The sequence below is a fragment of the Methylobacter tundripaludum genome (assembly GCF_002934365.1).
Classification (GTDB): domain Bacteria; phylum Pseudomonadota; class Gammaproteobacteria; order Methylococcales; family Methylomonadaceae; genus Methylobacter_A; species Methylobacter_A tundripaludum_A.
In genome coordinates, this window is sequence record NZ_PTIY01000002.1 from 173,015 (window position 1) to 230,685 (window position 57,671).

Sequence of the window (57,671 nt, forward strand, 5' to 3'; positions counted from 1 at the left end):
GATATTGCAGGCAAGGGTGTTGCAGTGGTGGAGCAGGTAGTGACGACGATGGAAGATATTAATGAGTCTTCACGCAAAATTGTCGATATCATCACGGTGATTGACAGCATTGCTTTCCAGACCAATATTCTTGCCCTCAATGCCGCGGTGGAGGCGGCCCGCGCCGGTGAGCAGGGCCGTGGTTTCGCCGTGGTGGCTGGCGAGGTGCGTAATCTTGCCCAGCGCGCCGCTGCCGCGGCAGGCGAAATAAAAAACCTGATTGGCGATTCGGTAGAAAAGGTTGAGGACGGCACCAAGCTGGTTGCTCAGGCCGGAAAGACCATGGAGGAAATTGTTAGCGCCATTCGCGGTGTTACCGTCATTATGTCGGAGATTAGATCCGCTTCCGTTGAACAAACTTCCGGCATCGAACAGGTTAATCAGGCGATCGGGCAAATGGATGAAGTGACGCAGCAAAACGCCGCCTTGGTCGAGCAGGCAGCGGCGGCTGCCGAATCGCTGGAAGAACAGGCGCAAAATTTGTCAGTCACGGTTGGGCGCTTTACTGTCGATAATGGTTTAGGCGGTTCTCAAAGTTTTCCGCGTGTAATGACGCCGGCGGTAAGTAAAAGTCCAACTCCGGCCAAGGTGAAACCGCAGTTGCAGCCGGTTACCAGCGATGAATGGGAGGAGTTTTAGAGCGGTAGACAAGAAAGGGAGTGTAAGTAAATGTCGCTATCTGATTTTGTTTAAGTAATCTTCAGGTTATAATAATCGCCGTTTACTCCCTCCCAACATCAATCTTATTTTAATCCTAATGATTTCCCCCTTCATCCCCACATTTGTCCTGAATGTGACCGGTTTGGCGATCAGGAGTTGAAAGTGATTACTGTCAATCAACGCAACACTAAGCCGCCTCTAACAACAGCAGTAACCACTCCTTGCTATCGCCGCAAGAGCTACGGAATGACCGCGCTTTTTGCGGTATGGCTTGCTTATAGCGCTTGTGCATTGGGCTGGTTCATATTGGAAGCGCCGGCCGGTGAACACTGCACAAATAATGTTTATTAGATTAAGGAAAAATGATGAATGATCAAGAAGACTTGCTAAAGCCTATTCGTACCAAAGTGGACGGTGTAATGATGATTACAGTGGTCACCGTATTTTTGGTTACGGTAGTTGTTGGACTGGTTTATGACGGGATAGTTTTTAGCTTGGCGGTTGGCCTCCCGGCCGTAGTCATCCCTTTTTTAATATGGCGTTCAACGCCGGGTACGCTGATCTCGAGACTGGCGATGGCAAGCGCATTTGTCATTCAGATCGCGATCCAAATTCAAGTCAGTCATGGCCTGATAGAAATACACTTCGGTCTGTTTGTAGTGCTTGCCTTTTTATTGGCTTACCGGGATTGGCGGCCGATTATTTTTGCTACGGGGTTGGTTGCTGTTCATCATTTGGCTTGTAACTACTTGCAAAGTATGCAGTTAGATGTGTGGGTGTTCCGTAATGGACCAAACTTCGGTGTTGTGCTGCTTCATGCGGCATACTTGGTGTTTGAAGCGGTAATTTTAGTGTTTTTGGCGGTCCAGTTAAGGATTGAAGGTATTGAATCAGCAACGGTCGCTTTCCTGGCAAACCGAATTGGCAATGGCGATTTGAGTTCCAAAATTGACACGGGTCGAAATAATGGAACCGAAGGAACGTTGCAGTCAATGAAAGCCATGCAGGATTCTATTAACAGCTTTGTCGTCGCTCAGGGTGTTATGGCGCAAAAGCACGCTGAGGGATGGATTCACGAGCAAATCGACGCCGCCCAGTTTCCCGGCACTTACGGCAAGATGGCGAAAGAGATTAATGAGCTGGTAGCAAGCCACGTCGCCGTAAAAATGCAGGTGGTTGATATTGTTTCGCAATACGCCAGGGGGGATTTTTCCCGTGACATGGATCGTTTGCCCGGCGATAAAGCCAAGGTGACAGCCGCCGTAGACGCCGTTAAAACAGCTTTGCTGGGTATCAATAATGAAATCAAAACGCTCGCAGAAGCGGGGGCTAAAGGTGATTTTTCATGCCGTGCCCACGCGGATAACTACGAGTTCCTGTTTAAAGATATTTTGACCGACCTGAATACTTTGATTGAAACCTGCGATTCAGGCTTTAGCGATATAGAGCGTGTTGCAAAAGCGCTGGCTCAAGGCGATTTAACGCAAACTATCAGCCAAAATTACCCGGGCGCTTTTGGTCAAGTCAAAGAAGCTGTCAATGAAACGGTGGAAAACCTCAAAAATACCATAGGCGGAATCAGGGACTCCGTCGACACGATTAGCAACGCGGCTAAAGAAATTGCAGCGGGTAATAATGATTTGTCGCATCGCACCGAAGAGCAAGCGGCGAGTCTGGAAGAAACCGCCGCCAGCATGGAAGAGTTGACCTCCACCGTGCAGCAAAACAGCGAAAACGCCAAGCACGCGAGCCGACTTGCGGTCAGCGCATCGGACATCGCCGGACGGGGGGTCAATGCAGTCAGCGAAGTCGTAACGACAATGGAAGGCATCAACCAAGCCTCAAGCAAGATTGTGGACATCATTTCAGTGATCGACAGCATTGCCTTCCAAACCAATATTCTTGCGCTCAACGCCGCAGTGGAAGCGGCTCGCGCCGGTGAACAAGGCCGGGGTTTTGCCGTTGTGGCCGTAGAAGTCCGCAATCTGGCGCAACGCGCCTCGGCTGCTGCGGGAGAAATTAAAAACCTGATTGGCGATTCGGTGGAAAGGGTTGAGGACGGTAGTAAATTGGTCGCCCAGGCCGGGAAAACCATGCAAGAAATCGTCAGTTCCATTCGCAGTGTGACTACTATCATGTCCGAGATCAGCGCCGCTTCGGTTGAGCAAACCTCGGGCATCGAGCAGGTTAACCAGGCCATTACTCAAATGGACGACGTGACTCAGCAAAATGCCGCCTTGGTAGAGCAAGCCGCAGCTGCCTCAGAATCGCTGGAAGAGCAAACCGAACACTTGTCGGCCGCGGTAGCGAGTTTCAAATTGCACGGTAGCTCACAGGTTGCTGATAATTCCGTTAAGACTAAGTCGGTCGCTTATAGTCAAGCTGACAGAAAAAGCGCGCCGGTTAAGATCGAGACCTATAAAAATGCGCCGGTGTCAGATGAAGTCGGTATAGATTTGGATAAAGCGCTTGAGCAGCATTCCGAGTGGAAGGTCAAACTGCGTGCGGCTATATCAAAACGTCAGGAGATGGATGTTGCGACTATTTCAAAAGACGATTGCTGTGAGTTAGGTAAATGGCTGCACGGTGGAGCCAAGCCCCAGCTTAGCCATAAGCCAAGTTATTCCGAATGTGTGTCTAAACATGCGGCCTTCCATATCGAGGCCGGTAGAGTAGCCGCTATGATCAATGCAAAAAAATTCAGCGAGGCGGAAACCATGCTCGGCACCGGATCCCCTTTTGTTTCTGCATCGACCACAGTCGGGGTTGCAATTATGCGGTTAAAAAAAGACGTCAAATCTCCCTCAAGCACGGCGGTCGTCAAGCCAAAATCTCAAGTGACGACAGCAAACGCCGATGAATGGGAAGAGTTTTAGGGCTAAACTACTTGTTTAAACTGTCTTCAGGTTATAATTATCATCGTTTCGGCATTGCCTGAACCGCCACTTTATCTGTGTCTATACAGTCGTACAAAGCTCTGGACAATTGTCCTGGGCTTTTTTGCTATCTGCCGTCTCAATAGAATCAAGAAACGGGCTTTAAATTGAGGGGTTAAGCCCCAATGCTTTTCGGAAGATTTATTTATAAAAATATGACACAAAAACTTTATATTCAAACCAACGGTTGCCAGATGAACGAGTACGATTCCGAAAAGATGCGGGATGTGCTCAATACCTCGCATGGATTTGAATTGATTGACGACCCGAAACAAGCAGATGTCTTGTTGCTGAATACCTGCTCGATACGCGAAAAAGCGCAGGAAAAAGTCTTTTCGGCTTTGGGTAAATGGCGCAAGATTAAAGACAAGCGTCCCGACGTAATTATCGGTGTCGGCGGCTGTGTCGCCAGCCAGGAAGGCGCGGCTATCCAAAAGCGTGCTCCGTTTGTGGACATTGTGTTCGGACCGCAAACCCTGCACCGTTTGCCTCAGCTGCTGGATCAGGCGCGCAGCCAGCAAAAGCCCGTCGTTGATGTCTCCTTTCCTGAAATAGAAAAATTCGATGCGTTGCCGGAGCCAAGAGCGGAAGGCCCGAAAGCCTTTGTTTCGGTGATGGAAGGTTGCAGCAAATATTGTACGTTCTGCGTGGTGCCTTACACTCGCGGTGAAGAGATCAGCCGTCCGCTGGATGACGTAATCGCCGAAATTAGCGCCTTGGCCAAACAAGGCGTTAGGGAAGTCAATCTGCTAGGCCAAAACGTCAATGCCTATCGGGGCGTCATGGACGATGGCGACATCGCCGATTTTGCCTTATTGCTGCATTATGTGGCGGCGGTGGAGGGTATAGACCGGATTCGTTTTACCACCTCGCATCCGATGGAATTCACCGACGAGTTGATCGAGGCTTTCGCCGAAATTCCGCAACTGGTTGACCATCTGCATTTGCCGGTGCAAAGCGGCAGCAACCATATCTTGAAAATGATGAAGCGCGGACATACGCGCGCCGACTATATTGAGATCATCCGCAAGTTGCGCGCGGTGCGGCCCCATATTTATTTGTCATCGGATTTCATTATCGGTTTTCCCGGTGAAACCGATGCCGAGTTTGAAGAAACCATGTCGTTCATTGAAGAAATCGGCTTCGACTTGTCATTCAGTTTTGTTTACAGTCAGCGCCCTGGAACGCCGGCGGCCGATTTGCCGGATGACGTGCCGGCGGAAGTTAAAAAACAGCGTTTGGAACGGTTTCAAAACCGCATTAATGAAATGACGGCGGCGATTTCACAGAGCATGATCGGCACCGTGCAAACGGTTTTGGTTGAGGGGCAGTCTAAAAAGAATCCGCTGCAAATGCAGGGCAGAACCGAGAATAATCGGGTGGTTAATTTTATCGGTCATCCCCGGTTGGCTGGGCAGTTTGTCGATGTATTGATTGCCGAGGCTTTGCCTAATTCCTTGCGCGGTCGTATAGTCACCACTTCCTCCAATTCTTCTTGATAAAACATGCTTGGTAACAATTGATTTATGATTTCACAGGAAATTTCCTTAGGCCCAGCCGATAATGGCCGGTTGTCCAATTTTTGCGGCCAATTCGATGCGCATTTGCGGCAGATTGAATCGCGTCTTCAAGTTGAAATTGCCAATCGCGGCAACCAGTTCAGGGTGACTGGGTTAGACAGTTCGGTAAAAGCGGCTTGCGCCGTCATGCAGAAGTTGTTTGCCAGCACCGAGAAAGAGCAACTGACAGCAGAATTGGTTCATTTGGCCATGCAGGATTCATCGATCGACGAGCTGTTGGATGCCCCGGCAACGTCAGCTCAGCAAAATGTAAGCATCAAGACCAAGTGCGGAATGATCCGGGGGCGAGGGATTAACCAGCAAGAATATCTGCGGAAAATCATGACGCATGATATTAATTTCGGGGTGGGACCGGCAGGAACCGGCAAAACCTATTTGGCGGTCGCTTGCGCGATTGAGGCATTGCAAAGCGAGAAGGTCAAAAAAATTATTCTGGTGCGTCCTGCTGTAGAGGCCGGTGAAAAACTGGGTTTTCTGCCGGGCGATATGGCGCAAAAAGTCGATCCTTATCTACGGCCTTTGTATGACGCGCTGTACGACATGCTCGGTTTTGAGCGTGTTGAGAAAATGATCGACAAAGGCATTATCGAGGTTGCGCCGCTGGCTTTCATGCGCGGCAGGACGCTGAATGATGCTTTTATTATCCTGGACGAGGCGCAAAATACCACCATCGAGCAGATCAAGATGTTTCTGACCCGCGTGGGATTCGGATCGACGGCTGTGGTTACCGGGGACGTTACCCAAATCGATTTACCCTCCGAAAAAATGTCCGGCCTACGGCATGTGCTTGAAGTGTTAAAGAATGTTGACGGCATCAGTTTTACTTTTTTCGATGTGCGTGATGTGGTCAGGCACCCCTTGGTGCAACGCATCGTTTCCGCTTATGAAGCCTATGAAAAGAGCGGCAAGGCTGAGTCGTGAACAACATAGAGATCCAAGCTGTGTTTGAATCGGAAGGCCGGCCGGATCAACAACAAATCCAGTGTTGGGTCGATGCGGCATTGGATGGACATAATCAGGACACCGAGATTGTGGTGCGTATTGTTGATGAGCAGGAAAGCGCCGACCTCAATGAGCAGTATCGCCATAAATCAGGCCCGACCAATATCCTCAGCTTTCCGGTTGACCTGCCTCCGGGTATCGAACTGAATTTGCTCGGCGATCTGGTCATCTGCGCGCCGGTACTGGAAAAAGAGGCGCAGGAACAAGGCAAGCTGCTGGCCGATCATTGGGCGCATATTGTCGTGCATGGCGTACTGCATTTGTTAGGCTATGATCACATCGACGACGCGGAAGCCGAGCTTATGGAAAACAAAGAAATAGCCATTTTAAACAAGTTACAGATAAATAATCCCTATAGTGAGGTATAAGACAAATGAGTGACGAACAACCCCCAAGTAGAAACTCCCCGCAGAAAAGCTGGGTCGATAAGATCAGCCATTTACTGACTGGGGAGCCGCAAGACCTTGAGGATCTACTTGAAATATTAAGAGAGGCACGGGAAAAACGCTTATTGGATACGGACGCTTTGTCCATGATTGAAGGCGTTTTGCAGGTGTCTCAAATGCGGGTCAGGGATATTATGATTCCCCGCATTCAAATGGTGGTCGTACCCAAAGACGCCGAACTGGAAACCATCATGCCGCTGGTTACGGAATTCGGGCACTCGCGTTACCCGGTCATTGACGGCGATCGGAGCAAGGTGGTCGGCGTGTTGCTAGCCAAAGATCTGCTGACACGCATCTTGGAAAATAAAACCCTGAAAGTTCATGAAATAATGCGCCCGTCATGCGTTGTTCCGGAAAGCAAGCGCTTGAATGTATTGCTTAAAGAATTGCGTACCAACGGTAATCACATGGCGATTGTTGTCGATGAATACGGTCAGTCGGCAGGCTTGGTCACCATTGAGGATGTGTTAGAGCAAATCGTCGGCGAGATTGAAGACGAGCACGACGAGCATGAAGACGAAGGCTATATTTTTCAGCGCAGCCAAAATGAATATATGATTAAAGCGCTGACGCCTATGGATGAGTTTGACGAATATTTTTCCACCCATCTCGCAACTGATGAGTACGATACCATCGGCGGATTTATTGTCAGCCAGCTTGAGCATATGCCCAAAAAGGGCGAGAGTCTGGTCGTAGATGCTATGAAATTTGAAGTTATTAGGGCGGATAGTCGGCGCGTACATTTACTCAAACTGAAAATAATTGACTAGAGCTGTCCACGAAAGGCACGAAAATATAAGGCTAAAGGCTAAAGGCTAAAGGCTAAAGGCTAAAGGCTAAAGGCTAAAGGCTAAAGGCTAAAGGGCTATATTGACGAGGTTTTTTCGCCTTGTGCCTTTCGCCCGGTTTTCAATTTCGGCTTTCATAGACAGAATGCTTGTCAACGTTATCCGGGCATCTAATCATATTTGAGGTATTTAAACCGCGGGTCGTCGGGTGTGCCTTCCAGTGCGCCGCCTTCGTTGCCGGGTTGCCACATGACCACTTCTTCGATTTTACGGGCCAATTCAAAATCTTTGTTGGTAATGCCTTTGGCGGCATGATTCATCAATTTAACGATCACAAAGGCGTAAGAAACAGTAAGGTCGGGATGATGAAATGCAGCCTCGGCCAAGTGTCCCACCGTATTGACAACCATCAGTGTCGCTTTCCAGCCGCTGGTTTTGTATTTACGCCGAATCCAGCCGTTTTCCAGATACCAGTGCGGTAATTCTTCCTTTAAGCGTTGTTCGACATCAGCATCGGAATAAGTATCTTCATGTGTACGTTCTCTCCAGCCCATAATGGTTCACCTCTTAACTTGATTATAAAGTCAGATAACCTTGTAAGCCTAAATCTCTGGCTCAAGATGCGTGGCTTCGCAGCCTTGTTGATAAAAAATAAATGACGGGGCAAATGGAACAATATCGAGCGTCAGGGTTGTTTCTTGCTTAAATAGCTTAACGGCGTCCGCTACGCTGCTGCGGAAATTGTTAAACAATTGCTTGGCCAGCTTTTCTTGCGCTTCATCCGCGCCCAGGGAAAAGGGGTCTTCACCGAGATTGGTCTCATTAATAGCTTTTTGCAGCGCTTCTGTTGCAAACAGTTGAATTTTGTTTTCGAAATCACCGAAGATTTTCGTTCCTTGTTCATGTCTAATCCGTTCTACATCGGCCGGGTCGGCATAGATCAGAAATATCCCTTTAGCGCCTTGATAATCATTTTTGCATGCACCGCCATCCATGATTCTCATCAGGTTTAATGTTTTGTCATCTTTAGCCAGTGTCAATGGCGGATTTTGACCGGACATTGGCGATGAACCGGGCGCCATTGCCGGCGCTTTATCAACAGCCGGAATGGGTTGTGCGTCTTGTTTGATCTCTTGAGTCGAGCATGCCGTCAGTACAATAAGTGTCATGCCGATTAAAATTTGTACGCTTACTTTCATAAATTACGCGATGTTTTTAGATGGGTTATCGAGCTTGGCGAGTATTGTAATCCTTAAAAAAGCCGTGAGGTGAGAAAATATGCTTGATGAGTTAAGGAATACGCTATAAATCAATAACAAATGAAACTGTTGATTATGTATAGCTCCGTCCGGCAATTGAGAAGCGATACCTGACCCAAGGTTTTATTACAGTTGGATTAAAATTTCGCTTTACAAGCTTGCCATAAGTAATTAAAAAGTCACTTTTTAAAGACTAGATTAATTATGACTATGAAAGTATCTAAATCCGTATCCGATAAATCCGGTCCTGAAATGGGTGCCGACAAAAATAAAGATGAGGTTGATCTTGATATTGAAGGCTTCGATTTGGGTTTGAGTAATGAGTATGTAACGCTTCCTAATGAAAGCGAGCGGGCTGCAAAAAAGATGGCTGCACGCAGAAAAATTGAACTGTATTGGGAGAAAAAACGCTTGCAGGAACAACTCGGTGATTTTTATGACGAGGATCTCGATTTCTAATTCAGCCATATCGACGGGGGAGGGGCGCCGTTCATTGAGAGTGTAAAATACTACGGTTGAGCGAATTTTGCAGTCTGAAGCCGGCTGTATGATCATTCTCTATCTATTATTCAATCCGGTTTGCAGGTTTTTCGGTTAATATTGTCGCCCGTCGGTGAGTTTTTCTTTTTGCAATCTGGATGTCATGACCATTTTTACTTCTGTTACAGTCGCCAATTACGTCAAAAAAGCGTGCTTGTTGGTTTTTCTTATTGGATTTTTCGGCACCGTATCAGCCAAAGAACATCATTTTTTTGTTCTTAATTATCACGACATACTTACTGCCGAAGATGCTAGACGTTCTGTTGATAAAATGGATGTTGGTGTCGAGCATCTTGAAGAGCATCTAGGCTGGTTGAAAAACAAAGGCTACAAGATAGTCAGCGTACAAAATGTCCTTGATGCGGCCGCAGGCAAGGATTCATTACCCGATAAAGCCGCTCTGTTGACTTTTGATGACGGCTACCAGAGTTTTTATACCCGTGTCTTTCCCCTATTAAAAAAATATCATTACCCCGCTACTGTTGCTCTGGTGGGAACCTGGATGGACGGCAACGTCACTGCCGACGATCCGGGCAAGCCATTACTCAGTTGGGAGCAGGTAAGAGAAATGGTGCAGTCCGGTTTGGTGGAAGTGGCCTCGCACAGTTACGACCTGCATAAAGGCGTGAACGCCAATCCTCAAGCCAATTCGCAGGCTGCGGCGGTTACCCGGCTGTATGACGACCCGATGCTGGTTTACGAAACCGATGAACAGTATCGCGAACGTATCCATACAGCTCTGTTGAAAAGTGCTGAGTTCATTTTTCAGCATGTCGGTGTCAGGCCTAGGGTGATGGTCTGGCCTTATGGCGAATATAATCAAATTGCCGTGCAGGCCTCGCGTGAAGCGGGAATGCCGATAACGATGAGGTTGGACGACGGTTCAAATACGTTGGCGGATATAAGCACCTTACGTCGTTTGATCATGGTGGATAATCCCGATGTCAAGCAATTTGCAGACATCGTTACAGGATTGCGCGCCAATAGGTCTTTGCGGGTAGCGCATCTGGATATGGATTATCTTTATGATAAAGACCCCAAGCAAACCGAGCATAATCTGGATGCCGTGGTTCAACGCATCAAAGACATGCATATCAATACGGTCTATTTACAGGCCTATGCCGATCCCGACGGCGATGGCAACGCCGATGCGTTATATTTCCCTAATCGCCATTTGCCGGTAAAACAGGATTTGTTCAGCCGGGTTGCCTGGCAGTTAAAAACCGTAGCCAGAGTCAAGGTTTATGCCTGGATGCCGATTATGGCCTATCAGGGCAACCTGCCGGAATCGTGGTATGTTCAGGAATGGCGGGACGGCAAGGCGCAAAAATCCAGCCATATCTACACCCGGCTGTCGCCGTTCAATCCCGAAGCGCGCCAGTATGTGGCGGAAATTTACGAAGATTTAGCCAAATATTGCAGCTTTGACGGCATCTTGTTTCATGACGACGGCATTTTATCGGATTATGAAGATGTATCTCCGCTGGCCCTGGCTTATGCGAAAGAGGCATGGGGCCTGCCCGATCAATTCGAGCAGTTGCATTCGACCAGCGCAATGCGCATGGCGTGGGCGCAACATAAAACCGAGTTGATTAATCAATTTACCGATGAGCTGGCAAGCCGGGTGCGTACTTACCGGCCCGACATAAAGACTGCGCGTAATTTTTATGCGCTGCCTTTGTTAAAGCCCTACAGCGAAGAATGGTACGCCCAGTCTTTTACCTCCTTTTTAGCGCATTACGATTACGTTGCGATTGAAGCCATGCCGTTTATGGAAGAGGCGGAAAATCCGAAGCAGTGGCTTACACAATTGGTAAAAACTGCGGCTAAAGAGCCTGACGGCCTTAAAAAGACCGTGTTTGAGCTGCAATCGGTCGATTGGAAAACCCAACAGAAAATCCCGATGCCGGTATTTATCGAACAACTGGAGTTGTTGAAAAAACTCGGCGTCAGTCACATCGGTTATTACCCCGATAATGTTTTTGAGGATCAGCCGCGCTTGGTGGATTTGCAACAACATTTCTCACTTCCTATTTTGCCCTGACCATGAATTTTGTCCCAATCAACCTGCATAGGGTGGGCGATGCTGCACACCCTGGAAAATCATGAATACTTCATTGCAAAACCTTGGCGCAATACTACAGAACCAATGGAATGACTTTGTGTCTGCATGGGGACCGCTGGATGGCGCCATAGAAGGATTCATTTATTACTATCCTTTGTTTATGGCCTACATCTGGATGTTTGGTGCGATTATTTTTTATTTTCGCTATGAATGGCATCAGCAGGGCAATGCCGAACATCTGCCGGAATTAACCGATTATCCGCCGGTTTCGATATTGATACCCTGTTATAACGAAGGGGAGAATGTTCGTGAAACCGTGGAAGTTTTGCTGCTGCAAAAATATCCCGCGTTTGAAATTATCGTCGTTAATGACGGCAGCAAAGACAATACCCTGGAAATATTGCAGGAGCTGGCCGAACAACACAGTCGGCTTCGTGTGGTTAATTTGCATACCAACCAGGGCAAGGCGATGGGCCTGCGCACCGCTGCATTGCTGGCGAACAGTGAAATCCTGATTTGCATCGACGGCGATGCGCTGCTGGCTCCCGAAGCTATCGCCTGGATGGTGCGGCATTTTCAGGATAATCCCAATGTGGGGGCGGTGACCGGCAATCCGCGCATACGCAACCGCTCCACGCTGTTAGGCCGTATCCAGGTTGGCGAATTCTCGGCCATCGTCGGCATGATCAAGCGGGCGCAACGTTCTTACGGACAAGTATTCACCGTCTCCGGCGTTATTGCGGCATTCCGAAAATCCGCGTTGCACGATGTGGGTTACTGGAGCAACGATATGGTCACCGAAGACATCGACATCAGCTGGAAATTGCAGCTGGCCGGTTGGTCGATCTATTTTGAACCGAACGCTTTGTGCTGGGTGTTGATGCCGGAAACCCTGCACGGCTTATGGAAGCAGCGGATGCGTTGGGCGCAGGGCGGAACCGAAGTGTTGTTGCGCTATTTTCGCGATCTGTTTCGCTGGTCGTCGCGCGGCATGTGGCTGTTATACGGCGAATGCCTGATCAGTATCTTTTGGGCGTTTTTGATCCTGTTGCATGTGCTTTACGCACCTGTGGACTTGTTTACCGAATCGACCAATGACTCGTTGCACGATCTGAGCCCTAACTGGACCAGCATGTTGTTGAGCCTGACCTGTCTTATCCAGTTTGCAGTCAGTCTGTTCATAGATTCGCGTTACGAATACCGGACCGGCGGCGTCGCGCGCTATTATTACTGGATGGTCTGGTACCCCATCGTATATTGGCTGATAAACGTCGGCACGACCATCGTCGGCTCGATCCGGGCGATAAAAAAGAAACGCGGGCAACGCGCGATATGGGTCACCGTGGACAGAGGCTTGCGCGAGAAATGAAAGAGTACATTATTAACGCACCGCAGCTGCAAAGCCTGCGAAAACGAATAAGCGCTTTATTGGTTTGGGCCGTCTGTTGGATCATGTGGATTTATTTGCTGGTTCCGTTGGTCACCCTAAGCAGTTGGGTGCTGGGCGATAAAAACATGATCAATGAAATGCGCTGGTTCGGCGGTTACAAAAGCCTGCTGGAACTGATGGAGATTTACGTTGTAACCTTGCTGGTCATGGCGGCGCTCTGGTTATGCTGGGTACTCTACCGCACCTTACGGAGCAGAGTGATGCACCCGTCGGCCCATAAAGTTGTCAACGATGCGGAGCTATGCGCGTTTTATCAAGTGAAAACCGGTGAATTGCAACAGTGCCGGGATGCAGCAATGATTACCGTTTATTTTGATGATCACGGGCATATCGTTCATCTTGATCCGCATATAAACCGGTAGGCGAGGGCGTGTTGTGCGTACCACCAGGATACGCACAACACGCCGTATGGCATATATTAATAAATTAGCGGACCGATACATACCCTCCTGGCACACCGTTTTTGGATAAAACAATCTGCCAAAGCTGATTTTCCCGCGATCGGAACGCCCCCGCACAAGACAGCAAATAATATTTCCACATCCGGTAAAAACGCTCGTCGTAGTTGGCGGCGATCCCGCTCCAGCCGGCATCAAAGTTGTCAAACCAACACATCAAGGTTTTATCGTAATCGGCGCCGAAATTATGCAAATCTTCGATAATGAACTTGTCTTCAGTGGCTTTGGCAATTTGTTTGATCGAAGGCAGCATGCCGCCGGGGAAAATGTATTTTTCCATCCACGGATCGACGGTAATGACCGATCTATTGCCGCCGATGGTGTGTAACAGAAACAGGCCGTCATCGTTGAGGCATTTCCTCGCAACCTTCATGTAGTGGGCATAGTTTTTGTAGCCGACGTGCTCAAACATGCCAATCGATACAATGTGATCAAAGGTTTCATTGAGATTGCGGTAATCGGTCAGGCGTATTTCAACCGGAAGATCGGCGCACAAGGATTGACTCAACGCATATTGTTCTTCCGACAGCGTGATGCCGACGCAAGAAACCCGGTAATGTTCGGCCGCATATTTCATAAAACCGCCCCATCCGCAGCCCATATCCAGTATTTTTTGTCCCGGCTGTAGATTCAGTTTTCTGCATATCAAGTCGAATTTGTGTTGTTGCGCTTGATCCAGCGTGTTGGCTTTGCGCCAATAGCCGCAGCTGTAAGCCAGGCTTTTATCGAGCATTGCGCTGTATAAATCATTACCAATATCGTAATGGTGTTTGATGATGTCGGAAGTGAGATGCTTGCTTTGCTGATTGGAAAAATAAGCCAGCAGGCTTTTTTTGATGACGTGCGGATTGAGAGAGACTTTCTTTTTAATTTGGGCCAGACAGATTTTACAAAATAGCTCGTCGAGTTGGCCTGAGTCCCACCAGCCATCCATATAGGCCTCGCCCATCCCCACCGAGCCTTGAGTGAGGACTCTTTCATACAAATCGGCGTTATAGACGCGAATATCCCACGGGTTATCGCCATTAAAAGTTATGTTTGATCCTTCCAGTAATTTTTCCAGTTTCAGTCTGAATTTATTATATTTATTATCAATTGAATTACTCATAGTTACGACCTAATTAGACCTGAAAAACAGGCACTGCCGGCTACAAATCGGTTAAATAAACCGACGCTTCTTACTAACAGCAAGGCTGGTATGATAATAAGAATTCGATTTTTTTGGCAAATTGCAGATGTATTGAGCTTATAGGAGAAATCCCATCGCCTCGATTTATCCGCCGTTGCACCATCCGCAACCCAGCAAGAAATGTTTTTCATCAACAGGCGTTAGAGTGACGGTAGGCGGGCATCGAGAAGGCGATGGCTGTTCGGAGACGAAGCGGCCAAGGCTTGTGTCGGTGAACGGTTTGGTCGCCAGCAGTTTGAGAGTCTTAATCGCATCCCGATAGTCGCCTTCGAAGTAGGCATAAGTGAAAGCCGCGAAATCGACGTGCGAGTTTTCTGTTTCGGATATGACGGCTGCTGCCGTTGCGCCGGCCAAGCGCAACGGTTTACGCAAGATTACCACCGCCTTATATGAAGTGCCGTCGCCAAAACCGTGGGCGGCATACCCCGATTCAAAGTCGCTTCCTCGCTGAGCCAGCCGATATACGGCTTCAGCCGGATTACCTTTGCAAACGAGCGCATTGGAAAGCACTCGGTGTATATCCTGTTCACCGGCATAGGCCTGAAACGTACAGGCAATTGCGATCACAGCGAGAACGTGGGCTAGAGGGAAACGGGTTCGCATTTTGCTTCCTAAGGTAAAATGAGTAAGGCTCGGATTACATCCATGTCGGCAGTCCATGCCGACATGAGGAGCTATTTAAACAAAGTGATAGGCGGCAAGACTCCGCCTTCTAAAAAATTACCGTGTCTTTTTTATGCAACGGCCGGCTTCAACATCGAAGTTTTTCCCACCATAATGTCCACTGCTTTCAATAGCCTTTTAAAAACAGACTGTTGTAAATAGGGGATATTATGTTTTTTGCACAACGCCCTCACTTGAGGCTGTACTTTTTGATATTGGCTCAACGGCATATCCGGCCATAGATGATGCTCGATTTGATAATTCAACCAGCCGTAAAAGAAATCATTAAAATTAGAACCGGTCGGATAATTTACCGAGCCCAAAATCTGGCGCAGGTAAAACTCGCCTTTGCCTTTGGCTTTTTCGTCAAACATCATCACATCATCCCCGGCATGATTCGGGATCATCACCAGAAAACTGTGCATGTTGGTGAAAATTTCCGCCAGAATTGAATTAATCAACACGCTGAGAGCGGCAAAACTTCCCAGCGGCAAAAACAGCAAAGGCAGCAACACAAAACGATAGGCGATGTAAGGCAAAATACTTTGCAGCCAGAACGCTCGTCCTTGTTGGGTAAACAGGCTCCAGGCGCCTGTACGGGTCATAACCGGTTCCGGCTCGCCCTGTTGCCTGGCGGAATTCAAGTGCAATTCCTTGTGTGTTCTGGGCGTGTAATAAACCAGTTTCCATATCCCGGAAAACAACGCCACGATCACATAGCGCAGCCACATCGGCAGGCTGGATTGTCTCAGCCATTCCATATTGTGTTGCGCATTATTGGGGTCGGCTTTTTCACCCAAACTGTAATGATGCAAGACGTTATGCTCATGATGCCAGCCCGCGACAGTAAACCAGTCCGGCCAATCCATAAACCGCCGCCAACCTTGTGCGAATTTTTTGCTGGTGTAATTTTTATCAACGCCTTCAACTTTGTTGTAGGCTCTATGAACAACCGGATGTCCTACTTGTGTCCAGCGCGTGAAACTGCCTTGGCTGATCAACAGCGCGGAAACCGGATTGGGGAAGATCCAGGCCGTGCCGTAACCGATGATCGAGCAAATTTTTCCCCAGCGTTCCATTTTGGTTAAATGGTCAAAATCGTCAATGCCGATATTGGCTAGGGCTTGTTGGTGAATTTCGCCGATGTCCTTGGCTAATTGCTCACGGTCTACCGATTGATAACTGTGTAAACTCAAAACTTGCGCCCCTGTAAGTGCAATGGTGGATAACTTCACTGCTGCGGTGAAGTTTGTGATGGTCAAAAAGCCGAACAGGATAGGGCTTTATCGGTTATTTTCCTAATTATATTGTTGGTTCGGCGCTCTGCGGCGCTGTTCACGGTTAAGGATTGATAATTTTATTTTCAATAAGATATTTTGCGGGCGGTGACTTTTCGCTCGTTCGCTGGTTCCCAAGCCGGAGCTTGGGAACCAGCGCAAACCGCCAATATCGCACAATGTTGATTACAGCCAGTCGAAGTTGTGGCGGATTGCCTAGCGGCGAATCCGCCTTACAGCTTTCATCCAGGCTACTTGCTTGCTATCCATTTAATGCGGAAAGATCAGGGAGTGGCCGGAAAGTTGAATTGGAAAGCCGGTCGGGGCATGTTGCCCCGCCCGAAACGTTTTAGTTAGCTCAGGCACCGAAGAAACGTTAGGAGCGGGGTTGCAAACCCCGCCCCGCTTGGTAGCGGAACACAGGATAGTCGGAGTCACAAAGTCCTGGATTCCGCAGGCTTCATCCAGGCTACTTGCTCAGATTCGCTTGGCTACTCATCAAATTCAGACATGTACATTTTTGCTGCATGACCACTAAAAACTACTTTTTTCCTCTTTATTGTTATACCGGTTATTTTTATCCAGTCCTGTACCCACTCAATATCTTCGATAGGAGTATTGACTCCATATATAACATGAGATATTGAGTTTGGTGGAAGGCTTATAAAGCTGCTTTCCTCAAAACTAATTATTCTCCACTCTTTTTCATACTCCCACTCTTTGCTTTTTGTTTGAAACCCCTTAATTGATTTTTCAAGTAATGTGGCATTTTGGGGTGTTGTTGGAACGCGCTGGTTATACTTTACTTTGTATAATTTGGAAACTTCCTCTAGCTTTTTTCTCCTAAATCCTAGACATATTCCTCTGTGATAATTTGAATAGTGAGACCACATTAGAGTTATTCTTGGGTCTTCGCTAAAGCAGGTTATTTTTGCTGCTCTAGCAGGTGAAAGCAATGGAGAATCCTCTGCGTAGTAGAAGCCGTTATTTGATTCAACCAACTTGGATTCATCTCGATAAAATCCCTCTGTAGGATCATTTAATGTGGTATGGTCACCAAGATATATCCTATTCCTTAAAAATATATCTTGGGTATGCCTAAAACTATCACCGGACATACTTCGGTATTTAAATAGCGTGGCAATTGATTTTTTAGATTTATTATTCATTAAAAACTATATGGTCGAGAAAATATGATAGTAGTCTTGAATGTTGGGCATAAACAGCATGCCCGATAGAGTTCTATCAGGGGCATGAGGAGTCCATATCATCAGCCTTAGCTACCACGAATAACATCTTACCGCGTTACTGTAGAGCTTAGTGTAATGAAATAGCGCGGTAGACGATTTCACCAAGCGGCATTGTTAAGTTTCAATTCCTAACACTATTATTGTCATTTTCTTCTTGAGTTTCTTTTTTAGCTGACCTCCATGACCAACCATATACAGAAGGTGATATAGCGGACACGTTAGACCGTTTTTCTTTCATATCTTTAAGCCATTTATCTAGATCATTATCTTCCAGTGGTTGAAGTAGTACTAATTCTAAATCTTCTTTTAGGTCTCTATACCTACAAGCAGCATTTCTATGTGAAGATGATTTTTCACTAAACGATAAAAACGTTTGAAGAGAGGCAAGTATAACTGCACATAAACTAACCACGCTGGTGACCCATTTATACTCAACTGAAAGCGTGGCATAAATTAATGCCGCTGAAACAGTACTCGCAATCACCAAAGGAATACCTAAGCAGAAGTGAAACCTTTGTGCCCATATAGCGGAATCATGGTGAGCAATTTGAGAGCGTTTACTTCTTGCTCTCCACTTTCTAATTAATTTTTCTTGTTCTGGGCTCATATCCATCCTAGAAACTTAATATATAAGCAGACACCATATCGGTGTATACATTCAAAATCAAAATATCAGTGCATAAAGCCACACTGTAAATTTGTTAGGGGCACTCTACGGTTATTCAATATTGATGGCAATCTATTTATGCCGGAATTCAATGTCTCAAAATAACAGCCGCTATCAGCGACTGGCATGCTCAATACACAAATAACTCTCCGACTGCATATCAATCAATCTCGACACCGTCCGTTCGAATTCAAACGAGCCTTCGCCGGATGTGTAAAGTTCCTGAGCTGGCACTTCGGCGGTGCAGATCAGTTTTACTTTATGCTCGTACAGCGCATCGATCAGCGTGACGAAGCGTTTGGCTTCGTTGCATTTTTCGATGGTCAGTTTGGGAATGTCAGCCAGGATCACGATGTCGAAGCGGTTGCCGATTTCCAGGTAGTCGGCGGGGCCTAAGGCGTGCATGCACAGCTCGTCAAAGGAAGTCAGGGCGACATTGCCGTACACCGCAGACAGCATCACCTTTCTGCCTAATACCTCCACAACGCCCGGTTTCAGCGGGGCGAAATGGGTTAATTCGTTATAGCTTTGGCGCACGAATTTTGCGGCCTGTTCATCCAGCGGATAATAATAAGTCGTCTTTAGCGCGTGTAGATGGCTGAGCCGGTAATCCTGGTCTGCAACCAGCTCGATGACCTTGGCTTTTTCTTGCAGGAGTCCGACAAAAGGCAGGAACAGCTCCCGTTGCAGGCCGTCATGATAGAGTTCGTTGGGATGACAGTTGGAGGTGATTACGACGACGATGCCCAGTTCAAACAGCCTGCGGAACAGCCGCACCAAAAGCATCGCATCGGTGATGTCGGACACATGAAACTCGTCGAAGCAAAGCAGCAGTTCGGATTCCCTAATATGCTTTGCCAAGGCGGAAATGGCGTCGGTATTGTGTTGCTTGCGCCATTGGTGGATGAAAGCGTGGACTTCCAGCATGAAGGCATGAAAATGTACCCGACGTTTTTGGGAGATCGGGCAGGTTTCAAAAAACAAATCCATCAACATGGATTTGCCGCGGCCTACGTTGCCGAAGATATACAGACTCTTGTAGTTGGCAGGTGGGGGTAAGAGTAGTTTATGCAGGCTTGATTTTTGATTGTACTCGACAGCAGCGCTTAAGTTGTCGAGCAAGGTTTGCAGGTGTTGCAGGGCGGTGATTTGCGCGGGTTCGTGTTGGATGTGGCCTTGCGTGACTAGAGCATTGTATTGCTTTTCCAGTAAGCCTGATTGGTTCTTGGATTGTTCAGCGGGTGTCTGGTGGAAAAGCTTTTTTAGCATAAGTGGGTGTTACCTCGTTCCCACGCGCTGCGTGGGAATGCAGTTAAGGCGCGCTGCGCCACGGGGTTAGGCGCAACGTCTGATAACGTAGCCAGTACAAGCACGGGACGCAACGCGTCCAGTAAGGCGTTCCCACACAACGCGTGGGAACGAGAAGAACTTTGTTAGCCTCCGCCAGCCTTCTTCCGATAACTATCCATTTGATCAAAGTTCAGGTAACGGTAAGTATCCTCGGCTGTTTCGTTGATCTGACTTGCATAGTGCATATATTCGTCGAAAGTCGGAATCTTGCCCAGGATCGAACACACCGCCGCCAGTTCGGCCGATGACAGGTACACGTTAGCGCCATTGCCCAGGCGATTCGGGAAGTTTCGCGTCGATGTGGAAACTACGGTGGAATTTTCAGCGACCCGCGCCTGATTGCCCATGCATAACGAACACCCCGGCATTTCGGTGCGCGCTCCGGCTTTGCCGAAGGTGCTGTAATAGCCTTCCTCGGTCAATTGGGTTTGATCCATTTTGGTCGGCGGGGCAACCCACAAACGGGTCGGCAATTCGCCTTTTTGCTTTTCCAGCAATTTACCGGCGGCGCGGAAATGGCCGATATTGGTCATGCAGGAACCCAAAAACACTTCGTCGATTTTAGTCCCGGCCACGGCGGACAGCGGTTTTATGTCGTCAGGGTCGTTGGGGCAGGCCAGCAACGGTTCCTTGATTTCGCTCATGTCGATTTCGATGATTTCATGGTATTCCGCATCGGCGTCCGGCTCCAGCAATACCGGGTTAGCCAGCCACTCTTCCATCGCTTTGATCCGGCGCTCTATCGTGCGTACATCGCCGTATCCTTCGGCTATCATCCATTTCAGCAGGGTGATGTTGGAATTCAGGTACTCTCGGATCGGCGCTTCATTCAGGCGGACTGTACAGCCGCCGGCGGAGCGTTCCGCAGATGCGTCGGATAGTTCGAAAGCCTGCTCCACTTTTAAATCCGGTAGGCCTTCGATTTCCAGGATGCGGCCTGAGAACACGTTCTTCTTGCCCTGTTTTTCAACGGTCAGTAAACCGCGCTGTATCGCCACATAAGGAATTGCATTGACCAGATCGCGCAATGTAATGCCCGGCTGCATTTTGCCTTTAAAGCGAACCAAAACCGATTCGGGCATATCCAGCGGCATCACGCCGGTTGCGGCGGCAAACGCGACCAGCCCTGAACCGGCAGGAAATGAGATGCCGATAGGGAAGCGGGTGTGCGAGTCGCCGCCGGTGCCGACGGTGTCCGGCAGCAACATCCGGTTCAGCCAGGAATGGATAATGCCGTCGCCGGGACGGAGCGATACGCCGCCGCGGTTCATGATGAAATCTGGCAGTGTGTGCTGCATGGTGACGTCAATCGGCTTCGGATACGCCGCCGTATGGCAAAACGATTGCAATACCAAGTCGGCGGAAAAACCCAGACAGGCCAAGTCTTTCAACTCGTCGCGGGTCATCGGGCCGGTGGTGTCTTGCGAGCCCACGGTAGTCATGTGTGGTTCGCAATACGTGTTGGGACGAACGCCCGTAACGCCGCAGGCTTGGCCTACCATTTTTTGCGCCAGCGTAAAGCCTTTGCCGCTGTCTTCGGCGGCAACCGGACGGGAAAAAACCATCGATGCAGGCAAGCCCAGCACCTTTCGCGCACGGTCGGTCAAACCCCGGCCGATAATCAGCGGAATACGGCCGCCGGCGCGTACTTCGTCCAGGATCACGTCGGTTTTCAGTTCGAACTTGCAGATCAGTTCGCCGCTATCATGCCTTTTGACTTCGCCTGCATACGGGTAAATGTCGATCACATCGCCCATCGCCATTTGGGTGACATCGCATTCAAAGGGCAGGGCGCCTGAGTCTTCCATCGTGTTGAAGAAGATCGGCGCGATTTTGCCGCCGATGCAGACCCCGCCTTCGCGTTTGTTGGGAATGTAAGGAATATCATTGCCCATGAACCACAATACCGAATTGGTCGCCGATTTGCGCGAAGACCCGGTGCCGACCACGTCGCCGACATAAGCGACCGGAAAGCCTTTTTGCTTGAGTTCGGCGATTTGCTGTTCGGCATTGGTAATGCCCTCGCGCGGCATTTTCAGCATGGCTTTGGCATGCAGCGGAATGTCCGGTCTGGACCAAGCATCGGGAGCCGGAGACAGATCGTCGGTATTGGTTTCGCCGCTTACCTTGAACACGGTGACGGTCAGTTTTTCAGGCACTTTGGGCTTGCTGGTGAACCATTCGGCTTCCGCCCAGGAATTAAGCACCTGCTTGGCGAACGGATTACCGGCATCGGCTTTTTCCTGCACGTCGTGGAAAGCGTCGAATATCAACAAGGTATGGGACAGCGCCTTGGCCGCAATCGGAGCCAAGGCTTCGTTATCCAGCAAATCGATTAACGGTGCGATGTTGTAACCACCCAGCATGGTGCCCAGCAGTTCGGTGGCGCGCGCCGCATCCAGGATAGGCGAGCTGACTTCGCCTTTTGCGACAGCCGCGAGGAATCCCGCTTTAACGTAAGCCGCCTCGTCAACACCGGCGGGAACGCGGTTAGCCAGCAGGTCGAGGATGAATTCCTGTTCGCCTGCGGGCGGTTGTTTAATCAGCTCAACCAAAGCGGCGGTCTGTTCTGCATCAAGCGGCTTGGGGACTATGCCTTCGGCGGCGCGTTCTGCTACGTGTTTACGGTATTGTTCTAGCATTGGGGATTTCCTGGGGAAAAGGTTTAAACGGTATCAAACAACGCCTAGGAACACTGCCAGTGTCCTATTAATGGCCAACATGTCTTCTTCGGTGATGTGTCCAAACACATCGCCAATTTTTTCTCGGGGTACGGTTTGCGCTTTATCTACCATAACTTCAGATGGTTTGCATAGCCCGTTTTTTTCGGTAGGTTTAATCGGAATCCGAAATAATGGCGTACCACGAAGATCGCTTGTTACAGGAAGGATGGTCACTGATGGATGTTCTGAAAATAGGTCGGACTGAATGATCAATGCGGGTCGTGGCTTGCCGTAAGCGCCTTGCAAAGCAATCGTGACCAGATCGCCACGCCTCGGTAACTGCTCCATGCGTTACTCTACCTCCTGCATCCATGCCGCCGTCATTCCCAACCCTCTGTGTCCGCCGAAGCCTCCAGCCAATTCAATGTATCGGCTTCTTGGGAGTCGCCGCGTAGAGCAAGCGACTGGCGGCGGCATTCATCCGCAAAGTCGCTGCTCCGGGTATCCGGCACCCAGATCTGAACGGGCCGCAGCCCGGAAGCTCGCAACCCTGCGCGATGCTTTTGTACGCGTGTGGCTACATTGGTCTTCATAAGCCCTCCTAATGAGTTACATGTAACATTCTAGTGCAATATCACATGCACCTCAACGAAAAGCATTGGTTGTTCCGGTGTCTCGGCATTCAGTGGCTGGTGTAACTATTTCATTGCCGCAACAATCGCATTGCCCATCTCAACCGTCCCGCATTTCGATTGCGGGTTAAGGTCCGGCGTAACAAACTTGCCTTCTTTGACTACTTTTTCAACGGCTGTTTGGATTTTATCCGCCGCGTCGTGTTCGCCGAGATGATGCAGCATCATGACTCCTGCCATGATAACGGCGGTAGGATTAGCCAGGTTCTTGCCGGTGATGTCCGGTGCGCTGCCATGCACGGCTTCGAATAATGCCGCATCGGTGCCGATATTGGCGCCGGGAATCAAGCCCAGTCCTCCTACCAGACCGGCGGTCAAATCGGACAGGATGTCGCCGAACATGTTGGTGCAGACGATCACATCAAACTGGGTCGGGTCCATCACCATGTGCATGCAGGCTGCATCGATGATTTTTTCGTCAAACTGAATGTCGGGATATTTCGGGGCGATTTCCCTGGCGACATCCAGAAACAAGCCTTGGGTGTATTTTAAAATATTGGCTTTATGGCAAACGGTGACTTTTTTGCGGTTGTTGTCCCGTGCGTATTTAAAGGCATACTCGATAATCCTTTCCGATCCTGCCCGGGTGACGACGGCCAGACTTTCAGCGATGTCTTTTTTAGGCGTCAGGTAATGTTCGAGTCCTGCGTAGAGCCCTTCGGTATTTTCCCTGACGATCACAATATCGACATTATCGAAACGGGTTTGTACGCCCGGCCAGTTTTTGGCGGGGCGGACATTGGCGTACAGATCGTATTTTTGTCGCAACGCCACGTTAATGCTTCTAAAACCCGTGCCGACTACCGTGGTCAGCGGGCCTTTAAACGCCAGACGGGTTTTGTCTATTGACGCCATGGTTTCATCCGGCAGCGGTGTGCCGAACTGTTCGAAAGCGGCCAAACCGGCATACGCTTCTTCCCACTGAATTTTTACGCCGGACGCATCAATAACTTTTACAGCCTCATCCATTATCGATGGGCCGATACCATCGCCTTTTATTAACGTAACTGCGTGCATTCATTTCTCCATCAAATTAAAAAAAACAGCTAATTATAGTGCTTTAGGCCGGTCTTTATCCAGTTGCAGAGCTTAAATGATGCAAATCGGCGTGCTTTTGTTATGATGAAAAAAGTCCGTGGAGACGTCGTCTAATGCGCCTACTGTTGGTGCGGTTCGACGTCGCTACCTTATGCAGCATTACTCAATGTTATTTGAAGGAGTTGTTATGGCTAGTCTTACGCTCAATCCACCCCCAAACGGCAGCGCGATTACCGTACAAAACGGCAAGCTTGTGGTGCCGGATAATCCGATTATTCCTTTTATCGAGGGCGACGGTACAGGGCCGGATATTTGGCGCGCCGCCGTCCGCGTTTTGGACGCGGCCGTTGCAAGCGCCTATTCCGGGCAAAAGAAAATTCACTGGATGGAAGTGTATGCAGGAGAAAAGGCTAACCGGCTGTTTGATACCTGGCTTCCCGATGAAACGGTCGAGGCCTGCAAGAACTATCTGGTATCCATTAAAGGCCCGTTAACCACACCGGTAGGCGGCGGTATCAGTTCCCTTAATGTAGCTTTGCGCCAGTTACTGGATATGTATGTGTGTTTACGTCCGGTCAGATGGTTTAAGGGCGTACCCTCGCCGGTAAAAAATCCCGGAGCTGTCGATATGGTCATATTCAGGGAAAATACCGAGGACATCTACGCCGGTATCGAGTTTGAACAGGGCGGCGATGAGGCAAAGATTTTCCTGAATCTGCTGAAAGAGAATTTTCCCAAGCAATACGCAAAAATCCGTTTCCCGGAATCTTCGGGCATAGGCGTAAAACCGGTGTCGCGGGAAGGCACGGAGCGTCTGGTTCGTTCGGCTATCGATTATGCGATCGTCAATAAGCGCAAATCGCTGACGATTGTCCATAAAGGCAATATTATGAAATACACCGAAGGGGCGTTTCGTAAATGGGCTTATGAGTTGGCGGAACGCGAATATCCCGAGCAGATTTATACCTGGGGACACTGGGAGAAAACCCGCGCCGAGTTCGGCGTAGAGGCGGCAAACAAGGTGCAGGCCGAGGCCTTGGCAAAAGGCCGCATTTTTATTAAAGATGCGATCGCGGATATCACCTTGCAGCAGGTTTTGACCCGGCCCGAGGACTTCGATGTGATCGCCACCTTGAATTTGAACGGCGACTATTTGTCCGATGCCCTGGCCGCGCAAGTCGGCGGTATCGGCATTGCGCCCGGCGGCAATATCAACTATCAAACCGGTACTGCTGTGTTTGAGGCTACGCACGGAACGGCGCCCAAGTATGCCGATCTGGACAAGGTCAATCCGGGCTCGCTAATCCTGTCCGGCGAAATGATGCTGCGCTATTTGGGTTGGACCGAGGCCGCCGATGCGATCATTAATGCGATGGATGCCGCTATCTCCAGTAAACGGGTGACGTATGATTTTGCCCGGCTGATGGATGGGGCTACAGAAGTCAAATGCAGCGAGTTTGCGGATGTATTGATTGAGAATCTTTGATTCCGGCAACTCCTTATTTTTGCGACCGGCTTATTTATTTAGCAGGGATTTTAGATCTGCAAATGGATTGTGAGTGGCGGCAGGCGCAGTCGATTTGCCTGCTGCCGAGCCGCCAAACCGGGTTTCTTCGTATCTTGAGTGTTCGTTGTCATGGCAATAAAGGCATAATAATTCCCAGTTGCTGCCGTCGGACGGGTTGTCGTCGTGGTTATGGTTTTTATGGTGTACGGTCAATTCGGTCAGGTTTTTATGGTCGAATTCGCGGGCGCAACGGCCGCAGACCCAAGGGTATAACTTAAGAGCCTGTCCGCGGTAAGATTGCTCCCTGAGTTCCTGATTGCGCCGTGCATCGGTCACGATTTTATCCAGCTTGCTTTTATCGGGTTGGATTTTCTTGATAGTCATAACAATGTCTTCTGTAATATGCCGAAAAATAACGTTATTCGAGTTTGCCGGCTTTAATCCGCCGTGTCGATATGACCAAATTCTAACAGAAAAATATTAAAGAATAGTGACCAAACTTCTCAAGTGCCTGGATTTGAAAAATTAATAAGTAATGCCGGGTTAAAAAATTTATACTTAAACGATGATTAATAAAGCTCAAGGTGGCTAGTGGACAAACGAACATTTACAAATCGGCTGGTCGTTCTCGATACCGAAACGACCGGGTTAAATCCGCAGGAAGGGCACAGGATTATCGAGATAGGTTGCGTGGAGGTGGTTAATCGCCGCTTAACGGGCAAGCGCTTTCATACTTATATTAATCCCGAGCGCGTCATTGATGACGGCGCTATTGAGGTTCACGGCATCACTAATGAGTTTTTAGAGGATAAGCCGGTCTTTGCGAGCGTCGTGAAGGATTTTATTGCGTTTATTCAGGGGGGCGAGCTGGTCATTCATAATGCGCCGTTCGATGTCGGCTTTATTAATTATGAATTTTCACTGTTGAATAATGGCACAGGAACAGTCACCGATTACAGCAAAGTATTCGATACGCTGACCTACGCCAGAAAAAAACATCCGGGGCAGCGTAACAGTCTGGATGCGCTGTGTAAACGCTACAGCATCGATAACAGTCACCGGGAGCTGCACGGCGCTTTGCTGGATGCTGAAATTCTGGCCGATGTGTTTTTGTTGATGACCGGCGGACAGTCTTCGTTGCTGGATGAGGGGCAGGCAAGGCCGGAAGAGGTGGTTGTAAACAGTGGGATTAAATATTTATCGGCGGATCGTCCTCCCTTAAAGGTCGTCCGTTGCACGGAGGAGGAATTAAACGCCCATCAACAGCGCCTGGAAGCGATTGAAAAAGCGGGCGGGGTTTGTATCTGGAATCAGTAGTAAGCGGATCGATTAATATCGACCAAGCGGCGCGGATGCGATCAATGATGGAGTCCAAAGCAAACTTTGGACTCCTGAAATGAATGATAACGGGGAGGCGGCCAGTAGAGCTGTAGGTTATTCGCCGGCTTTCGGTTTGGCCCGTCTGGATGTCGAACCTACTCTTTTTTTGCTTTTATCCACTTTTCTCGCGTCATCGTCGGTTTTCGCCGCTTTTTTAGCACTTTCATCCATTTTGGATATGTTAAGTTGCTGGCCGGCTACCCTGACTTTTTTCAGTTCCTGAAATAATTCTTTCGGCATACCCGCCGGTAATTCAACGGTACTGTAGTTGTCTTGTATTCTGATGCGGGCGATATGGTCGCCGTCGATGCCTGTTTCATTGGCTATGGCGCCAACGATATTACCGGGTTTTACGCCGTGGTTATGACCGACTTCAATGCGATACATTTCCATTTCAATATTGGCCCCGCCCTCGAAGACGCGCTTTGGTTTGCGGTCTTTTTGAGGCCTGTCGGATCTCGATGATCTGTCGTCTCTATCTCTTGACGGCCTGTCGTCCCGGCTGTCTTTGGATCTTTTCGGCGGGTTTTGCATTAACAGCGGCGTATCGCCCTGAACCAGTTTTGCCAGTGCGGCTGCTATTTCCAACGCGCTGACATTGTGTTCCTGCTGGTATTGCTCTATCAATTGGCTGAAAAAGCTCAGCTCTTCCGCAGCCAGGGTGTCGGTAATGTTCTGTTTGAAACGGGAAATGCGTTTATTGTTAATAACTTCCGTTGAAGGCAAACCCATTTCTTCAACTTTTTGCTTGGTCGCCCTTTCGATATTATTCAGCAGATTTCTTTCCCTGGGAGCGATAAACAGGATGGCGTCGCCGGTGCGGCCCGCGCGTCCTGTTCTGCCGATACGGTGAACATAGGATTCGGTATCGTAAGGAATGTCATAGTTGACGACGTGGGTGATGCGGTCTACGTCCAGTCCGCGCGCGGCAACGTCAGTCGCTATCAAAATATCCAGTTTGCCGTTTTTCAGGTTGGCGATAGCGCGTTCCCGAAGTGCTTGAGACATGTCGCCGTTAATCGCGGCTGCCGAATAACCGCGCGCTTCCAGCTTTTCCGCCAGTTCAACGGTTGCGGTTTTGGTTCTGACGAAGATAATCATGCCGTCAAAGGTTTCGACTTCCAGGATGCGGGTCAGTGCGTCCAGTTTGTGTATGCCGCTGACTAGCCAATAGCGTTGGCGTATGTTTTCAGCCGATGTGGTGGTGACTTTGATGGTGACATGCTCGGGTTCATGCAGGTATTGCTGAGCGATCTTGCGGATCACCGTAGGCATGGTCGCTGAAAACAGCGCGATTTGTCTTTGTTCGGGGATTTGTTCAAGAATCCATTCCACGTCGTCAATAAAGCCCATGCGCAGCATTTCATCGGCTTCATCAAGAACCAGATAGCCGAGCCCTTTCAGGTTAAGCGTGCCTTTACGCATATGATCCATGACCCGGCCAGGCGTGCCGACCACCACATGAGCGCCGCGCTTCAGCTGGCGTAATTGGGTGCTGTAGTCCTGTCCGCCGTAGATGGGCAGCACATGGAAGCCTTTTAAATGCGCGGCATAACGTTGAAACGCTTCCGCCACCTGAATGGCCAGTTCGCGGGTTGGCGCCAGCACCAGCACTTGCGGGTCTTTTTGCTTCAGGTCGATGCGTGACAAAATGGGTAATGCAAACGCGGCGGTTTTGCCGGTTCCTGTTTGTGCTTGCCCCAGGACGTCTTTGCCTTGCAGTAGGAGCGGGATGGTTTGTGCTTGTATGGGTGAGGGTGTTTCATAACCGACATCTTTCAGTGCTCTTAGCACCGGTTCAATCAGGGCTAAATCACTAAAAGAGGGAAATGTTGAAACATCATTGGACATGGATTTACCTGTTGGAAATATAGAATGCGCGGATAGCGCGGAGAAATGTTTTGTATATCAGCGCATTATAACGCACTATATTAAAGTTTGCAGCTAAATTAACGGGACCAAGGGTTACATAATGAGAATTTGGGTCGATGCGGACGCTTGTCCTAATATGGTTAAGGATATTTTATTCCGCGCGGCGGAACGAAAACAGGTGCCGCTAACGCTGGTTGCCAATCAGTTTTTAACTGTACCTCCCTCCAAGGTCATCAAGGCGGTGCAGGTCTCTGGCGGTTTTGATGTGGCTGATAATTACATTGTCAAACATTTACAGGAAAATGATCTGGTTATTACCGCCGATATTCCGCTGGCTGCTGAAGTGATAGCAAAAAATGCCCATGCGATTAATCCTCGCGGCGAGCTTTACACCAAAGAAAATATCAGGGAGCGATTAGCCATACGGGATTTTATGGAGGAAATGCGCAGTACCGGTCAAGCATCGGGAGGTCCGCCGCCTCTCGGTCAGCGAGAAAAACAGGATTTCGCCAATACGCTGGATCGTTTTCTGGCTAAATACCGGTAAAATGTTAGCTGGGTATCCAGATAAACTCCGTCCGTCTAGTGCTTGCATGTTGGCTTTGTTGGGTCGAATTCATTCATTTAGGGGCGGATAAATCCGCCCCTACAAAGTTATTTGCTTGTTATAATGTTTCCAGTTTTTAACTGTATTAATTCTGATCGAGAGATTTCATGATTCAAGGTAGTATCGTAGCCTTAGTAACGCCGATGGATGAACGCGGTGCGGTGGATAAGGAAAGTTTAAAAAAGTTGGTGGAATTTCATATTGCAGAAGGAACGGACGCTTTGGTCGCCGTCGGCACCACAGGCGAGTCGGCGACGCTGGATGAGCATGAGCACTGTGATGTTATCAAGTCTATCGTTGATTATGCCGGCGGCAGGATACCGGTGATTGCCGGAACCGGCGCAAACGCGACGACCGAAGCGATCAATCTGACCCGGCTAGCCAAAGAAGCCGGCGCCGATGCCTGCCTGATCGTGACTCCTTATTACAACAAGCCTACTCAGGAAGGTTTGTACCTGCATTACAAGGCTATTGCCGATGCCGTCGATATTCCGCAGATTTTATATAACGTGCCGGGGCGCACAGCCTGCGACATGTTGCCGGAAACCGTTGGCCGCTTGTCTCATATCAAGAACATCGTCGGCGTTAAAGAGGCGACCGGGGATTTGTCCAGGGTTAAAGCAATCCGCGATTTGACCGGTGATGATTTCGCAATCTACACCGGCGATGATGCGACCAGTCGTGAATTTTGCCTGCTGGGCGGCAACGGCAGCATTACCGTAACCGGTAATGTTGCGCCAAAGCTGGTGCATGAAATGATCATGGCGGCGATAGAGGGAGACAATGAAACGGCTTTAGCCATCGACAAAAAATTGATGTCGCTGCATAAGAACCTGTTTATTCAGTCCAATCCGATTCCGGTCAAATGGGCGGTTGCCGAGATGGGGTTGATGGGCAAAGGCATACGCTTACCTCTAACTTGGCTGACCGAAGATTGCTTCGACGCGGTTCGAGACGCGATGCGTCAGGCCGAAGTTGTTTGAAAGGTTAATGAAAGGTGAAAAGTGTAATAATTTTTTGAGCTTTGAACTGTCTTTGCCTGCTGAACAGTAACTAGCTAATACGTTACGAATACCTTATGAAAATTAAAATCGGTTTACCCATTATTGTTGCTGTGTTGGTCAATCTATCGGCCTGCAGTTACATAAAAAATTTATTTCCTGACAAAGAAAAAGATTATCAGTTCACCACTGAAATTCCGCCGTTGGTCTTGCCGGCCGATCTTGCCGGCGACTCAATTAAAAACGTTCCTGCCGCCCCGGCTGCCGAGACCGTCGATGCGGCTCCAGCCGACCCGTCAACCGAAACAGCGGCGGATATCGAGCGTAAATTTATCCAGATTGAACTGGTTGACGCCGAGGATGGGGCAAAGCGATTGCATATCGGTGCGCCGCCAAACCAGGCATGGCGTATAGTCGGCAAGGCATTGAGCCGGAACGCTCTTGAAGTGACCAACCGCAACCAGGACCAACGATTTTTTCAAGTCCAGTACGAGCCGAACAAACAGAAAGTGGAAGACGGATCTATTTGGGATGAGGGCGTCTTTTTTTTCGTTGGGCTTAATATCGATGAATACGAATATGTTCTCAAAATGGTGGAAAACAACCGGCAGACCGATGTCGTTATTCTGGATAAAGAACAGAAACCGGTGTCTGACGCAGGGAGTTTAAGTTTGTTGACACTGTTGTATGACACCATTAAGGCCGATTTGGCTAAGTGATTTATCAGGCTAAAGGCTAAAGGCGAAACGGCTTTTTTAGCCCTTCGCCTTTAGCCTTTAGCCTTTGCCTTTTACCTTGAACCTTATTTTTACACATGTTAAAAATCTCTGGAACTTCCGCGCTTTCCGATTTCCGCATTAATAAACTACTGGCTGAACTTCAGTCGATAGAGCCTGCTGTCAAGGCCGTCTCGGCCCGGTTTATTCACTTCATCGATATTGAGCATGACTTGGACGACGACCAGTTGGCAATTCTAAAGCAGTTATTGGCTTACGGCTCCATCCATGCAGGCAACGGAATTGCCGGGACGCATTTGCTGGTCGTACCGCGCTCAGGCACGATTTCCCCTTGGTCGAGCAAGGCGACCGAGATTGCCCAGCGTTGCGGGTTATCCGCAGTTAACCGGATCGAGCGGGGCGTTGAGTACACGCTGGACGCCAATATCCCGCTGCCTGTCGCCGTAAAAGCGTTATTGCACGACCGTATGACCCAAACCGTTGTGGACGGCGACGTCGAGCCCGAATTGTTTGCTCATCATCAGCCCAAGCCGTTAATGCATGTTGCCATAGTAGAGCAAGGCCGCGACGCGTTGGTTAGCGCTAATACGGAACTGGGTCTGGCTTTGTCCGATGATGAAATCGACTACCTGACCGAGAGCTTTCAAGCCTTGGGCAGGAACCCGACAGATGTCGAGCTGATGATGTTTGCCCAGGCCAATTCCGAGCATTGCCGGCACAAGATTTTTAACGCCGACTGGACGATAGATGGCGTGGAGCAGGCGCAATCGTTGTTTAAGATGATCCGCAATACTGCGGAAAAAAGCCCGGAAGGCATCTTGTCGGCCTACAGCGATAACGCTTCTGTCATGGTCGGTTCAACCGAGCGGGTTTTTATCCGTAATCCGCAAACCGGCGAATACGCTTATGTCGAAGAAGACGCGCATTTGCTGATGAAAGTGGAAACGCACAATCATCCGACCGCCATTTCGCCTTATCCGGGCGCGGCAACCGGCTCCGGCGGCGAAATTCGCGACGAAGGTGCAACCGGCCGCGGTTCTGCACCCAAAGCAGGCTTGACCGGGTTTTCCGTGTCGCATTTGAAAATCCCCGGATTCCCCCAGCCCTGGGAAGCCGATAACGGCAAGCCGGAGCGTATCGCTTCGGCGCTGACCATCATGCTGGAAGGCCCGCTCGGCGGCGCGGCGTTTAATAACGAATTCGGCAGGCCCAACCTGACCGGTTATTTCCGCAGCTTCGAGCAAGCGGTTCCGGGCAAGGACAATGAATTCCGGGGCTATCATAAACCGATCATGATCGCCGGAGGCCTCGGCAATATCCGGCCGATGCTGGTCAATAAACAGCCGATTCCGGCCGGTTCGCTGATCATCATTTTGGGTGGCCCGGCGATGTTGATCGGGCTGGGCGGCGGGGCGGCTTCCTCGCAGGCTTCCGGCGCAGGTTCGGAAGACCTGGATTTCGCCTCGGTGCAGCGGGAAAACCCCGAAATGGAGCGCCGTTGCCAGGAAGTCATCAACCATTGCAACGCGATGGGGGCCGACACGCCGATCGTGTCGATCCATGATATTGGCGCGGGCGGCTTGTCCAACGCGGTGCCGGAAATCATCCATGACTGCGACCGAGGCGGCCGCTTCGAGTTACGCAAGGTGCACAACGCCGATATCGGCATGTCGCCGATGCAAATCTGGTGCAACGAAGCGCAGGAGCGTTATGTAGTTGCGATTAAGCCGGAATCGCTGGAATTGTTCAGCGCTTTTTGCGAACGCGAACACTGCCTGTTTGCGGTGATCGGCGAGGCGACCGACGAAGAGCATTTGACGCTGAGCGACGACTTGCTCGGCGACAAGCCGGTCGATATTCCGATGTCGGTATTATTCGGTAAATCGCCGAAGCTGCACCGCAATGTCGAGCACGTTCCAGCCAACACCAAAGCGCTGGATGTCAGCGGCATCACGCTGGACGAAGCGGTCAAGCGCGTGCTGGCATTCCCGGCCGTCGCCGACAAAAGTTTCTTGATCCATATCGGCGACCGCTCGGTAACCGGGCTGGTGGCCCGCGACCAAATGGTCGGCCCCTGGCAAGTGCCGGTGGCCGATGTGGCCGTCACCGCCGTGGGCTTTCATTCTGTGACCGGCGAAGCGATGGCGATGGGCGAACGTTCGCCGATTGCGGTGATCGACGCCCCGGCATCCGGCCGCATGGCGATAGGCGAGGCGATCACCAATATCGCCGCCGCAAGCATCGATTCCTTGAAAAAAATCAAACTGTCCGCCAACTGGATGGCCGCGGCAGGTTATCCAGGCGAAGATGCGGCCTTGTTCGACACCGTCAAAGCGGTGGGCATGGAATTGTGTCCGGCGCTGGGTATCGCGATCCCGGTGGGCAAGGATTCCTTGTCGATGCTTACCGTATGGAAAGACGGTGATGTCGAAAAAACGCTGACCGCGCCGTTGTCGCTGGTGATTACCGCGTTTGCGCCGGTCGCCGATATAAATAAAACCCTGACTCCGCAACTGCGCTGCGTGCCGGATGAAGACAGCGCCTTGATCTTGGTTGACTTGGGCGCAGGTAAAAACCGTTTAGGCGGTTCGGTGCTGGCGCAAGTCTACAACCAGCTCGGCGATGATTGTCCCGACCTGGATGACGCAAGTCTGTTGAAAGCTTTCTTTGATAGCATACAAACACTGAACTCCCAGGACAAACTGCTGAGCTACCATGACCGTTCCGATGGCGGCTTGCTGGCGGTGGTCGCGGAAATGATGTTCGCCAGCAGGCTCGGTGTGGCCCTGACCCTCGACAGCCTGGGCGAGGATGTACTGGGCGTTTTGTTTAACGAGGAGCTGGGTGCGGTACTGCAAGTGCGTCAGAGCGACTGCAAGGATGTCGTGGAGCTGTTGAAACAATCGGGCCTAATCGATTGCATTTATGTGATCGGCAAGGTCATTGATGACAACTGCAGGGATGCAGGAGGTAGAGCAATGCAGGGAGCAATTGCCGAGCAGCAACTGAATATCCGCCATTTGGGCGAGATTATTTATTCCGCCGGCCGGGCCGAATTGCAGACCGTCTGGTCCGAACTCAGCTACAAAATGCAGGCTTTGCGCGATAACCCGGAATGCGCGCAGCAACAGTTCGAGCGGATCACTGACGATGAAGACCCCGGTTTGAATGTTGCGTTGACCTTTGACGTCGATGACGATGTGACCGCACGGTTTAAAAATACGGCAAGACCCAAAGTCGCGATACTGCGCGAGCAGGGCGTTAACGGTCATGTGGAAATGGCTGCGGCATTCGACCGTGCCGGGTTCGCCAGCATCGACGTGCACATGAGCGATATTATTCATGGCCGGGTCAGTTTGGCTGATTTCACCGGCCTAGTCGCCTGCGGCGGTTTCTCCTACGGCGACGTACTGGGTGCAGGCGGCGGTTGGGCAAAATCGATATTGTTCAACCCGCGCTGCCGCGATGAATTCGCCGCCTTTTTTCAACGCCCCGACACGTTCGGCTTGGGCGTTTGTAACGGTTGCCAAATGATGTCGGGGTTAAAAGACATTATCCCCGGCGCAGAACATTGGCCGCGTTTTATGCGCAACAACTCGGAACAATTCGAAGCGCGCGTGGCCTTAGTTGAAGTGCAGAAATCGCCGTCGATATTGTTCGCCGGTATGGAAGGCTCCCGAATGCCGGTCGCCATTGCGCATGGCGAAGGACGCGCGGAATTTGCCGAGGACCCTGCGGTTGCGCTGGAAGCGGGCGCAGTGGCGTTGAGTTATGTCGATAACTACGGCGAATTAACTACCGAATTTCCCGCCAATCCCAACGGTTCGCCGTTCGGCATTACCGGGCTGACCACCACGGACGGACGCTTTACCATTATGATGCCGCACCCCGAGCGCTGTTTCAGGACCGTGCAAAACTCATGGCGCCCGGACGATTGGGATGAATACGGCGCTTGGATGCGCCTGTTTAGAAACGCCAGGGTTTGGGTGGGTTAGTATGTCGTGCTCAGACATGTTTGAAGTGTGATAAATGTAATCAAAGCCTGGCAATAAAAAGTGTAGAGGTTGTGGATTATGGATAAGGTCGGCATGATGAAAAATAAAAATCGAAGAGCTGCTTTTCGAATTTATGACGAGGTTAATCTGTTTTATAAAAAAATAGATGAGCAATTGGTGACCGACCCATACGCTACTGCCGATGAAATTTTGGATATTCCCCCGTCGACGATAAATGTTGAACACAGGGTGCGGGGAGTAACGCTATTGCCCGGCCTGAAAAAAAACGTGCCGGACTGGCAGTTTAAGGAAGACGGCGTTCGCAACGTTAATATCAGTGCTAGCGGCATAGCTTTTAATTGCGATGATGCGCTTAAAGAAGGCGATTACCTGGCAATCAAGATATTGCTCATCTCCACCATGACGATCATAGTGACGTGTTGCAAGGTTGTGTATTGCAGAGATAGCGATCCAAACCAGACTCATTTTCCTTATTTTGTTGGTGCCCATTTTGTCAGTATGGAAAATGCAGACAGGGAGTTGCTGGTTGAACATGTGGCCAAGCATAAAGCGCGACAAAATATAGTCCGGGGATTTATCCTGGGTACTGTCGTTACGGTTATCGCGGTGCCTGATGTAGCATTCGATTTATTGTCCGGGCTGGTCCATTTCCTGTTCGTCAACATTCTCCATTTTCTTCATCTTGCGTTTGAGTTTATCGAGTCCTCTCTCGATCACTTCGTTGAGCATCTGTTTCATACCGACACTCATCAAACTCAGATTATTGTCTTTTATATCCTAGTGGCTTTTGTCATCGCGGGGCTTTATTGGCTGTGGCGGGCATTGCCGCCTTTTTGCCGGCGATGCAAAGAAAACCTGTTTTCTTACTGTGCGCATAAGAAAGCAAGTTTGCTTTATTATTGGGAAGAGCTGTCTTTGCTGAATAAAATTAAACTGGTTGTGATTGGCGTCGCCGCCATCGCCGCCTATGTTTCTTTCGGTTTTTAGGTCTGGTTGCGATAGGCTAAATTTGCTAAGGAAGCGCTGATTGAGTCCTTCGGCAGCTAAGGATCATGCATAAATTAATTTAGGCAATTACCATGAAGAGCATGAAGGACATGAAGACTTAAACCTTTCATGCCCCTTCATGTCCTTCATGGTTAAAAAATGAAAAATAAAACTTGCTCAAGTTATTTCATGCACGTTCCCAGGGACGAACGGAGTCGATTTGTTCAGTGCTTCCCTAAGAGGGTGAAGTTCACGAAGGTGCGTATAACTTAAAAAAACAGTCAGATGAGTTGGGGGTTTAACAAGGCATTGATTTTGTGAGTTTAAGCTACACTTAAGACTTGTTAAGTTAAGATGGAGCCAGATTAAATAAAAAAGGCTCTATCTTATGAATAAAATCATGCTAGCAGTTCCTGTTTTTTTTATATGCAGTTATTTTGTTAACCCGATACAAACGGCGGAAGCGTCCGAACATCGCTCGGTCAAGAAAATTTCCAAACACTCCGCAGCAAAAGTCCATCAAACCAAACATCAGGCAAATAACCGTCCAAGCACGGTTTCCTGGTATGGTCCTGAGTTTCACGGCAGGCAGACTGCCAGCGGTCAAAAGTACGACATGTATGCAATGACCGCAGCACATAAAACGCTGCCCCTGTTATCTTACGCTAAAGTTACCAACCTCAAAAATCATCGTAGCGTTGTGGTTCGGATCAATGATCGAGGGTCTTTTCATGGAAAAAGAGACATGGATTTATCCTATGCGGCTGCAAAAAAATTGGGCATCCAGGGCTTAGGGGCCGTGGAGATTGTACCGCTAAGTCGTAACGAGGCCTTGCCGTTATTGAATGATAACGAGGGTAAAGCAAATAAACACAGTTAATCCGCCCCTCTGAAAATATCCCTAAATCATCCCGCACCAAATAAGTTAGGCTTTACAATCCGTCAGACTGTCAGGCTATAAAAAGCAGCAGCCTGCGCCTGTTCATATATAAATTCTATAAATTCGTTTCGCTACCTGCACGCCCGGATAGGCTGTTTTTTGGTTTGATGCCGAAAGATCTGTGCGTGCGCGTATGATTAGGATTTGGTTCGTGTAAAATACAATCAAATATAACGGCAACAGCAATCGGCCTATTCAGCGCAGGGACTTTTAAAAAACATGTCAGAAACCAGTGAAACCTTAGTTATTTATCATGGCGATTGTTTGGATGGCTTGGGCGCGGCATGGAGCGCATTTTGTAAGTTGGGTCATCAAGTCCGTTATATTCCTGCCCGTTATGGTGACGATATGCCCGATTTTGAGCCGGGAGCGGTACTGTATATATTGGATTTCTCCTATTCGCCTCAGCTATTAGTCGATGCTTCCGCGAAAGCAGGCCGGATCATCCTGATTGACCATCACATGACTGCGATGGAGCAATGCAATGATTTTTTCAACGCACAACCCGTTCCTGAAAATTTGTCGGTCAATTTCGATTTGTCGCGGAGCGGGTGCATCTTAACTTGGCAGTATTTTTTTCACGATTTGAAACCGCCTCAAATCCTGTTGCATATCGAAGACCGTGATCTTTGGCGATTCAAACTGGACGGCACCCGCGAAATTACATCGGCGTTGTATGAGCGAACCCCAATTACATTTGCCGAGATTGGCGCGCTTGATCTGCCTGAATTGCTGGCGGTGGGCCGCATACAGGTTAAGCAGTTTGCAAGCATGGTGCAGAGGCTGGCCAAGTCGGCGCACAATGTTTCGGTTGCCGGGCAGGCCGGTCTTGCCGTTAATGCGCCGTCATTATTCTCAAGCGATTTGGGACATGTATTAGCCGAAAAATCAGGTACGTTTGGGATGACCTATCAGTATGACGGCAAAAAGCAGCAATGGAATTTCTCGCTCCGTTCGATCGGCGATTACGATGTTGGTCATCTGGCGCAAAGTTTTGGTGGAGGCGGGCACAGGAACGCGGCGGGTTTTGCCTTGGATAACAATCCATTTTTCTAGTACCCTGCGCTGATTGATTGTATCAGTCAGCGCCAAATCATGTTCGCGTGCCACAAACACAAGCTGTTCGGATATAATAGGCCGCCTGAATTCTTAGCAAGCATATAGCAGGGAACCTTCGATGAGCATTATTCGTCAAGACGATCTTATTCAAAGCATTGCCGATTCGCTGCAATATATTTCGTATTATCATCCGCTGGACTTTATCAAGGCCATGCATGAGGCCTATCAAAAGGAAGAGAATCCGGCGGCGAAGGACGCCATCGCGCAAATCTTGATCAACTCCCGGATGTGCGCGGAAGGCCATCGCCCGATTTGCCAGGATACCGGCATTGTTACGGTGTTTTTAAAGATCGGCATGAATGTCCGGTGGGATGCAAATATGAGTGTCGCCGATATGATCAACGAGGGTGTCCGGCGCGCTTATCTGCATCCTGATAATGTGCTGCGAGCTTCGATATTGGCTGATCCCGCGGGGAAACGCATCAATACCAAGGACAATACTCCGGCGGTAATACACATGGAAGTCGTGTCCGGCGATACGCTCGACATCGAAATAGCCGCCAAAGGCGGAGGCTCCGAAGCCAAGGCAAAGTTTGCGATGCTCAATCCTTCGGACAGTATCGTCGACTGGGTGTTGAAAACCGTTCCAACCATGGGAGCGGGATGGTGTCCTCCCGGCATTCTGGGTATAGGCATAGGCGGCACCGCCGAAAAAGCGATGCTCATGGCAAAGCAGGCATGCATGGGGTCTATCGATATTCATGAGCTGATCGCGCGCGGCCCGCGCAATGCGTTTGAAGAATTGCGGCTGGAACTGTATGACAAAGTCAATGCGCTGGGGATTGGCGCACAAGGTTTGGGCGGACTTACGACGGTGCTGGATATAAAAATCAATGATTATCCGACGCATGCGGCCAACAAGCCGGTTGCGATCATCCCTAATTGCGCCGCCACCCGGCATGTGCATTTTGTTCTGGACGGCAGCGGCGCCGCCGAATTTAAACCGCCGCGCCTGGAAGATTGGCCGGAAATCGCTTGGCATGCAGGCGCCACCGCTCGCAGAATTAACCTGGACACAGTGACGCAGCAGGACCTGGCAAGCTGGAAACCGGGAGAAACCTTATTGCTTAGCGGTACCCTGCTGACCGGACGGGATGCGGCGCACAAGCGAATGGCTGAGCTTTTTGAACGGGGCGAGGCGTTGCCCAAAAGCGTTGATTTTACCAATAAATTCATTTATTACGTGGGGCCGGTCGATCCGGTTCGCGATGAGGTGGTGGGGCCGGCAGGCCCCACCACGGCGACGCGGATGGATAAGTTCACCGAAGTCATGCTGGATAAAACCGGCTTGCTCGGCATGATCGGCAAGGCTGAGCGCGGGCCAGAGGGACTTGCCGCGATAAAAAAACATAAGGCCGTTTATTTGATGGCGGTCGGGGGTGCGGCTTATCTGGTGTCAAAAGCCATCCGTAAATCGCGTATTGTCGCTTTTGAAGATCTCGGCATGGAAGCCATACACGAGTTTGTTGTAGAGGATATGCCGGTTATGGTCGCGGTTGATACGCAGGGTGTCTCGGTGCATCAAACCGCGCCAAAGATTTGGCAGGCCAGGATCGGCAAGATTCCCGTGAAGTAAGTTAAATTGGTTGCGTTTTACCGGTTGTCCTGATTTAAATGGGACGGTAAGGTGATGCTGAGCAGGTCAGTCGTACTTGAATTTATAAAAATATACCCCATCGTATTGAGTTATCAGCAGATAAAACTGGGAACGTTCTGAATATGCGTGTGTAGATTAAAAAAATATTCTGAAACCGGAGTATTGATTTGTGTTGATTTGTAATTACAGTTATCTTAATCGATAGTTATTAAAAAATAATAAGGAGAAATGGGATGTCAAAAGGTCAAAATTTGCAGGATAATTTTTTAAATGCTCTTAGAAAAGAGCATACACCTGTTTCTATTTTTCTTGTTAATGGGATAAAGTTACAGGGAAAAGTGGATTCATTCGATCAGTACGTGGTTATGCTTAAAAATACCTCCAGCCAAATGGTTTATAAGCACGCCATATCGACCATTGTACCGAGTAAAGCGGTAAAGCTGACCCATGACCATGATTCCAGTGAAGAATAATTGGGCTTTTGTGTGAATGTTTTTTCTCTGTCGGCAATTCTGCTGGGCATCGGCATGCGCAGGAAAAATAAATCTTTTTTATAATCATATCTATGGGGTATTTATTTGTTTGATCGTCCCGAATCAGGTGAGCGGGCAGTCCTTGTTCATCTGACATTTCATTCCGGGCAGGAGGATCTTTTAGAATTAAAAGAATTGGCTAAGTCCGCCGGAACCGATCCTGTCTATGTGGTAACAGGCAGCCGCAAAAAACCCGATCCAAAATATTTTGTCGGCAAAGGCAAGCTTGAAGAGCTTAAAGGTATCATCGAGATCTATGAGGCCGACATTGTTTTATTCAATCACCCGCTTTCACCCAGTCAGGAAAGAAATCTTGAAGGTTTTTTGGGCGTTCGCGTGGTCGATAGGAATGGCTTGATCCTTGATATTTTTGCCCAGCGCGCGCAAACCTTTGAAGGCAAACTACAGGTTGAATTGGCGCAATTGCAGCATTTATCGACGCGACTGGTTCGCGGTTGGACCCATTTGGAACGCCAAAAAGGCGGTATCGGTTTGCGGGGGCCGGGTGAAACCCAGCTGGAAACCGATAGACGGCTATTGGGTTTGCGCATTAAACAGATTCAACAGCGTTTGGATAAAGTCGATAAGCAAAGACATCAAGGGCGCAGCAAAAGAAGAAAAGCGGAAGTTCCATCGGTTTCTCTGGTGGGTTATACCAATGCCGGTAAATCAACCCTGTTTAATAGGCTGACAGGCGCCGATATTTACGTGGCGGATCAGCTGTTTGCTACCTTGGATCCGACCTTGCGCAACTGCAAGTTGCCCAATAGCAGCGAGATTGTTGTGGCCGATACGGTGGGATTTATACGGCATTTGCCGCATGAGTTGGTGGCGGCTTTTAAATCCACGCTACAGGAAGCCAGCGAGGCGGATTTGTTGTTGCATGTGATTGATGCCAGCGGCGCCGATAGGGATGAAACGATTTGCCAGGTCAATCAGGTGCTTGAAGATATTGAGGCTAATGAAGTCAGGCAGCTTGAAGTTTTCAATAAAATAGATTTATTGGATGACATCCAGCCGCGGATTGATCGGGATGATGTTGGAAACCCTGTTCGTATATGGTTGTCCGCCGAAACCGGAGACGGAGTCGAGCTGCTTTATCAGGCATTGGCTGAAATATTTTCAAATACAAAAATCAAAAGAAAATGCTATTTGCAACCCGGTCAAGGCGATATAAGGGCGAAATTATTTTCTTGCGCCAAAATAATTAGCGAGAAAGCCGATGATTTTGGCGGCTATGAATTGGTCGTCGAAATTGATACAAAGTATTCGGGTTTGTTGAAATCAGTTAAGGTTGAGGAAGTGGTTTGAAAAGGCAAAAGAAGAGGGCGGCCGGTTTTTAGCCTTTTGCCCTCAGTCTTTCGCCTTTCGCAGATATTTACGATAGAATACCGAGCATGAGTAGGTAAGCTTAAGGAATGTTGCCTCTTGTTGATAAAAATTTAAGTAACCCATATGGAGCAAAGTTATGTCCTGGAATGAGCCTGGCGGTGATAAGAAAGATCCCTGGAGCGGTCGTGGCGATCAAAAAGGCCCACCCGATCTAGACGAGGCAATACGTTCATTGCAAGAAAAGTTAGGCGGTTTTTTTGGCGGCGGTAAAGAGGGTGATGACGACTCTTCCGGACTTCCTCCATTGAAAAGTCTCGGCTTTCTCGCAGTCGGTGCGATAGCTTTATGGGGATTAAGCGGTTTTTATATTGTCGACGAAGGTACTCAGGGCGTAGAAACCCGCTTTGGCAAGTATGTTGCGACAACTCAGTCGGGTTTGAACTGGCATTTTCCTGCGCCTATCGAGCGGGTTGAAGTTGTCGATGTCAAGCAACAGCGCTACATTGAAGTAGGCTACCGTAGCGGCGGCACGGAACAGGCTCTTGGCTCGGTGCCGAAAGAAGCGTTAATGCTGACCAAAGATGAAAATATTGTCGATGTGCGTTTGGCGGTGCAGTATCAGGTTAAAGACGCCAAGGAATTCATCTTCAATATCGTCAATCCCGCAGCCACCTTGAAGCAGGTCACTGAAAGCGCACAGCGCGGAGTGGTCGGCAGCAGCAAAATGGACTTTGTTTTGACTGAGGGTCGTAGTGAAATCGTGGCCCAGATTAAAAAAGAAATTCAGGATGTGATGGACAGTTACAAGTCCGGAATCCAGGTGACCAGTGTCAACCTTCAGGATGCACAGCCGCCTGAGCAGGTGCAAAACGCATTTGAAGATGCTATTAAGGCGCGTGAAGACGAGCAGCGTTTGATTAATGAGGCGGAAGCCTACTCCAACGACGTTGTGCCGAAAGCGCGCGGCGCCGCAGCGAGAAAAATACAGGAAGCCGAGGGCTATAAAGAACAGGTTATTGCCCAGGCGGAAGGTGAATCCAACCGTTTTTCCAAATTGCTGGCCGAATATACCAAAGCGCCGGATGTGACCAGAAAACGTCTTTATATCGAATCCATGGAGTCGGTATTGGCCGAGACCAATACTGTGATGGTTGACGTCAAAGGCAGTAATAATATGCTTTATTTGCCATTAGATAAAATGATCCAGCAGCAGCCTTCGATTCAACCAGCTAACGTTCCTCAAAGTACAGCAGAACAACCTTCTCATGCAAAGGTTGAGACGGCGCAGCCTACCGCTGTGCGAACTTCAACCCGCGGCCGTGACGCAAGGGGACGCTAATGACACAGAATAAAATATTGGTAGGCCTTGGCGCATTGTTGTTTATCGGCATGATGTGCATGTTTACCGTCAGTGAAACAGAAAAGGCAATTAAGTTCCGTTTAGGCGAGATCGTAAAGAACGATTACGAACCCGGATTGCATTTTAAATGGCCGTTTATCAACAACGTAAAGAAGTTCGATAAGCGTATTCAAACGATGGCCGCCAAACCTGAGCGCTTCTTAACCGCCGAAAAGAAAAACGTTATCGTCGATTCTTTTGTTAAATGGCGCATCGGCGATGTAACCACTTTCTATACGGTGGTTGCCGGTGATGTGGATCAGGCTAATTTACGCCTGGATCAAATCATTAAAGACGCATTCCGCGGTGAATTCGGTAAGCGGAACATCAAGCAGCTGGTTTCAACGGATCGCCAGGAGATTCGTGAGATACTGATTAAAAACGCCAAGCCGCTTGCGGCCGACTTAGGGATGGAAATTATTGATGTGCAAGTGATGCGCATCGATTTGCCGGAGGAAGTCAGTAGCTCCGTGTTTCGCAGAATGGAAGCCGAGCGTGAGCGGGTTGCCCGTGAATTCAGATCGCAAGGCGCGGAAGCCGCCGAAAGAATTCGGGCCGACGCCGACAGGCAACGGGTTGTTACGATGGCGAATGCGTTCCGGGATGCGGAAATGCTTCGCGGCGAAGGCGATGCGAAATCTGCGGAAATCTATGCCAAAGCCTATGGTGCGGATACTGAATTCTTCACTTTCTATCGCAGTTTGAACGCCTATAAAAAGACGTTTACGAGTTCAAGCATGATGGTGCTTGATCCCGATTCCGACTATTTTAGATATTTTAAGCAGCAAAAATAGGTAAAGATAAAATTCTTGTAGGGGCAACCGGCCGGTTGCCTCTACAAGAACCCCGTAACCAACGCTCCATATTCGGGGCGTTTTGTTTGAGTGGACATACAAAACATGCAACAAAAAGACTCCTGGCTTTTGCCCGACGGCATAGAAGAGATTTTGCCGGAAGAGGCTAAGCATCTTGAAAGCTTGCGCCGTAAGATACTGGACACGTTTGCTTGCTGGGGATATGAGTTGGTCATACCTCCCTTCATCGATTATTTGGATTCCTTGTTGACCGGATCAGGACATGACCTGGAATTACAAACCTTTAAGCTGACCGATCAGATCACCGGCGAAATGCTTGGGGTCAGGGCGGACATGACCCCGCAGGTTGCCAGAATCGACGCGCATAATCTTAACGCGGAGTGGCCGACCCGTCTTTGCTATACGGGGACTATTTTGCACACCAAAGGCGATCCGCTCGAAAAAACCAGAAGCCCGATGCAGATAGGCGCTGAGCTTTACGGCCATGACGGTAAGGAAAGCGATGTAGAGGTCATTCGCCTGATGCTGGAAATGCTGGCGATGTCGGGATTGCAAGATGTGCATCTCGATTTGGGCCATGTCGGCATCTACCGGGCGCTGTCAAGACAGGCAGGCTTGGATGACGCGCAGGAAGCCGAGTTGTTTGATGTGTTACAGCGCAAGGCCAGGCCCGAGCTTCAGGAGTTGATGGCCGGTTACAGCATCAATGATGAGCTAAAGGCCATGTTCCTGAAATTGCCGCAATTGAATGGCGGCAAGGAAACCATCGCTAAAGCCCGAGACATTTTGTTGGCGGCTAATGGCGAAGTCAAGGAGGCTTTAGCGAATTTGGAAGCCATTGCGGATAAATTGACCGCCTGTTTCCCCGCGTTGCCGATCAGTTTCGATCTGGCTGAGTTGCGCGGTTACCATTACCACACAGGCGTGGTTTTTGCGGCTTTTGTGCCGTCGGTAGGCAGGGAAATTGCCCGAGGCGGACGCTATGACAATATTGGCGCCATTTTTGGGCGCGCGCGTCCTGCGACTGGTTTTAGTGCGGATTTGAAGGTATTGTCGGTATTAGGCAAGGCATCCTATCAAAATGAACAGCGGGCCTTGATATTCGCTCCGTATTTGGACGATGCGGCGTTAAACGAAAAGATCAGGGATTTACGTGCCGAAGGACTGGCGGTTGTTCAACAATTACCGGGACAAACCGGAACTGCTCAGGAACTTGGGTGTACATCCGTCTTGGAACAAGATCATCAAAACTGGGTCGTTAGACCCTTAGCAAGCTTGGAATAATCATGGGAAAAAATGTCGTTGTCATCGGTACCCAATGGGGTGACGAAGGAAAAGGTAAACTGGTTGATCTGTTGACGGAGCAGGCGGAAGCCGTCATCCGGTTTCAGGGCGGCCATAATGCGGGGCACACGTTGGTTATACAGGGGGAAAAGACGGTTTTGCATCTTATTCCGTCCGGTATTCTTCGGGAAAATGTCGAGTGCATGATCGGCAATGGCGTGGTTTTATCGCCCAACGCTCTGTTGGAAGAAATCGAATTACTCGAAAAAGCCGGTATTCCGGTTAGAAACCGCTTGCTGATCAGCGAAGCCTGTACATTGATATTGCCGGTTCATGTCGCGATTGACCAGGCGCGCGAAATAGCCCGCGGCAGCAAGGCGATCGGCACGACCGGCCGCGGCATAGGGCCGGCGTATGAAGACAAGGCGGCAAGACGCGGCCTGCGCGCGGGAGACTTTTTAAATCCTGCGGTATTTGCGGAACGGTTTAAGGAATTGGTCGAATACCACAACTTCATGCTGACCAATTACTATCATGTCGAGGCTATCGATTATCAAAAAGGCCTGGATGAAATGCTGAAACTGGGCGAACAAATCAAGCCGATGTTGACCGATGTCAGCGAGGTTTTATACAAATACCAGGATCAAGGCAAAAACCTGTTGTTTGAAGGCGCACAAGGTGCGCTGCTCGATATAGATCACGGCACTTTTCCTTATGTGACTTCATCCAGCACTACGGCTGGCGGCGCCGCGACCGGCACCGGCATCGGGCCGCTTGATCTCGATTACGTGCTGGGCATTACCAAAGCCTATTCGACGCGCGTGGGCAACGGCCCTTTCCCGACCGAATTGCATGATGCGAACGGCGATCATTTGGGTACTGTCGGGCATGAGTTTGGCGCCACCACCGGACGCAAACGCCGCACCGGCTGGTTTGATGCGGTCTCCATGCGCAAGTCTGCAAAAATGAACAGCCTGAGTGGTATTTGTCTAACCAAACTGGATGTGCTTGACGGTCTGGAAAGGGTCGGCATTTGCACGGCTTACCGGCTTAACGGCACCGTTACCGAAACGGCGCCTTTAGGCGCGGATCAATACGAAGAATGTCACGCGATTATTGAAGACATGCCGGGTTGGACGGGTACGACTGCCGGTGTGACCGATTTTGACGCGCTACCGGATAACGCCAAAGCCTATATCAAGAGAATCGAAGAGCTGGTCGGCGTTAAGATTGCCATTCTGTCAACAGGCCCCGATAGAGACGAAACAATTATCCTGGAACACCCGTTCGCTTGAACGGCTGTTGCCTAATTACCTGGAGTTAACATGGCTGAAACAGTAGACGAATTGACGGTAACATACGAAGACGGCGGCATTGAGACAGTCAAGGAGCTGGATAAAAAAGTGCTGACCAAAGGTGCATGGGCTACGGTTATGTACCGTTACCAGGATTGGAACCGCGCTAAAGAAGAATACGGCCCTGATAAATACACCATTCGCCGTTACCAGAAGCAGAATGGTGAATACAAGCAAAAATCGAAGTTCAACATTTCCAGTAAGGATCAGGCGAAAGCCATTATCGAGGCGCTGGAAGATTGGATTAAATTGAACTAATGCGGTAGGGCACGCCCTACACGAGTGTTCGTAGCGCCGATCCAAAACTTGAGCGGGCATATTTACATGACAAAAAACACCTCCCCCTCAGTCTTCCGCATCGCCTTAGCCAGCTTCATCGGCACCGCCATCGAGTTCTACGATTTTTATATCTACGGCATGGCCGCAGCCTTGGTTATCGGCCCGGTATTTTTCCCCGGCGGCAATCCGACAACCCAAGCGCTCAGTTCTTTCCTCACCTTTGCCGTAGCCTTTCTGACCCGGCCTTTGGGCGCGGCGCTGTTCGGGCATTTCGGCGACCGCATCGGGCGCAAAACAACCTTGGTCGCATCGCTACTGGTCATGGGCGTCTCCACTACATTGATCGGCTTGTTGCCGGGATACGACGCGATCGGCGCATGGGCTCCGGCATTGCTGTGCCTGTTGCGTTTCGGTCAAGGCATCGGCTTGGGCGGAGAATGGGGCGGCGCGGCGCTGCTGGCGACCGAGAACGCCCCGGCCGGAAAGCGCGGCTGGTACGGTATGTTTCCCCAGTTGGGGCCGCCGGTGGGGTTTCTGTTGGCGACCGGCAGCTTTTTGCTGCTGGCTGAATTACTGACCGAGCAAGAGTTTAAAGACTGGGGCTGGCGGCTCCCGTTTCTTGCCAGTTCGGTTTTGGTCGTGATCGGTTTGTATGTGCGTCTGGCCTTGGCCGAAACGCCGGTATTTGCCAAGGTGTTACAGCAGCACCAGCAGGTCGGCTTGCCGCTTCGGGATATAGTTAAATCTCATCTCGCTCCGTTGTTTCTGGGGGCAATGGCGATGGTCGTGTGCTATGCGCTGTTCTATATTTCAACCGTGTTTTCCCTGAGCTACGGCACCACCACGCTGCAAATCCCGCGGCAGCAATTTCTCGGCATGCTATGCGTGGCCGTGTTGTTTATGGCTGCGGCCACACCGCTATCGGCGCGGGCAGGCGACCGGTTCGGACGGCGGCCCGTTTTACTGGTTGCCGGAAGCTTAGCATTCCTGTCCGGTTTCCTGTTAAAGCCGATGTTGGAAAGCGGCTCCCCGTTGCTGATTACCGCCTTCCTGTCCTTGGAGCTGTTCCTGATGGGAGCCACCTTCGCGCCGATGGGAGCCTTGCTGCCGGAGCTGTTCCCCTCTAAAGTACGCTATACCGGTGCGGGAACCGCCTACAATTTGGGCGGCATACTAGGTGCTTCGTTCGCACCCTATATCGCGCAACGACTGGTTGCAGAAGGCGGACTGGCATGGGTCGGCGGCTATGTCTCGTTGGCTGCGGCGCTTAGCCTGCTTGCTGTGTATTTGATGCGGGAAACTCGGGATAATCGGTGGGTATAAAGGTGATGGTGTCGTATAGATGTATAATTTATTTGCTTAATCAAAATAATCACACGATGAACTTATGAAAAATATACGAGAAATTAGGTTTTTTATAAAACCATCGGTGTCATATATATCATGTTATGCCTATAGGGAGATCGCATGTCGCAATTGAAACCGTCTGTCATAAGTGACATCCTGGAGGCCCTGGGCAAGTCACGATTTACGAAGGAGGACTTCAGAATTGAGTTTCCGGAGTCAGATCGTATTCTGACCAAAATTACCTTCCTTCACAAACCTGAGTATTTCTTGATGCTCTCTGAAGAAGGGAAGCAAAACCAGGTTACTGTAAAACACAACTACGACTTAAGTTCTCGCACCGAGTCCGTCAAGTACACTGCTTATATCGTTCGGGAAGTTCCCGGACGATATAAGACTGACGACGAGTCTGAAATTGACAACCCCGGGGGACTCCTTGAATTAATTCCCAAGTGGTGCGACAACATTCGCTCTGACCTCTATGCGCTCGCACCGAAAATTGATCCGCTGGAGGAATTCAGAAGGAAACTCGACGAAGACATCAACACGTTGATTGATGACCCATCTGCGTTCTTTACTGAAGAGGAGATGGAACGAGTAGATTCACAGTTTGACAAACTCTTCGCCGAAATTTCGGAGCTTAGAGAGAGCTATTCGTTGACAAAACAGCAGCTAGAAAGTATTCAAAGGGAATTTGAAGAGTTTAAGAAAAGCGCTCGGGTTTATCCGAAAGGTATATGGGCGCGGGTTACCAGCAATAGATACGTTAAGGCGACAGGGCAAATTGTCAATTCACCGGAGGGGCGAAATTTTCTTTTCCAGCAGATACGCCGTTTGCTTGAGTAGCAAGATAGGATGAGCTGAGATCCGACGCCCATCAATTGTGAATGATGGACGAACCTTATCTTCAACATTACTCTACGGAGCGGGACGGGCTTTGTAACCCCGTCTCCACGTTTTGAGTCATGGATAAAATTGATTATCTTAAATGTTCTGTACGGGATGAATATTCTGTACAGAATCTGTAGCATGTCTTGGGTTTAAAAAAAATTGTTAATGACCCAAACCGCATAATCTCGTAAAATTACCCCAGTTTTGTTTTTTTACAACGGGATGAGTCCTTAAGGGTTCATCCCGTTTTGCACATTTGAGGTGACGTGTTTGACTAGGTCTGCTTTATTGGTTTTGGAAGATGGAACGGTTTTTAACGGTGTAGCCATTGGTGCAGATGGATGTTCCGTGGGCGAGGTTGTTTTTAATACGGCTATGACCGGGTATCAGGAGATTTTGAGCGATCCTTCTTATGCCCGGCAAATTGTGACGTTAACCTATCCCCATATCGGCAATGTCGGGACGACTGGCGAAGATGACGAGTCAGTCGGCGTTTTTGCCAGCGGTTTGGTGATCAGGGATTTGCCGTTGTTGGCCAGCAACTGGCGTAGCGAAAGAACCTTGCAGCAATATTTGATCGATAATAACGTCGTCGCTATTGCCGATGTCGATACCCGGCAATTAACCCGGCTTTTGCGTGACAAAGGCGCGCAACGCGGCTGCATTATGGCGGGCGAATCGGTCGACTTGGACGTTGCGAAAAAAGCCATCGAAGGCTTTCCAGGTTTGAAAGGGATGGATTTGGCTAAGGAAGTCACCGTTGCTCAGTCCTATGAATGGACTGAAGATGTCTGGCATTTGCAGCATGGTCATAAGCCAGCCGAAAATCTGACCAAGCACGTTGTGGCTTATGACTTCGGTATTAAACGCAATATTCTGAGATTATTGGCCAATCGCGGTTGCCGCATCACTGTTGTTCCTGCAACAACGCCAGCTGAAACAGTATTGGCGATGAATCCAGACGGCGTTTTCCTGTCTAATGGTCCCGGCGATCCTGAGCCGTGTACTTATGCGATAGAGGCTATTAAAGCGATACTGGAGAAAAAAGTTCCGGTGTTCGGCATTTGTCTGGGACATCAGTTATTGGCTTTAGCCAGCGGCGCAAAAACCGAGAAAATGAAGTTCGGTCATCATGGCGCCAATCATCCGGTTCAGGAAATAGCCACGGGCCGGGTCATGATCAGTAGCCAGAATCACGGCTTTGCGGCCAACGAAGCCAGTCTGCCCGATAATTTAGTAGCGACTTACCGCTCATTGTTCGACGGCAGTTTGCAGGGTATCAAACGGACGGACTGCCCGGCTATGAGCTTTCAAGGCCACCCCGAAGCAAGTCCAGGTCCTCATGATGTGGAGTCTTTATTCGATGATTTCATCGAGATGATGGAACAAGCTTCGTAGTATCCTGGTTTCGTAAAGTGGGCTGACGACTGCATGGATGCAGGAGCAATTGCCTAGGATGAGGCCCATCGTTCGCGATTGATGGGCTGAAATTTGTTTAGCCCATCCTGCACAAGTAACAGCAACATAAATGGTAACTCATACAAAATGCCAAAAAGAACCGACATAAAATCGATTTTATTACTGGGCGCAGGTCCCATTGTTATTGGTCAGGCTTGCGAGTTTGATTATTCAGGCACGCAAGCCTGTAAAGCGCTTCGGGAAGAAGGTTATCGCGTTATTCTGGTCAATTCCAATCCGGCGACGATTATGACCGACCCGGAGATGGCCGATGCGACCTATATCGAGCCTATCGACTGGCAAACCGTAGAAAAAATCATCGCCAAAGAACGCCCCGACGCGATATTGCCGACCATGGGCGGACAAACTGCGTTGAACTGCGCGTTGGATCTTGATGCCAACGGCGTTTTGGAAAAATACGGCGTCGAGATGATCGGCGCTACCAAAGAAGCGATTAACAAAGCCGAAGACCGTGAATTGTTCAATCAGGCGATGCGGAAAATCGGCTATGAAGTGGCGAGATCAAAAACCGCGCATTCGATGGAAGAGGCAATGGCCGCGCAGCAGGAAGTGGGCTATCCGACGGTTATCCGTCCCTCATTCACGATGGGCGGCAGCGGCGGCGGTATTGCTTACAACAAGGAAGAGTTTGTTGAAATTTGCGAGCGCGGTCTGTATTTGTCGCCAACCAACGAGTTATTGATTGAAGAGTCGGTGCTGGGCTGGAAAGAATACGAAATGGAAGTAGTGCGCGATTCGAAAGACAATTGCATCATTGTTTGTTCCATTGAAAACTTCGACCCGATGGGCGTGCATACCGGCGATTCGATCACCGTAGCGCCGGCACAAACTTTGACCGATAAGGAATACCAGATTCTGCGGAATGTCTCTCTGGCGGTGTTGCGCGAGATTGGCGTCGATACCGGCGGCTCCAACGTACAGGTCGCGATTAATCCGAAAGACGGCCGCTTGATTGTTATCGAGATGAATCCGCGCGTATCGCGTTCGTCTGCGTTGGCGTCCAAAGCAACCGGTTTCCCGATTGCCAAAGTGGCGGCGAAACTGGCGGTCGGTTACACGCTCGATGAATTGAAAAACGAGATCACCGGCGGCGCAACACCGGCATCGTTCGAGCCGACTATTGATTATGTGGTCACCAAGGTTCCACGGTTTACTTTTGAAAAGTTCCCTCAGGCGGATGACCGTTTGACCACGCAGATGAAATCCGTCGGCGAAGTCATGGCGATTGGCCGTACTTTTCAGGAATCACTGCAAAAAGCCTTGCGCGGCTTGGAAATCGGCATCAGCGGCCTTGATGAAATTATCGATTTGAACCGGGAAGATGCCCGGGAAAAAATGCAGCGTGAAATGCGCCATCCGGGGCCGGATCGTTTGCTCTATGTCGCCGATGCATTCCGTAGCGGCATGAGTCTGGAAGACGTGCATGAAGCCAGTAAAATCGATCCCTGGTTTTTAGCGCAGGTTGAAGACTTGGTGATTACTGAAAAGTCATTATCGACTAAAACTTTGTCGACCTTGAAAGCAGGGGAGCTGTATAAATTAAAGCGCAAAGGCTTTTCCGATCTCAGATTGGCCAAGTTGCTGGATACGTCCGAATCCGAGGTGCGCAATGTGCGGCATAAACAGAATATTCGTCCGGTTTATAAACGCATCGATTCCTGCGCGGCGGAGTTTTCATCCGACACGGCTTATTTGTATTCAACTTATGAGCAAGAATGCGAAGCGCGGGTTTCCGATAAGGAAAAAATCATTATTCTGGGTGGCGGGCCTAACCGTATCGGGCAGGGGATCGAGTTCGATTACTGCTGCGTGCATGCCGCACTGGCTTTGCGTGAAGACGGCTATGAAACCATCATGATCAATTGCAATCCTGAAACGGTTTCTACCGATTTTGACACCTCGGATCGTTTGTATTTCGAGTCGTTAACGCTGGAAGATGTACTGGAAATCGTGCATCTTGAAAAGCCCAAAGGCGTGATTGTGCAATACGGCGGGCAAACGCCGCTGAAACTGGCGCGCGCATTGGAAGCTGCGGGCGTGCCTATTATCGGTACATCGCCTGACTCGATCGATTTGGCCGAAGACCGTGAGCGTTTTCAAAAATTACTGGAAAGACTGGATCTAAGACAGCCGCCGAATGCAACGGCCCGTTCCGTCGAGCAGGCGATTAATGCGGCAAGAGAGTTGGGTTATCCGCTGGTTGTAAGACCGTCTTATGTTTTGGGCGGCCGGGCCATGGAGATCGTCTTCAATGAAGAGGGTTTGCAGCGTTATATGAAAGAAGCGGTCAGTGTGTCCAACGATTCGCCGGTGTTGCTGGATCGTTTCCTTGACGATGCGGTCGAAATGGATGTCGATGCTATTTATGACGGGGAGCAGGTATTGATCGGCGGCTTGATGGAGCATATTGAGCAGGCCGGCGTGCATTCGGGCGATTCGGCATGTTCGCTGCCTCCGTATGAATTAGCTCAGCATATCCAGGATAAATTGCGCGAACAAGTGGCTAAAATGGCCGAGGCTCTGGGAGTCGTGGGTTTGATGAATACCCAGTTTGCGATCCAGGGTGAGGATATTTATGTGCTTGAAGTTAATCCAAGGGCCTCGCGTACCGCACCTTTTGTATCCAAGGCAACCGGTTACCCGCTGGCTAAGATTGCGGCGCGCTGCATGGTTGGGCAAACTTTGGCGCAACAAGGTATTACCAAGGAACGCATTCCCGGTTACTATTCGGTTAAAGAAGCGGTGTTCCCGTTTGTTAAATTCCCAGGCGTCGATCCTTTGTTGGGGCCTGAAATGAAATCGACCGGTGAAGTGATGGGGGTGGGTAAAACCTTCGGTGAGGCTTTTGCCAAGTCTCAGCGCGCTGCCGGCGTCAATTTGAATCACAGCGGCAAGGTGCTGATCAGTATTCGTGATGCGGATAAAGCCAAGGCGCCCGATGTTGCCAGAATGCTGGTTGACAAGAAATACGAAATTGTCGCCACCGGCGGCACGGCAAAGTATCTTAAGGACGCGGGCATTCCTTGCGAAGTGGTCTACAAGGTTAACGAGGGGCGGCCTAACACGGTTGATATGATTAAGAACGATCAGGTTCAACTGATTATTAATACGACAGAAGGCGCAAAAGCGATTTCCGATTCATTCACCATGCGCAGAGAGGCTTTGCAGCATCGCGTAACGTATTACACGACGATGGCCGGTGCAAGAGCGGCTTGTTACGCATTGGGTGAGTTGGACGCGGGCGATGTGAATAGCTTGCAGGGTCTGCATAAGAGTTTGATTTAAGACGAAAGGTGCAAGGCGAAAGGCTAAAAGAGCGGCGAATTTCGCCTTTCGCCCTTAGTCTACAAAATAATTATTGGAGTTTTAAAAATGAATAAAGTACCGCTCACCGTCAAAGGTGCGGAAAAATTACGTGCAGAATTGGAAGAGTTAAAGTCGGTTGTGCGTCCGCGTATCATAGCGTCGATTGCCACTGCACGAGAGCACGGTGATTTGAAAGAAAACGCCGAATATCATGCCGCGAAAGAGCAGCAAAGCTTTACCGAGGGACGTATTTCCGAGATTGAGGGCAAACTTTCCAATGCGCAAATTATTGACGTTACCAAGGTTGATGCCAATGGAAAGGTCGTGTTTGGCGCTACAGTAGAAATAGAGGATATTGAATCCGAGAGAAAGGTGACGTACCAGATTGTTGGAGAAGATGAGGCCAATATCAAGGAAGGGCGTATTTCAATCGGCTCGCCGATTGCCAGAGCTTTAATCGGTAAAGAAGTTGAAGATGTTGTGACGGTTAAGACGCCGGGCGGCGATGTCGACTACGAAATTCTTTCGATTCAGTATATTTGAGGTTCAAGGTTCAAGGTTCAAGGTTCAAGAGGAGAAGGCCTTGTATCTTTCTCCTTGAACCTTGCGCCTAACTTATTTATCAGGGTTTAGTCTGTAAATAACTGCAATTTGTCCGATACTTTGGATAAGCTCGGCTCCGGTGTCAGTGCAGATTTTTTCGCTGATTAGTTTGCGATCTTCCCTTTCAGCGCGTATTCGCACTTTAATCAGTTCGTGGCTGTCAAGCGCCAATTCAATCTCTGCCAGCACGGCCGCCGTAAGTCCTGATTGACCAATCATAATGACGGGCTTTAAGCTGTGCGCTTGGGCTCGAAGTTTTTTCTTGTCTGCAGAGTTCACTCTTTATTCCTAAATCAAAAGCCTGAATTTTACACTAAAAATATAATTATGGGACGAAGTAAAAGCAGTAGTCGCTGGATGCAGGAGCATTTCGCCGACGAATACGTCAAAATGGCGCAAGCACAGGGCTATCGTTCGCGTGCGGTTTTTAAATTGAAGGAAATTCAGGATAAAGACCAGTTGATTAAGCCGGGGATGAATATTATCGATTTGGGCGCTGCCCCGGGTGGATGGTCGCAGTTTGCGCGGCCGATTGTCGGTAAAAAAAACAAGATTATTGCGTTGGATATTTTACCGATGGAGCCGCTTGAGGGTGTCGATTTTATACAGGGCGATTTTCGTGAACAAGCCGTTCTGGATCAATTGTATGCTGTTCTGGATGGTGTGCCGGTTAATCTGGTGATGTCGGATATGGCGCCGAATATGAGTGGCAATAAGGGGGTAGATCAGCCCAGCGCTATTTATTTGGGGGAGTTGGCTTTAGAAACGGCCAAGACTGTATTGACTAAAGACGGTGTTTTTCTGGTGAAGTTATTTCACGGTGCCGGCTTTGAGGCGTTTTTTAAGGAGGTTCAACAATCCTTTGCCAAAGTGGCGATCAGAAAGCCGAAAGCGTCAAGGCCTCGAAGTAATGAAGTTTATATTTTAGCTAAAGGCTTTAAATAGTCTTTTGTAGCACTATTATATGTAGAACAGTGTAAGCTAGGTATTATCTGCTGGTGAATGCCAGATAAATAACGACAGTCAGGAAAGTTAACTCCTGATATAATTACTCAGTTTTTAAATCGAGAGCCGATCAGGCCCAGGATGTGTAAATTGAACGATATGATAAAAAATATAATCCTATGGGTCGTCATTGCAGTTGTATTGATGTCCGTTTTTAATAATTTTGGCCCGCAAAATGACCGGTCTGATTCGTCGATGTCGTATTCGCAATTTATCGAGTCGGTCAAAGCGGGCCAGGTTCAGCAGGTGATGATTGAAGACAATATCATCAAAGGAAAGATGCAGGGCGGGCAGATATTTAAGACTTACGCACCATCGGATCCGCATATGGTCGATGATTTGCTGGCGAACGGCGTTGAAATCAAGGCCGTTCCGCCCGAGCAGCCTTCTATGCTGATGCAGTTGCTGGTTTCTTTTGGACCAATGTTATTGCTGATTGCGGTTTGGGTTTTCTTCATGCGGCAAATGCAGGGCGGCGCTGGTGGCGGTCGCGGCGCAATGAATTTCGGTAAAAGCAAAGCCCGCATGCTTGAAGAAGATCAGATCAAAGTGACTTTTGCTGATGTAGCCGGTTGTGATGAAGCTAAGGAAGAAGTTGTCGAGATGGTCGATTTCCTTAAGGATCCGGCGAAATACCAAAAGCTGGGCGGTAAAATTCCTCGCGGCGCGTTGATGATCGGCCCTCCGGGAACAGGAAAAACCTTGTTGGCCAGGGCTATCGCCGGCGAAGCGAAAGTGCCGTTTTTTACAATTTCCGGCTCGGATTTTGTTGAAATGTTTGTCGGTGTCGGTGCATCCCGTGTACGCGACATGTTTGAGCAAGCCAAAAAACATGCGCCCTGCATCATTTTTATTGATGAGATCGATGCCGTCGGTCGCCAGCGCGGAGCCGGTTTGGGTGGCGGTAATGACGAGCGCGAACAAACGTTAAACCAATTGCTGGTTGAAATGGATGGTTTCGAGGGCAATGAGGGCATTATCGTCATTGCGGCAACAAACCGTCCCGATGTACTGGATAAAGCGTTATTGCGTCCGGGCCGGTTTGACCGTCAGGTAACGGTAGGTTTGCCGGATGTCAGGGGGCGTGAGCAGATTCTTAATGTACATGTCAAAAAAGTGCCGATTGCTGACGATGTTGAGGTTAAATATATTGCGCAAGGTACACCGGGTTTTTCCGGGGCTGATTTGGCTAATTTGATCAATGAAGCCGCTTTATTCGCCGCCAGAATGAATAAGCGGGTGGTCAATATGGCCGATCTGGAAAAAGCCAAGGATAAATTGATCATGGGCGTTGAAAGAACGTCTATGGTCATGAATGAGAAAGAAAAGAAAATGACCGCTTATCATGAAGCGGGGCATGCCATAGTCGGCAGATTGGTTCCTGAACATGATCCAGTCTACAAGGTTAGTATTATGCCTAGGGGTCGTGCGTTGGGTATTACCATGTTTCTGCCTGAACGGGATCAGTACAGTGCCAGCAAGCAAAAATTGGACAGTATGATTTCCAGTTTGTATGGCGGTCGCATCGCCGAGGAAGTGGTTTTTGGTTCTGAGCAGGTGAGCACCGGCGCGTCGAACGATATTGAACGGGCTACTGAATTGGCTCGAAATATGGTGACTAAGTGGGGCTTTTCTCAGCGTTTGGGGCCGTTGTCATATAGTGAAGAAGAAGGCGAAGTCTTTTTGGGGCGGTCGGTGACGCAACATAAAACGGTTGCCGAAGAAACTTCTCATACTATCGATGAAGAAATCCGTTCTTTTATTGACCGGAATTATGAGCGTGCCGAAACAATTTTGAAGGAAAATATCGATATTCTGCATGCTATGGCAGAAGCGTTAATGAAATATGAAACTATCGATAAATATCAAATTGAGGATTTGATGGCCCGCAAGCCTGTAAGAGATCCGCAGGGCTGGGATGATAAGCCCCCTTCTCATGGCGATGTCGTAGTCGATGATGTTAAGAGTAAAGACGACGCAAAAAATGAGAAATTGTGTGGCGGAACTGCTGAGCAAAATTGAGAGCTTGAAGAGTTGACGCTAAAGGAGAGATGTAATGTCTCTCCTTTTTTTGTGCGCCTTATAAGTACCTGTATGGCAAGTAGGGCTTTTTAGCTTTCGCGTTTTATTTTTCATCTGTTTTTAGGTTTTAGAATTGTGACAAAGAAATATTTTGGGACTGATGGCATCAGGGGCCGGGTGGGCGAACATCCAATAACGGCGGATTTTTTCTTGAAATTGGGCTGGGCCGCCGGTCGCGTGTTTGCGAGC

Annotated in this window: 50 protein-coding genes (2 of these 50 running past the window's edge); 35 read left to right on the forward strand and 15 right to left on the reverse strand. The window is 49.4% G+C overall.

The window, feature by feature from the left end; translation table 11 throughout:
* The 6 genes from B0F88_RS02875 to B0F88_RS02900 all read left to right on the forward strand — a co-directional run.
* A protein-coding gene (locus B0F88_RS02875) for a methyl-accepting chemotaxis protein (RefSeq protein WP_104422443.1) crosses the window boundary here: on the forward strand, nt 1-678 show its final stretch. It extends 1,080 nt beyond the left edge of the window; only the last 678 of its 1,758 coding nucleotides appear in the window; the start codon falls outside the window, past its left edge; it ends in the stop codon at nt 676-678.
* Between the two features lie 386 nt (nt 679-1,064).
* Nucleotides 1,065-3,575, forward strand: a complete 2,511-nt coding sequence (locus tag B0F88_RS02880) for a methyl-accepting chemotaxis protein (RefSeq protein WP_258076542.1) — start codon at nt 1,065-1,067, stop codon at nt 3,573-3,575.
* Nucleotides 3,576-3,790: 215 nt separating this feature from the next.
* Nucleotides 3,791-5,134 carry a tRNA (N6-isopentenyl adenosine(37)-C2)-methylthiotransferase MiaB gene (gene miaB, locus B0F88_RS02885; protein WP_104422661.1) on the forward strand — a complete coding sequence of 448 codons (1,344 nt, stop codon included), beginning with the start codon at nt 3,791-3,793 and terminating at the stop codon, nt 5,132-5,134.
* Between the two features lie 27 nt (nt 5,135-5,161).
* Complete coding sequence (locus B0F88_RS02890; protein ID WP_104422445.1) at nt 5,162-6,136, forward strand: PhoH family protein; 975 nt, start codon at nt 5,162-5,164, stop codon at nt 6,134-6,136.
* Complete coding sequence (gene ybeY, locus B0F88_RS02895) at nt 6,133-6,585, forward strand: rRNA maturation RNase YbeY (protein WP_104422446.1); 453 nt, start codon at nt 6,133-6,135, stop codon at nt 6,583-6,585. The genes B0F88_RS02890 and ybeY overlap by 4 nt, the downstream gene beginning before the upstream one ends.
* Nucleotides 6,586-6,590: 5 nt before the next feature.
* Nucleotides 6,591-7,433: an HlyC/CorC family transporter gene (locus tag B0F88_RS02900; RefSeq protein ID WP_104422447.1), complete on the forward strand. Its 843-nt coding sequence runs from the start codon at nt 6,591-6,593 to the stop codon at nt 7,431-7,433.
* Nucleotides 7,434-7,621: 188 nt separating this feature from the next.
* Here the strand turns inward: B0F88_RS02900 and B0F88_RS02905 are convergent, their stop codons facing one another.
* Entirely contained in the window at nt 7,622-8,005 is a 384-nt protein-coding gene (locus B0F88_RS02905; protein WP_104422448.1) for a 4a-hydroxytetrahydrobiopterin dehydratase, read from the reverse strand.
* 48 nt (nt 8,006-8,053) lie between these two features.
* Nucleotides 8,054-8,650 carry a hypothetical protein gene (locus B0F88_RS02910; protein ID WP_104422449.1) on the reverse strand — a complete coding sequence of 199 codons (597 nt, stop codon included), beginning with the start codon at nt 8,648-8,650 and terminating at the stop codon, nt 8,054-8,056.
* 264 nt (nt 8,651-8,914) lie between these two features.
* Between B0F88_RS02910 and B0F88_RS02915 the strand changes: the two genes are divergently transcribed.
* The 4 genes from B0F88_RS02915 (at nt 8,915) to pgaD (ending at nt 13,127) form a co-directional block, all read left to right on the forward strand.
* Nucleotides 8,915-9,169 (forward strand): PA3496 family putative envelope integrity protein, encoded by a 255-nt coding sequence (locus B0F88_RS02915; protein ID WP_258076543.1) that lies wholly within the window; start codon nt 8,915-8,917, stop codon nt 9,167-9,169.
* A gap of 184 nt (nt 9,170-9,353) precedes the next feature.
* Complete coding sequence (gene pgaB, locus B0F88_RS02920) at nt 9,354-11,294, forward strand: poly-beta-1,6-N-acetyl-D-glucosamine N-deacetylase PgaB (protein ID WP_104422662.1); 1,941 nt, start codon at nt 9,354-9,356, stop codon at nt 11,292-11,294.
* Between the two features lie 61 nt (nt 11,295-11,355).
* Nucleotides 11,356-12,684: a poly-beta-1,6-N-acetyl-D-glucosamine synthase gene (gene pgaC, locus B0F88_RS02925; RefSeq protein ID WP_181049824.1), complete on the forward strand. Its 1,329-nt coding sequence runs from the start codon at nt 11,356-11,358 to the stop codon at nt 12,682-12,684.
* A complete protein-coding gene (gene pgaD, locus B0F88_RS02930; RefSeq protein WP_181049825.1) occupies nt 12,681-13,127 on the forward strand; it encodes a poly-beta-1,6-N-acetyl-D-glucosamine biosynthesis protein PgaD in 447 nt (148 codons plus the stop codon). The genes pgaC and pgaD overlap by 4 nt, the downstream gene beginning before the upstream one ends.
* Before the next feature lie 64 nt (nt 13,128-13,191).
* Here pgaD and cfa read toward each other — a convergent pair whose 3' ends face one another.
* From cfa to B0F88_RS02975, 10 genes are all read right to left on the reverse strand, one after another.
* Entirely contained in the window at nt 13,192-14,331 is a 1,140-nt protein-coding gene (cfa, locus tag B0F88_RS02935; RefSeq protein ID WP_104422452.1) for a cyclopropane fatty acyl phospholipid synthase, read from the reverse strand.
* A gap of 165 nt (nt 14,332-14,496) precedes the next feature.
* Complete coding sequence (locus B0F88_RS02940; RefSeq protein WP_146083304.1) at nt 14,497-15,015, reverse strand: hypothetical protein; 519 nt, start codon at nt 15,013-15,015, stop codon at nt 14,497-14,499.
* A gap of 131 nt (nt 15,016-15,146) precedes the next feature.
* A complete protein-coding gene (locus B0F88_RS02945; protein WP_104422454.1) occupies nt 15,147-16,271 on the reverse strand; it encodes a fatty acid desaturase family protein in 1,125 nt (374 codons plus the stop codon).
* A gap of 572 nt (nt 16,272-16,843) precedes the next feature.
* On the reverse strand, nt 16,844-17,521 hold the full coding sequence (locus B0F88_RS02950) for a DUF2971 domain-containing protein (protein ID WP_104422455.1): 678 nt from the start codon (nt 17,519-17,521) through the stop codon (nt 16,844-16,846).
* Nucleotides 17,522-17,723: 202 nt separating this feature from the next.
* Nucleotides 17,724-18,209 (reverse strand): SLATT domain-containing protein, encoded by a 486-nt coding sequence (locus B0F88_RS19160; RefSeq protein ID WP_181049826.1) that lies wholly within the window; start codon nt 18,207-18,209, stop codon nt 17,724-17,726.
* A gap of 174 nt (nt 18,210-18,383) precedes the next feature.
* Complete coding sequence (zapE, locus tag B0F88_RS02955) at nt 18,384-19,538, reverse strand: cell division protein ZapE (RefSeq protein ID WP_104422456.1); 1,155 nt, start codon at nt 19,536-19,538, stop codon at nt 18,384-18,386.
* A gap of 164 nt (nt 19,539-19,702) precedes the next feature.
* Complete coding sequence (gene acnB, locus B0F88_RS02960) at nt 19,703-22,261, reverse strand: bifunctional aconitate hydratase 2/2-methylisocitrate dehydratase (RefSeq protein WP_104422457.1); 2,559 nt, start codon at nt 22,259-22,261, stop codon at nt 19,703-19,705.
* 33 nt (nt 22,262-22,294) lie between these two features.
* Nucleotides 22,295-22,630, reverse strand: a complete 336-nt coding sequence (locus B0F88_RS02965) for a type II toxin-antitoxin system PemK/MazF family toxin (RefSeq protein ID WP_104422458.1) — start codon at nt 22,628-22,630, stop codon at nt 22,295-22,297.
* Nucleotides 22,631-22,662: 32 nt separating this feature from the next.
* Nucleotides 22,663-22,875, reverse strand: a complete 213-nt coding sequence (locus B0F88_RS19895; RefSeq protein ID WP_104422459.1) for an antitoxin MazE family protein — start codon at nt 22,873-22,875, stop codon at nt 22,663-22,665.
* Between the two features lie 105 nt (nt 22,876-22,980).
* A complete protein-coding gene (locus tag B0F88_RS02975; RefSeq protein ID WP_104422460.1) occupies nt 22,981-23,991 on the reverse strand; it encodes an isocitrate/isopropylmalate dehydrogenase family protein in 1,011 nt (336 codons plus the stop codon).
* A gap of 208 nt (nt 23,992-24,199) precedes the next feature.
* On the opposite strand from B0F88_RS02975, the gene icd reads away from it, so the two are divergent.
* Nucleotides 24,200-25,498: an NADP-dependent isocitrate dehydrogenase gene (gene icd, locus B0F88_RS02980; RefSeq protein WP_104422664.1), complete on the forward strand. Its 1,299-nt coding sequence runs from the start codon at nt 24,200-24,202 to the stop codon at nt 25,496-25,498.
* Nucleotides 25,499-25,528: 30 nt separating this feature from the next.
* Here the strand turns inward: icd and B0F88_RS02985 are convergent, their stop codons facing one another.
* Complete coding sequence (locus B0F88_RS02985) at nt 25,529-25,903, reverse strand: YajD family HNH nuclease (RefSeq protein ID WP_104422461.1); 375 nt, start codon at nt 25,901-25,903, stop codon at nt 25,529-25,531.
* Between the two features lie 207 nt (nt 25,904-26,110).
* Between B0F88_RS02985 and dnaQ the strand changes: the two genes are divergently transcribed.
* Nucleotides 26,111-26,836: a DNA polymerase III subunit epsilon gene (dnaQ, locus tag B0F88_RS02990; RefSeq protein WP_104422462.1), complete on the forward strand. Its 726-nt coding sequence runs from the start codon at nt 26,111-26,113 to the stop codon at nt 26,834-26,836.
* Nucleotides 26,837-26,953: 117 nt separating this feature from the next.
* Here the strand turns inward: dnaQ and B0F88_RS02995 are convergent, their stop codons facing one another.
* A complete protein-coding gene (locus tag B0F88_RS02995; RefSeq protein WP_104422463.1) occupies nt 26,954-28,750 on the reverse strand; it encodes a DEAD/DEAH box helicase in 1,797 nt (598 codons plus the stop codon).
* A 121-nt stretch (nt 28,751-28,871) separates the two neighbouring features.
* Between B0F88_RS02995 and B0F88_RS03000 the strand changes: the two genes are divergently transcribed.
* The 20 genes from B0F88_RS03000 (at nt 28,872) to greA (ending at nt 54,335) form a co-directional block, all read left to right on the forward strand.
* Nucleotides 28,872-29,318 (forward strand): YaiI/YqxD family protein, encoded by a 447-nt coding sequence (locus B0F88_RS03000; protein WP_104422464.1) that lies wholly within the window; start codon nt 28,872-28,874, stop codon nt 29,316-29,318.
* 167 nt (nt 29,319-29,485) lie between these two features.
* Complete coding sequence (gene dapA, locus B0F88_RS03005; protein ID WP_104422465.1) at nt 29,486-30,361, forward strand: 4-hydroxy-tetrahydrodipicolinate synthase; 876 nt, start codon at nt 29,486-29,488, stop codon at nt 30,359-30,361.
* A gap of 95 nt (nt 30,362-30,456) precedes the next feature.
* Nucleotides 30,457-31,098, forward strand: a complete 642-nt coding sequence (bamC, locus tag B0F88_RS03010; RefSeq protein WP_104422466.1) for an outer membrane protein assembly factor BamC — start codon at nt 30,457-30,459, stop codon at nt 31,096-31,098.
* Nucleotides 31,099-31,193: 95 nt separating this feature from the next.
* Entirely contained in the window at nt 31,194-35,111 is a 3,918-nt protein-coding gene (gene purL, locus B0F88_RS03015) for a phosphoribosylformylglycinamidine synthase (RefSeq protein WP_104422467.1), read from the forward strand.
* A gap of 93 nt (nt 35,112-35,204) precedes the next feature.
* A complete protein-coding gene (locus B0F88_RS03020; RefSeq protein ID WP_258076544.1) occupies nt 35,205-36,119 on the forward strand; it encodes a PilZ domain-containing protein in 915 nt (304 codons plus the stop codon).
* Between the two features lie 400 nt (nt 36,120-36,519).
* Nucleotides 36,520-36,999: a septal ring lytic transglycosylase RlpA family protein gene (locus B0F88_RS03025; protein WP_308471986.1), complete on the forward strand. Its 480-nt coding sequence runs from the start codon at nt 36,520-36,522 to the stop codon at nt 36,997-36,999.
* A gap of 279 nt (nt 37,000-37,278) precedes the next feature.
* On the forward strand, nt 37,279-38,115 hold the full coding sequence (locus tag B0F88_RS03030; protein WP_104422470.1) for a DHHA1 domain-containing protein: 837 nt from the start codon (nt 37,279-37,281) through the stop codon (nt 38,113-38,115).
* 121 nt (nt 38,116-38,236) lie between these two features.
* Entirely contained in the window at nt 38,237-39,754 is a 1,518-nt protein-coding gene (locus tag B0F88_RS03035) for a fumarate hydratase (protein WP_104422471.1), read from the forward strand.
* A 254-nt stretch (nt 39,755-40,008) separates the two neighbouring features.
* Nucleotides 40,009-40,248: an RNA chaperone Hfq gene (gene hfq / locus B0F88_RS03040; RefSeq protein ID WP_104422472.1), complete on the forward strand. Its 240-nt coding sequence runs from the start codon at nt 40,009-40,011 to the stop codon at nt 40,246-40,248.
* Between the two features lie 105 nt (nt 40,249-40,353).
* Nucleotides 40,354-41,619, forward strand: a complete 1,266-nt coding sequence (gene hflX / locus B0F88_RS03045) for a ribosome rescue GTPase HflX (protein WP_104422473.1) — start codon at nt 40,354-40,356, stop codon at nt 41,617-41,619.
* 157 nt (nt 41,620-41,776) lie between these two features.
* The gene (hflK, locus tag B0F88_RS03050; protein WP_104422474.1) at nt 41,777-42,979 is read left to right on the forward strand and encodes an FtsH protease activity modulator HflK; all 1,203 of its coding nucleotides are present in this window, start codon (nt 41,777-41,779) and stop codon (nt 42,977-42,979) included.
* Complete coding sequence (gene hflC, locus B0F88_RS03055) at nt 42,979-43,833, forward strand: protease modulator HflC (protein ID WP_104422475.1); 855 nt, start codon at nt 42,979-42,981, stop codon at nt 43,831-43,833. The genes hflK and hflC overlap by 1 nt, the downstream gene beginning before the upstream one ends.
* Before the next feature lie 105 nt (nt 43,834-43,938).
* Nucleotides 43,939-45,138 carry an ATP phosphoribosyltransferase regulatory subunit gene (locus B0F88_RS03060; RefSeq protein WP_104422476.1) on the forward strand — a complete coding sequence of 400 codons (1,200 nt, stop codon included), beginning with the start codon at nt 43,939-43,941 and terminating at the stop codon, nt 45,136-45,138.
* Nucleotides 45,139-45,140: 2 nt separating this feature from the next.
* Entirely contained in the window at nt 45,141-46,433 is a 1,293-nt protein-coding gene (locus B0F88_RS03065; protein WP_104422477.1) for an adenylosuccinate synthase, read from the forward strand.
* A 30-nt stretch (nt 46,434-46,463) separates the two neighbouring features.
* Nucleotides 46,464-46,751, forward strand: coding sequence for a hypothetical protein (locus B0F88_RS03070; RefSeq protein WP_104422478.1), 288 nt, complete (start codon nt 46,464-46,466; stop codon nt 46,749-46,751).
* A 66-nt stretch (nt 46,752-46,817) separates the two neighbouring features.
* Entirely contained in the window at nt 46,818-48,095 is a 1,278-nt protein-coding gene (locus B0F88_RS03075) for an MFS transporter (RefSeq protein ID WP_104422479.1), read from the forward strand.
* Nucleotides 48,096-48,239: 144 nt separating this feature from the next.
* Nucleotides 48,240-48,962, forward strand: coding sequence for a hypothetical protein (locus B0F88_RS03080; RefSeq protein ID WP_104422480.1), 723 nt, complete (start codon nt 48,240-48,242; stop codon nt 48,960-48,962).
* A gap of 315 nt (nt 48,963-49,277) precedes the next feature.
* Nucleotides 49,278-50,405: a glutamine-hydrolyzing carbamoyl-phosphate synthase small subunit gene (gene carA, locus B0F88_RS03085; RefSeq protein WP_104422481.1), complete on the forward strand. Its 1,128-nt coding sequence runs from the start codon at nt 49,278-49,280 to the stop codon at nt 50,403-50,405.
* A gap of 147 nt (nt 50,406-50,552) precedes the next feature.
* The gene (gene carB / locus B0F88_RS03090; RefSeq protein ID WP_104422482.1) at nt 50,553-53,771 is read left to right on the forward strand and encodes a carbamoyl-phosphate synthase large subunit; all 3,219 of its coding nucleotides are present in this window, start codon (nt 50,553-50,555) and stop codon (nt 53,769-53,771) included.
* Between the two features lie 87 nt (nt 53,772-53,858).
* Nucleotides 53,859-54,335: a transcription elongation factor GreA gene (gene greA / locus B0F88_RS03095; protein ID WP_104422483.1), complete on the forward strand. Its 477-nt coding sequence runs from the start codon at nt 53,859-53,861 to the stop codon at nt 54,333-54,335.
* A gap of 72 nt (nt 54,336-54,407) precedes the next feature.
* On the opposite strand, the gene yhbY is transcribed toward greA, so the two are convergent.
* A complete protein-coding gene (yhbY, locus tag B0F88_RS03100) occupies nt 54,408-54,674 on the reverse strand; it encodes a ribosome assembly RNA-binding protein YhbY (protein ID WP_104422484.1) in 267 nt (88 codons plus the stop codon).
* Nucleotides 54,675-54,719: 45 nt separating this feature from the next.
* Here yhbY and rlmE point away from each other — a divergent pair, with 45 nt between their 5' ends.
* The 3 genes from rlmE to glmM form a co-directional block, all read left to right on the forward strand.
* Nucleotides 54,720-55,340 carry a 23S rRNA (uridine(2552)-2'-O)-methyltransferase RlmE gene (gene rlmE / locus B0F88_RS03105; RefSeq protein WP_219820771.1) on the forward strand — a complete coding sequence of 207 codons (621 nt, stop codon included), beginning with the start codon at nt 54,720-54,722 and terminating at the stop codon, nt 55,338-55,340.
* Nucleotides 55,341-55,499: 159 nt separating this feature from the next.
* Nucleotides 55,500-57,422: an ATP-dependent zinc metalloprotease FtsH gene (gene ftsH, locus B0F88_RS03110; protein WP_308471987.1), complete on the forward strand. Its 1,923-nt coding sequence runs from the start codon at nt 55,500-55,502 to the stop codon at nt 57,420-57,422.
* 135 nt (nt 57,423-57,557) lie between these two features.
* Nucleotides 57,558-57,671, forward strand: partial view of a phosphoglucosamine mutase gene (gene glmM / locus B0F88_RS03115; RefSeq protein WP_104422486.1) — the 5' portion only. Its footprint extends 1,227 nt past the window's final position; the window shows 114 of its 1,341 coding nt (coding positions 1-114); it begins with the start codon at nt 57,558-57,560; its stop codon lies beyond the right edge, outside the window.

Excerpts from the sequence above, each read along its gene's own strand:
- B0F88_RS02880 (WP_258076542.1), top strand. The coding sequence starts at position 1,065 with ATGAATGATCAAGAAGACTTGCTAAAGCCTATTCGTACCAAAGTGGAC.
- miaB (WP_104422661.1), top strand. The coding sequence starts at position 3,791 with ATGACACAAAAACTTTATATTCAAACCAACGGTTGCCAGATGAACGAG.
- B0F88_RS02890 (WP_104422445.1), top strand. The coding sequence starts at position 5,162 with ATGATTTCACAGGAAATTTCCTTAGGCCCAGCCGATAATGGCCGGTTG.
- B0F88_RS02900 (WP_104422447.1), top strand. The coding sequence starts at position 6,591 with ATGAGTGACGAACAACCCCCAAGTAGAAACTCCCCGCAGAAAAGCTGG.
- B0F88_RS02905 (WP_104422448.1), bottom strand. The coding sequence starts at position 8,005 with ATGGGCTGGAGAGAACGTACACATGAAGATACTTATTCCGATGCTGAT.
- B0F88_RS02910 (WP_104422449.1), bottom strand. The coding sequence starts at position 8,650 with ATGAAAGTAAGCGTACAAATTTTAATCGGCATGACACTTATTGTACTG.
- B0F88_RS02915 (WP_258076543.1), top strand. The coding sequence starts at position 8,915 with ATGACTATGAAAGTATCTAAATCCGTATCCGATAAATCCGGTCCTGAA.
- pgaB (WP_104422662.1), top strand. The coding sequence starts at position 9,354 with ATGACCATTTTTACTTCTGTTACAGTCGCCAATTACGTCAAAAAAGCG.
- pgaC (WP_181049824.1), top strand. The coding sequence starts at position 11,356 with ATGAATACTTCATTGCAAAACCTTGGCGCAATACTACAGAACCAATGG.
- pgaD (WP_181049825.1), top strand. The coding sequence starts at position 12,681 with ATGAAAGAGTACATTATTAACGCACCGCAGCTGCAAAGCCTGCGAAAA.
- cfa (WP_104422452.1), bottom strand. The coding sequence starts at position 14,331 with ATGAGTAATTCAATTGATAATAAATATAATAAATTCAGACTGAAACTG.
- B0F88_RS02940 (WP_146083304.1), bottom strand. The coding sequence starts at position 15,015 with ATGCGAACCCGTTTCCCTCTAGCCCACGTTCTCGCTGTGATCGCAATT.
- B0F88_RS02950 (WP_104422455.1), bottom strand. The coding sequence starts at position 17,521 with ATGAATAATAAATCTAAAAAATCAATTGCCACGCTATTTAAATACCGA.
- B0F88_RS19160 (WP_181049826.1), bottom strand. The coding sequence starts at position 18,209 with ATGAGCCCAGAACAAGAAAAATTAATTAGAAAGTGGAGAGCAAGAAGT.
- zapE (WP_104422456.1), bottom strand. The coding sequence starts at position 19,538 with ATGCTAAAAAAGCTTTTCCACCAGACACCCGCTGAACAATCCAAGAAC.
- acnB (WP_104422457.1), bottom strand. The coding sequence starts at position 22,261 with ATGCTAGAACAATACCGTAAACACGTAGCAGAACGCGCCGCCGAAGGC.
- B0F88_RS02965 (WP_104422458.1), bottom strand. The coding sequence starts at position 22,630 with ATGGAGCAGTTACCGAGGCGTGGCGATCTGGTCACGATTGCTTTGCAA.
- B0F88_RS19895 (WP_104422459.1), bottom strand. The coding sequence starts at position 22,875 with ATGAAGACCAATGTAGCCACACGCGTACAAAAGCATCGCGCAGGGTTG.
- B0F88_RS02975 (WP_104422460.1), bottom strand. The coding sequence starts at position 23,991 with ATGCACGCAGTTACGTTAATAAAAGGCGATGGTATCGGCCCATCGATA.
- icd (WP_104422664.1), top strand. The coding sequence starts at position 24,200 with ATGGCTAGTCTTACGCTCAATCCACCCCCAAACGGCAGCGCGATTACC.
- B0F88_RS02985 (WP_104422461.1), bottom strand. The coding sequence starts at position 25,903 with ATGACTATCAAGAAAATCCAACCCGATAAAAGCAAGCTGGATAAAATC.
- B0F88_RS02995 (WP_104422463.1), bottom strand. The coding sequence starts at position 28,750 with ATGTCCAATGATGTTTCAACATTTCCCTCTTTTAGTGATTTAGCCCTG.
- B0F88_RS03000 (WP_104422464.1), top strand. The coding sequence starts at position 28,872 with ATGAGAATTTGGGTCGATGCGGACGCTTGTCCTAATATGGTTAAGGAT.
- dapA (WP_104422465.1), top strand. The coding sequence starts at position 29,486 with ATGATTCAAGGTAGTATCGTAGCCTTAGTAACGCCGATGGATGAACGC.
- bamC (WP_104422466.1), top strand. The coding sequence starts at position 30,457 with ATGAAAATTAAAATCGGTTTACCCATTATTGTTGCTGTGTTGGTCAAT.
- purL (WP_104422467.1), top strand. The coding sequence starts at position 31,194 with ATGTTAAAAATCTCTGGAACTTCCGCGCTTTCCGATTTCCGCATTAAT.
- B0F88_RS03020 (WP_258076544.1), top strand. The coding sequence starts at position 35,205 with ATGATGAAAAATAAAAATCGAAGAGCTGCTTTTCGAATTTATGACGAG.
- B0F88_RS03025 (WP_308471986.1), top strand. The coding sequence starts at position 36,520 with ATGCTAGCAGTTCCTGTTTTTTTTATATGCAGTTATTTTGTTAACCCG.
- B0F88_RS03030 (WP_104422470.1), top strand. The coding sequence starts at position 37,279 with ATGTCAGAAACCAGTGAAACCTTAGTTATTTATCATGGCGATTGTTTG.
- B0F88_RS03035 (WP_104422471.1), top strand. The coding sequence starts at position 38,237 with ATGAGCATTATTCGTCAAGACGATCTTATTCAAAGCATTGCCGATTCG.
- hfq (WP_104422472.1), top strand. The coding sequence starts at position 40,009 with ATGTCAAAAGGTCAAAATTTGCAGGATAATTTTTTAAATGCTCTTAGA.
- hflK (WP_104422474.1), top strand. The coding sequence starts at position 41,777 with ATGTCCTGGAATGAGCCTGGCGGTGATAAGAAAGATCCCTGGAGCGGT.
- hflC (WP_104422475.1), top strand. The coding sequence starts at position 42,979 with ATGACACAGAATAAAATATTGGTAGGCCTTGGCGCATTGTTGTTTATC.
- B0F88_RS03060 (WP_104422476.1), top strand. The coding sequence starts at position 43,939 with ATGCAACAAAAAGACTCCTGGCTTTTGCCCGACGGCATAGAAGAGATT.
- B0F88_RS03065 (WP_104422477.1), top strand. The coding sequence starts at position 45,141 with ATGGGAAAAAATGTCGTTGTCATCGGTACCCAATGGGGTGACGAAGGA.
- B0F88_RS03070 (WP_104422478.1), top strand. The coding sequence starts at position 46,464 with ATGGCTGAAACAGTAGACGAATTGACGGTAACATACGAAGACGGCGGC.
- B0F88_RS03075 (WP_104422479.1), top strand. The coding sequence starts at position 46,818 with ATGACAAAAAACACCTCCCCCTCAGTCTTCCGCATCGCCTTAGCCAGC.
- B0F88_RS03080 (WP_104422480.1), top strand. The coding sequence starts at position 48,240 with ATGTCGCAATTGAAACCGTCTGTCATAAGTGACATCCTGGAGGCCCTG.
- carB (WP_104422482.1), top strand. The coding sequence starts at position 50,553 with ATGCCAAAAAGAACCGACATAAAATCGATTTTATTACTGGGCGCAGGT.
- greA (WP_104422483.1), top strand. The coding sequence starts at position 53,859 with ATGAATAAAGTACCGCTCACCGTCAAAGGTGCGGAAAAATTACGTGCA.
- ftsH (WP_308471987.1), top strand. The coding sequence starts at position 55,500 with ATGATAAAAAATATAATCCTATGGGTCGTCATTGCAGTTGTATTGATG.